Source organism: Pseudomonas sp. BT-42-2 (assembly GCF_025847435.2).
Lineage (GTDB): Bacteria > Pseudomonadota > Gammaproteobacteria > Pseudomonadales > Pseudomonadaceae > Aquipseudomonas > Aquipseudomonas urmiensis.
In genome coordinates this window covers 1-57,671 of record NZ_JAOYTM010000024.1, presented here as the reverse complement: position 1 = coordinate 57,671, position 57,671 = coordinate 1, and the positions used below count along the sequence as shown (strand labels likewise).

Here is a 57,671-nt window from a genome sequence, read left to right as displayed (position 1 = left end):
GTGATTTCCCAGCGCAATGGCCCCACCGGCCCCCATTGCACCGCCTGGCCGCGCCAGAGGCTGCCGCTGACCCCGCTGATCGCCAGCCCATGGGTGAGCCAACGGGCCGGCAGTTCGGCCAGCAGCGTGACGCTGAAAACCAGTAACAGCCATACCGCCCCACGCCACCTCACGGCTGCACCTGCACATCGAAACGTAGCCCTTGCTCCCCCTGCTCCAGCGCCCATTGCAGTGGCTGAGCGCCTTCCGCTTGCAGTGCCAGCAACCATTGCTGCAAGTATCTTTCATCGCTTACCTGACCGCGCAACTGCCAAACCCCTTCATTGGAGTCGATGTCCTGGAGGCTGATCTGCCGCGCCTGAGCTGACTGGCGCAGGCGCTCAAGCCCCATTGGCGGAGCATCGCGCAGGCTCGCCGCCGACTCGGCCAACGCCTGCCACTGGGCCAGTTCACGCCACTGCGCCAGACCTTCGCGCACCGCCAGCGACAGCACCAGCATTGCGATCAACGCCCATGCCAAAGGCATGCGGTAGTGCTGCAACAGCTCACGATTCATCACACCGCTCCCAGATCGAAGACCACGCGCCACTGCGCCGCTTGCCCGGCATCGTTCACCTCGACCTGGGCACCTGCCTGATTGGCCATGTCCTGCCAGGCAGGCGCAGTGCCCTCGCCATTTAAGTGCACATGCCAACGCTGCCCGTCGAAACGCACCGCTTGCAAACGCCAACCAGGATGCTGCTCCAACCACGCCTGCAATTGCCCTTGCAGCCCATCGAGCTTGCGCAGGCGCAACTGCCGTTCACTCGCAGCATCCCGCAAGCGTTTGAGCGCCACGCTCGCTTGACGCAACGAGGCCTGCTCGCCCGTTACTGCCAGTACCTGCTGGCGATAGAGCTGGGCCTGGCGCCATTGCTGGCTCAGCCACAAGCCCGCCCAGGCCGTGGCCAGAATCAGGCAAGCCGCCACCAAGCGCAGGTGCCCGCGCGGCAGGCTCAAGCGCGCACGGACGCGGCGCTGTTCGAACAGGCTGGGCAGGCTGTCCAGCGCTACCAATTGCGCCGGCCAACGCCCCTCGATGCAATCGATTCGCAGCGTTGCCCAGGGCACTGCTGGGGGATCGCCGAGCGCCCGCGGCCACGACAGCCAATGCTCGCGACCCTCACTGGCGACGCCTTTGTATAAATCCTCATGCTCATGCGGCCATCTCCAGCCAGCGCCGGGCGCCGCGACCGGTAACAGCTGCAGCTGTGCCCAGCAGCGCTCAATCGAAAGCCCCCAGTCGGCGCACTGTTTGCGCCAGCCATCGAGCTGTGCACGCTCCACCAGCGCCAGGCGCAACTGTCCAGGCAGGCGTTCGATACAGGCAAACAACAACTGATCGCTGGCTTGCAGCAGCCGGTCTTCCAGCAGCAACGGCCACTCGTCACGCTTGAGCCCCGGGGGGGCTGGCAGTTGGAAATGGCTGCACAGCTGGCCAGGAATGATCAGCGCCACCCGTGCATCGAGATCATTGGGCGGCTCGCCCTGCCCTTCTCGGCTCGGCACGCCGCGCTCGACCAATAGCCAGTCCCACGGCTGCTCGGCAGCCCCCGGTCGGAGCAACAGCCACGCCCGGCTCGGGCCACGACGACGCCACTTAAGTTTCATCCGGCCTCCGTTCATGACAGCCCATGTGGCAATGCGAAGGTGCAGACATAAAGTGCTCCATCACGCTGCAATTGCACGCGCACGCCACGACCGGGGTGCGCGGGTTGATCGGAGGGCCATGCCAGCCAGCGGCCGCCCTGGTGGTAAAGCACCTGCCAGGCACTGACCCGCTCCAACCGCTCGCGGACCACCCAATGCGGCTCACCTGCGGCGTACAGGTCCGCCGAGGTTTCCAGCAACAGGCGCTGCTCGCGCGGATCAAAGCGCAAGCGCTGGCGTTGCAGGCGCGAACCGCCCTCGGCTTGCGGCCACGCCGCGACAGCCACCCACAGCAGCTGGTTGTTCTGCGCCTGCCAATCGAGCCAGCGCGTGGCTAACGGCAAGCGCTGCTCGTAGAGCCGGCGCAACACCGGGCTGTCGAAACGCCGCTCCAGGGCCAGGCAAAACTCCAGAACGCCGGCGTTGGCGGCCGGTGATTCGAGCCGCTCGCGCACTTTCAGCCAGCCGTTGACCAAGGCCGCAAGCATGATGCCGAGCACTGCGGTCAAGGCCAGCGCGACCATCAGTTCGATCAAGGTCAGGCCTGCCTGTTGGCACTTCATGGGCGCTCCAGAAATACGCTGTACTGGCCCAGCGGCAAGCGCTGATCGCGGTCGGCGAACAGCAGCAGATCGCCTCGGCGCAGGTCGCGCACGCCGGTCCTGCGCAATTGCAGTTGCCAATGGCAGGCTTGACCACCTTGATTCAGCACACCGCTGTTGTGGTTGGCGACGGGCCAATACTGCTCGACGGCAAAGCGTGCTTGCAGCTCGCGCGCGCAAAGCAGGCCAAGACGGTGCTGTTGGACGCTGTCCTGTACCGCCAGCCGTTGGCGCAAAACCTGGCTGGCGATCACCGCCAGTACCGCGGCGATCGCCAGCGCCACAGTCACTTCCAACAAGGTAAAGCCATGCTGGCCACGTTTCATGGTGCCGACGCCCTGCGCAGTTGCCCGGTGCGATCCCACTGCCAGCGCTGACTGCCCTGCGGCCATTGCCACAGCACTGCACCGGGGCGTGCCCAGCCTTCGGGGGTGAAGATCAACTGCGGCGTGCGGCTGGCTGGCCAATCGGGGCGTAGGCCCGTGGGCCAGTCGCCCAGGCGCGCTGGCTCCAGCACCCAGCCCTCCTTCTCGCGCCGAACCAACTCCGGCCGCTGGCCATTCCAGCGCAGCCCACGCAGTTGCCCGGCATGCCGAGCCAGCGCGGCCTGCTCGCGAACTTGGCCGGCCAGTCGATCCAGCGCCTGCTCTGCGCTGCTGTTGCCACTGTCGAGCCAGGCCACACTCAGGCCCGTCATCAAGCCAGCGATGGCCAGCACCACCAGCAGCTCGATCAGGCTGAAGCCACGCTGGCTGCTCACCCTTCACAGCTCCCAGTTGCCCAGGTCGGCATCGAGCTCTTCGCCACCCGGCACGCCGTCGGCGCCTAGCGAGTAGACATCGACCCGACCATGTTCACCGGGCATGCGGTACTGGTATGGCGTACCCCACGGATCCTCTGGCAGACGGCGAATGTAGCCATCGCTGCGCCAGGCACGCGGCAGCGGCTCCTGGGTAGGTTTGTTCACCAGCGCGGCCAGACCTTGCTCGCTGCTGGGGAAGCGCAGGTTGTCGAGCCGATACATATCCAGCGCCTGCTCCAGGGTGGCGAGGTCGGCCAAGACTTTCTGGCGCATGGCCTTGTCCTGGTTGCCCAGCACACTGGGCGCGACCACGGCGATCAGCAGGCCGATGATGAAGATCACCACCATGATTTCCATCAGGGTGAAACCCCGTTGGCGGGTACGTCGATGTCGCATGTTGGTGCTCCTTGTCATAGTTGCAGGCCTTGGTTCAGTTGCATGATCGGCAGCAGCACGGCCAGCACGATGAACAGCACCACCGCGCCCATCACCAGGATCATCAGCGGCTCGAACAGCGCCATGGCGGTGTCCACCTGACGGGCGAAGCCGCGCTCCTGGTCATCGGCCACCCGTTCGAGCATGTCGGCCAACGTGCCGCTGGCCTCGCCACTGCCGACCATGTTCACCAGCAGCGGCGGAAATTGTTGGCTGGCATCCAGCGCCCGGTGCAGGCTGGTGCCGCCCTGGACTTGCTGGCGCACCTGCTCCATGGCCAGGCGAATGCGTCGGTTGCCCACCGTTTCAGTGGCCACCTGCAACGCTTCGAGCAAGGCCACGCCACTGCTGCTGAGGATCGCCAGGCTGCGCGCCAGACGGGCGCTTTCCAGCACCTGCAGCAGGCCGCCAATACGCGGCAGGCGCAGCAAGAGCTCGTCGCGGCGCAGGCACCAGTGCGGTTTGCGCAGCAACCAACTGCCGAGCAGTGCCGACAAGAGCGCCGCGCACAGTAGCCACGGCCCGGTACTGACCAGGCCCTGGCTGATGCCAATCAGCAATGAAGTGACCCAAGGCAAGCTCTGCCCGGAATGGGCGAACTGCTCAGTGAGCTTGGGCACCACGAACGTCATCAGGCCGACCACCACCGCCAGCGACACGCCCATCAACACGCTGGGGTAGATCAAGGCGGTGCGCGCCTTGTGTTGCTGGCGCTGCACTTGCTCAAGGTGATCGGCCAGACGCGTCAGCACCTGGGCCAGACGCCCCGAGCGCTCGCCCGCTTCGACCAATGCGCAATACAGGCCGGTGAATGGCGCGCCTTGCCGGGCGAGGCTGCGCGCCAGGCCCAAGCCCTCGGCCAGCGCGCCACGCACTGATACCAACACGGCCTGCAGGGCCGGTTGGCGCAGTTGCCGCTCAAGGGTGGCCAACGCATCGACCAGGGCAATACCGGCGCCGGTGAGGGTCGCCAATTGGCGCGTCAATTCGCACAACTGCGCGCGATTCAATCGCTGCCGACGCGGTTGCGCCGCGGCGCTGCCCTGGCGCTTGAGCTGCCGGGCGAACAGCCCCTGTTCACGCAACAACTGCCGCGCATGGCGCTCGCTGTCGGCCTGCAGCGTAGCGCTGTGGCCTTTGCCGGCCAGATCGACAGCCTGGTAACGATAGGTCGGCATAGGCTAGCCCTGCACCACGCGCAGCACTTCGGCAAGGCTGGTCTGGCCTCGGCGCAGGCAATCGCTGGCCATGCTCACCAGGCTCTGGCGGCGCTCGGCAAGATAGTCCTGCATGGCCAGTTCGCTGGCGCCGTCGTAGAGCAGCGCGACCAGGCCTGGGTCCAGTTCGATGAATTCATACAGGCCCAATCGCCCGTTGTAGCCACTGCCTTGGCAATCGTCGCAGCCGACCGCATGAAAGGTGCCGCCCAGCGCCCCCAACTCTGGCCATAACCTGCGTTCAGCCGCCTGCAACGGCTGCTCTACCGCGCAATGACACAGCCGCCGAACCAGGCGCTGGGCCAGCACGCCACGCAGGCACGAGGCGATCAAGAACGGCTCGATGCCCATGTCACGCAAGCGCGTCACCGCGCCCACAGCGCTGTTGGTGTGCAGGGTCGACAGCACCAGGTGACCGGTGAGGCTGGCCTGCACGGCGATCTGCGCGGTTTCCTGATCACGGATCTCGCCGAGCATGATCACGTCTGGGTCCTGGCGCAGAATAGCCCGCAGGCCGCTGGCGAAAGTCAGGCCGGCACGGGGGTTGATTGCGGTCTGGCCGATGCCGGCGATGGCGTATTCCACCGGGTCTTCAACGGTGAGGATATTGCGGCTGCCATCGTTGAGGCTGTTGAGACTGGCGTAGAGCGTGGTGGTCTTGCCCGAACCGGTGGGGCCAGTGCTCAAGACAATGCCGTTGGGCCTGGCCAAGCAGCTACGCAAGCCGTCCAACACCGAGCCAGGCATGCCTAGGTTATCCAGCGCCAAGAGGCTGGCCTGCTTGTCCAGCACCCGCATCACCACCCGCTCACCATGGATGCCGGGCAAGGTCGAAACCCGCACGTCCACTTCCCGGCCAGCGGCGCGCAAGGTGATCCGACCATCTTGCGGCTGACGCTTCTCGGCGATGTCCAGCCGCGCCATGACCTTGATCCGCGACACCAGCATCGCCGACAGCGCCCGCGGTGGGCGCAGCACTTCGCGCAGGTGGCCATCGACGCGCAGGCGCACCACCAGGCTCTGCTCGAAGGTCTCGATATGAATGTCGGAAGCGCGCAGGCGCAGAGCCTGGCCAAACAAGCCGTTGATCAGGCGAATCACGGGCGCTTCGTCGTCGCTTTCGAGCAAGTCCTCGATGCGCGGCATTTCGCTCATCAGGCTGTCCAGGTCGACCTGCTCGCCGATGCCTTCGATCAGCGCCGCGGTGCTGGCACTTCCCGCTTCGTAAAGTTGCCCCAGCCGGGCATCGAAGGCTGCTGTATCCAGGTACTCAAGAGCAGCCGGCTGACCATGGACACGCAGCAGTTCCTGCAACTGATCGCTGTCGGCGTCAGGCCGCAGCCACAGCTGCCAGCCCTGGGCAAGCGGCGCCATCGCCAGGCCAGTCTGGCGCGCCAGACGATAAGGCAGCATCACCAATCGCCCCCTTCCAGGCGCGCCCGGCTGGCTGGGAACACCTTGAGCAGCGGCGTGCCCTCGGCCAGCTCCGGCAGTTGCAGCGGCGTGGTCTGTTGCAGGGTGCGGTACTTGTCCTGGCTCAGGCCGGCCAGGCTCGGCCCATCACGCAGGATGCGCGGGCGAATGAACACCATCAGGTTCTGCTTGGTGTTCTTGCTCGCGTCGGAACGGAACAACCGACCCAACCCTGGGATGTCGCCCAAAAACGGCACGCGCTGATTGCTGGTGCTGAGTTCGTCGCTGATCAAGCCGCCGAGGATCACCAGGCCGTTGTCCTCGACCATGACCTTGGTCTTGATCTCGCGCTTGTTGGTGATGACATCGCTGGCGCTGGTGGTGTCGGCAATCGACGAGACTTCCTGGACGATATCCAGGCGCACGCTGTTGTCGATGTTCACCTGCGGCTTGATGCGCAGCTTGACCCCGACTTCCTTGCGCTCGATGGTCTGGTAGGGGTTGGCGTTGTTCTGGGTGACCGAGCCCGTGACGAAGGGTACTTCCTGACCGACCAGGATCGACGCCTCGGCGTTGTCCAGGGTCAGCAAGGTCGGCGTCGACAGCAGGTTGAATCCGCTCTTGCCCTTGAGTGCATTGATCAGCATGGCGAAGTTGAAGCCACCGCCGAAGTGGCCGATGCCTGCGGTGACGCCCGTGGTGGTCGACAGCAGATCGCCCAAGGCTTCGTTGTCGCCACTGGCGGCAGCCCCGGCGATGCTGGCGATGTTCACGCCGTTGCTGCCGAAGTTGACGATACCGGCACCGAACTTCTCGTCGGCGAATAACCATTGCACGCCCAGTTCTTGGGCCTGGCTGTCGGAAACCTCGGCGATGATCGCCTCGACCACCACTTGCGCGCGACGGATGTCGAGCTGCTCGACGATGTTGCGATAGGCCGCCAGTTCGCTGTCCGGGCCGACCATGACCACGGCATTGGTGCCTTCTTCGTACTCCAGGCGAATACCAGAATCGCTGGCCATCGCCACCGGGCGATCCTTGCCCTCGCCGTCGCCTTCGGCCGGCACGCTGCCTTCCTGGCTGAGGCCGCGCAGCACCTTGACCACTTCGCTGGCGTTGGCGTGACGCAGGTAGATCACTTGGGTATTGCTGTTGTGCAGAGTGTCGCTGGGGCGGTCGAGCTGGGCCAGCAAGGCTCGTACCCGCTCGCGGCTGTCGGCGCTGCCACGCACCAGCAACGCATTACTGCGCGGATCGGCCACCACCTGGGCACTGTCGCCGGCCTGCTCGCTGGCCAGCAAGCGGGTGACCAGCTGGGCGGTGTCGGCGGCGCTGGCATGCTGCAGCTTCATCACCTGCAGCGGTTCGTCGCTGACCTGATCGAGCTGGCGCAACAGGCTGTCGATGCGCTCAAGGTTGCTGCGCCAGTCGGTAACCACCAACAGGTTGGCCGCGGGATATGGAGTGATCACGCCCACACGCGGGTCGATCAGCGGCTTGAGGATACCCAGCATCTGTTCGCTGGCGGCATTGCGCACGTTGAACACGCGGGTAGCGACCCCGTCGCTGCCCTCGGCTTTCTTGCCACCGGCCTCGACCGGCACCGGTTCCAGGCGTGCGGCTTGGTCGGGGACGATCTTCACGCTGCCATTGGGCAAGTCGACAGCGGCATAGCCCTGGGCGCGCAACTGAGCGAGGAAGATATCGTAGATGGCATCGGCGTCATGCCGATCGACCGTACGCACAGTGACCTTGCCCTTGACCCGCGGATCGACGATGAAGGTGGTGCCGGTGATGCGCGAGACGCTGTCGATGAACTCGCCCAGGTCGGTGTCGACGAAGTTAACCTCATAGATCGGCGTACCACTGTCGTCGAATGTTTCCGGCTCTTCGGCCCAGGCCAATGACAGGCTCAGGCTGAGCACCCCGGCCACGCAGTATCTTGCAAACATCGCTCATCCTTGCCGCTTGAAGCCGGTCACGGCAGGCCGTGGCGGCCAGGGCAGGCGCTCGCGCCGCCCCTGGTTGTTGAAAATCAGGCCATCGGCGTCGATGTCCTGCAGGACGATGCCGGGTGCCAGGCGTTGGCCACGCACCAGGCTGCGGGTCTGTTGGCCATAGCGCAGCACCACCACGGTCGCCGATAGCGGCTTGGCCTTAAGACCGCCGAGGTACTGCAACGGCAGCCGCGTCAGGGGAATCAGGCCGTCGTCGGCAGGCGCCTGCCACTGGCCGACCAGCAACCCGGGCAAGGGCAGCTCAGCGAGCGCAGGCGCGCGGGCAGGCTGCGGCGAGCGGCTGAGCTGCAGCACGCATTGGCCAGCCAGCCAACCGACCAGGGTCAGCAGTGCTACGCCGAGTAACCGACTGGGTGTGCTCAAGAGAGCAACTGCCGTGGATGCCAACCCGGATGGCCCTGCACGTAGCGCACCTGCGGCAGTTGCAGCGCTGCCAGTTGCCAATTGCCCGACTGGCGCGCCAGCCAGGCTTCAACCCGCTGCCACAGTGGCTCACCGGCCTGCGGGCCGAATTGCAAACCAAAGGTGCGGCACAGCCCCTGCACCGGTTCGAGGCCGGCGATGCGTTTGCCTTGCGGGCTATAGCTGACCTGCCAGGCCTGGCTTTGCCAGCGCGGTAAGTCCTGGCTGTTGTCCAGCAGCAGCGGATCGCCGAACAGCTGCTCGGCAGCGTTCTCCAGTACTTGCTCGACCTGTCGGGCAGGCGCCTCGACCACTGGCGCGGGGTAGCCGCCCGTTAGGCTGATCAGGTGTTCGCGAGTGATCGAATCACCCGCGGCCAAAGGGTAGTCGTAACGCAGTCCCGGCAGCAGCACTGGCATGTTGCTGTCGTCAGCCAGGGCCTGGTGCAGCAGACGGTCCCAGCTACCGCCACGGGTATCGCGCCGCCACAGTGGTTGTGGAGCGTGGGCCAAAGGTTGGTCGAGCCAGGCAGCGTGGCCAGCACGTTGTTGGCGCAGCACACTGCGCAGTTGGCTGGCGCGGGCCTGAGCGGCCGGCGTCAGGTGATGTTCGAACGCGGCAAAGTAGCGCGCCTCGAAATGCCACTGGCCGGCCACATGCTGACAGCGCAGGCGGAACGCACCGCTGCCACGGCAGCCGGCGAACAGCACTGGAACCCGACGACCGCTCGCTTGGCTTACCTCGACCGGCGCTGGCCACAAGTCCTGGCCGCGCGCGCACAGCAGCACGTCGACTTCATTGAGGCGTTCGGCCAACCACAGCCCTGGCCCGGTGCCGACATCGGCCAGCGCCACCACCAGGTCAGCCTCGCGGCGCGCCTGCTGGAAGATTGGCTGCAGCGATTGGTACCACTGTTTGAGCGAAGCTTTCTGATCCTGGGCGTAGGGGTCGGTGACACCCACCACGGCAATTCTCGCACCGCCCCGTTCGAAGATCCGCAGGGGCTCGATGCCAAGCGACGTGGCTTGATCGCTGGCCAGTCCAGCCCCCAGGGTAATAGAGGAAGACTGGCGATAAAGTCCGGCGCAGCGTTGCGGCCAAAGCACCCTTTCATCGCTGCTGACGCGCACCTCACTGGCGAGCAGTTGGCTGCCTTGCACGCCGCTCTCGCCTTGAGTCAGGTAGGCCAGGCCGCTGCCATTCCAGCCCTGACCGTTTTCCAAGGTCAGGCAATTACTGGCTCCGGTTTCGCTACGCAGTTGCTCAAGCAACGCGGCCAGCACCGCATAACCACCCAATTGCGCATTGCCTGCCTGACTGGCATCGAGCAAGGGCGCAAGCTCGGGGTAGGCGGCGGTGGCACTGCTGCCAGTCATCCACGGCGCCCGCCCCAGATGGCTCACCGGCCCTAGTCGAGTAGCGGGCACCACGGGCATACCAGGCTGGCGGGCATCGAGGGTGTCGGCGACATAGAGTAGATCGACCGCCGCACTGCCACTACGCTGGCCGGGGAGCGCAGAGCAGGCGCCGAGCAGCGGCGCCAGTGCACCGACACCCATCCAGCTGAGTACTTCGCGTCTGCCCACACTACTAGCCATCAGGCCCGCATCCTTTCCGAGTTCACTTTGGGACCCGGATATTGCGGCGCTCACATGACAGTTTAATGGCAGATATCCGACAGCAATCGCGGATTGTTCTTTCAAGACGTGCTGCTAAGAACTGCTAGTTTTAAGCGGACCTTAATATTTCTGCCAAGGAATCATCACACTTGCGCACTAAAGTCGCGGTTTCTTTCAACTCAGCCACTATAAGGACACCCTGATGAGTCGAGACACCGGCGACAACCTAGACCGCAACCTAAGCGGCAACCTGCCAATGGCCAGCGTCATGGACGCCTACCTGAGCCGTCGCACCGTGATGCGCGGCAGCCTTGGCGCCGCGATCGCGATGATCGCCGGGACCGGCCTGACCGGCTGCTTCGACGGCGGTGGCGGTTCGGATGACGACGATTCGGCTCCAACCAATCCAGAAACGCCGAAACTCAAGCTGGGCTTCAACTCCATCGCAGGCTCGCGGACCGACGCCTGCGTGGTCGCCGCCGGCTACAGCGCCTACGTCCTGGCACCGTGGGGCACGCCACTGAACAGCAATGGCAACCCGTGGAAATCCGACGGTAGCAACACTGCGGCAGACCAGGCCAACGCCATGGGCATGCACCATGACGGCATGCACTTCTTCCCAATCAACGGCAGCTCCGATGACGGCTTGCTGGCGATCAACTTCGAGTACATCGACGCCCAAGCCTTGCATCCGGCCGGGCCCACCACCGATGGCAGCGGCAAGCGCCCGGTCGAAGAAGCGCGCAAGGAAATCAACGCCCACGGCGCCGGCGTGGTTCGCCTGAGCAAGGTCAACGGCCGCTGGCAGGTGGTCGACAATGACCCGCTCAATCGTCGCTTCACCACCGTTTCGCTGATGGACATCGCCGGCCCCCTGCGCGGCACCGACCACGTCAAGACCAAGTTCTCCCCAGCCGGCACCCAGTGCCGCGGCACCAACAACAACTGCGGCAATGGCTACACGCCGTGGGGCACCTACCTGACCTGCGAGGAAAACTGGCCGGGCATCTTCGTCAACAAAGGCACCCGTCCAGCCGACCAGTCGCGTATCGGCGTGGGTACTTCCAGCGGCCAGTACAAGTGGGAAACCTGCGCAGGTGACCCAAGCGAGGTGGACGACGAGTTCGCCCGCTTCGACGTAACCCCAACCGGCGCCAGCGCCACCGACGACTTCCGCAACGAAGCCAGCACCTACGGCTACATCGTCGAGATCGATCCGTACAACGCCAGCACCCTGGCGGTCAAACGCACCGCCCTCGGTCGCTTCCGCCACGAGGGCTGCTGCCCGGGCCTGCCGGTGGCGGGCAAGCCGCTGGTCTGGTACACCGGCGACGATTCCAACAACGAGTACCTGTACAAGTTCGTCTCCGATGCCGTGTGGGACCCAGCAGACGCCACTCCAGCCGACCGCCTGGCCACCGGCGCCAAGTACATGGACCAAGGCAAGCTGTATGTCGCCCGCTTCAATGCCGACGGTAGCGGTGACTGGCTGCTGCTCGACGTCGCCACCGCTACCACCGCTGGCAGCACCCTCGGTGCGTTGTACGGCGACCTGCCGGGAATCATCTTGCACACCCGTGGCGCCGCCGATGCCGTCGGTGCCACGCCGATGGACCGCCCCGAGTGGACTGCCGTCAACCCACTCAACGGCGACGTCTACCTGACCCTGACCAACAACAGCTCGCGCACCCCGGAAAAAGTCGATGCGGCCAACCCACGTGGGCCGAACCGCCATGGCCACATCATTCGTTGGCACGACAGCGATGATCACACCAGCTTCAACTGGGACATCTTCGTGTTCGGCGCCAACGCCGCCGGCACTGCCGACATCAACCGCTCTGGCCTGACCGAACTGAACCAGTTCGCCAGCCCCGACGGCATGAGCTTCGATAGCCGTGGGGTGTTGTGGTTCGAGACCGACAACGGTGAGTCGACCTTGACCAGCTACACCAACGACCAACTGCTGGCGGTGATTCCGACGGATCTGGTCGATGCTGCCGGCAAGCAGATTCCGGTCAACGCGCAGAACCAGGTGGACCTGCGGCGCTTCTTCGTCGGCCCAAATGGCTGCGAGGTCACCGGGATAGCCTTTGCCCCGGACAACAAGTCGATGTTCGTCAACATCCAGCACCCGGAAAACTGGCCGTTCAACGATGTGGCAACCGATGCCGCGCCGGCCGGAACTACCGTGCGTCCACGGGCTTCGACGGTGGTGATTCAGCGTAATGATGGCGGCGAGATCGGCACCGCCTGATGGATGTTCGGGGGCCGCTCTGCGGCCCTCGACTACTTGCTATCACCACGGCAAAGGCTCACGGCTGCGCACTCGCACCTGCTGCGCCGGTACCCGTGCGTGCCACTGCACCACGCCCAACGCCTCCACCTGAAACTGACTGCGCAACTTCAGCCCCTCCTCCTCGAACGACAGCTGCAACAGGTAATGCCCACTGTTGAGCAGCAACCCCTCGCTCAAGCGCTCGAACGTTTCGTCATCCACTGCCCCCAATGCCTGGCGCAACGCCGCCGCATCCACATACCCCGCCGCAGGACGCCCCGTGACGATGCGGCTAAGCAACGAGCGCGAATAACGCCCCTCATACAACGCCTCCAGCAGGGGCAAATGTTCCAGGCCAAGAGCGTTGGCATTGAGCCGCCAGCCGCTGGTCTGCGCCAGTGCACAGAGCATCGGGTAACGACCCTGGCGCTGCGCATCGGGGGCCAGCAATAAATTCAGCTCGCTGCTGTCGACCATCGGCTGATTAGCCGCCAGGCGCGCGGGTTGCTGACGTAGATACTGGGGACTCTCCGCACCCTGCAGGCGTGCGTCACTGTCCGCATCGATCCAGTCAGCCAGCGCGTGCACCAGGCGCTCGGCGGCCAGGTCATCGCCCAGCAGCAGACGCAACTGACGCTCAGCCCGCTCGCCATCCTCGCCCAGCAGCGCATTGACGTTGAAGCAGGTGTGCTGATCACGCACGCGCAGTTGCGCCTTGCCTGCCCCGAAGTCATAGTCCAGCGGCTGGCCGCGCAAGGCTTGCCAGAACAACGGGCTGGCCCGCCAGGCAGGATCGCGCAGCGCCTGTTCGGCATAGGCCAACCCGGCCTGCTCCATGGCCCGCGCTTGCACCCGCTGCTGTAACAGGCGCACTTCATCCACCTGCCGACGTCCGCCCTCCACCAGCCAGGTCAGGCCCGCAGCGATCATCGCCAGCGCGACCATCACCATCAACAACGCAGCACCTTGCTGGCGTTTGCCACCCATCCTCGCCCTCCTTTTTCCAACCGGCAAAGAGGCCAGTCAACACCGCGCTTGTTTCAGGCAGATGGCAATGCCTGACAGTAATCACCACGTCATCTAGGCCAGGCAGGATTGCTGCTCTTTTGATGACCTTACAGGAGTGGTCTGACATGGGTGGTATCGGAATCTGGCAATTGGTGATCGTGCTGTTGATTGTCTTCCTGCTATTTGGCACCAAGCGTCTGAAAGGCCTGGGCAGCGATGTTGGCGAGGCGATCCAGGGTTTTCGCAAGTCCATGGGCGGGGACAGTGAAGCCAGCCCAAGCAACCCACAGGTGCAACAACAAGCTCCCCTGAACGGCCAGACCGTGCAGCAAGCGCAAGCGGATCGTCAGGCCTGATGTTCGAGATCGGCTTTACCGAAATGATCCTGGTCGGGGTCGTCGCCCTGCTGGTGCTCGGCCCCGAGCGCCTGCCGGTGGCGGCGCGCGCTGTTGGCCGCGGGTTAGGCCAAGCACGGCGAGCGATGCATGCGCTGCGCACCCAGGTGGAGCGGGAAATCGACCTACCGCCGTTGGACGCCGCGCCGCTGCAGCGGCTGGAACAGGAGATTCGCCAGGGCATCCGCCTGGAGGGAGAACCGGCCAATGACGCCGCGGCGCCAGTGCCTGCCAAGGAGAACGTCTCATGAGCATTGCCATGCAGCAGCAAGGGCGCATGCCGTTGACCGAACACCTGAGGGATCTGCGCAAGCGACTGATGCGCTCGTTGTTAGTGATCGCGCTGCTGTTCGGCGCGTTGTTCCCGTTCGCCCAGACCCTCTACACGCTGATCTCCGAACCGTTGCGCCGTTATCTGCCGGAAGGCACCAGCATGATCGCCACCAGCGTCACCTCGCCGTTCTTGACCCCGTTCAAGTTGACCGCGATGTGCGCGCTGTTCCTGGCCATGCCGTTGTTGTTGCACCAGGCTTGGGGATTCATTGCCCCGGGGCTGTACCGCCGCGAACGGCGCATAGCCCTGCCGCTGCTGGTATCGAGCATCGTGCTGTTCTATGGCGGGATGGCCTTTGCGTTCTTCCTGGTGTTTCCGATGATGTTCGGCTTCTTCGCCAGCGTTACCCCCGATGGGGTGGCGATGATGACCGATATCGGCCTTTACCTGGACTTCATCATGGCGCTGTTCCTGGCTTTCGGCCTGGCGTTCGAGATCCCGGTGGCGACGTTCATCGTGGTCTGGGCCGGGCTGACCGATGTAGCCACGCTGCGCCGCAGTCGGCCCTATGTGATCGTCGGCTGCTTCGTGGTGGGGATGATTCTGACACCGCCTGATGTGTTTTCTCAGACGATGCTGGCGGTGCCGATGTGGGTGTTGTTCGAGCTGGGGCTTGTGGCGTGCACACTGGTGCATAGACCACGTAGTGATGGTTGAAGCACTGGGCAAGCCGGTATTCCTGGTTTGCGACGGGCATACCGGCTGTTGCTAACCCGCTTCAAACACTTCAAGCGTGTGATGAAAATAGACCAAGCGCCGTAAGCTAGATCTGACTTCGTTGCCGGGTCGCTATTTCCATATTTATCTACCGCACCCAGGCAACCAATCTGAACGTCCCAAACATCGATTGAGGACGTCGTATGAAAAAGCTTACTGATCATGCCCCCCAACAACTATCACCAACGCCTCGGTTTGGAGCAGGCCTTGGCGATTCTGCGGAGAGTCACGGCCACGAGTCCATCGCTCAGGTACTGAACCTTTCGGGTTTCAATGCCGTTGAAGTCAAACAAATCTATTTCGGCAACTGGCTGCGCGACCATTCACAGTTGATAGATCCCAAAATTGTTCGCCCGCAAGACGCTCGCAGAAACTTCCCAACGAAAATCTCCAGAGAGGTGCTTACTGAGTTTGTCGACCTGCTGGCACTGATAGAATTCAACCGCCTGCAAATGACCGACGAGGAGCGCGTAGCCTATACCGTTACGCCAGAGATACTTGGCGTCTATCGCCCTTCAGAACACATCGACAACCCCACCAACCTCGACGAATGCGCAATTGATCCGCAGACGATCGATGAGGACTTCGAACCCTTGGTACGGCCCGGTGACAGGCTGACCACCGTCCATTACGCACGCTCTATGACAATGCATATAGAGGAAGCCGAACGCTACATGCGCAGAAAGCTGCGCGCGGCGATGCGAGCAGGCAAGACACCGACAGGCATGCGCTACTTTGGTGAAGCCTTGCACGTGCTTGAAGATTTCTTTGCTCACTCCAACTTCGTAGAGCTCAGCCTGCGCAAGGTCGGTTACACCGATGTATTGGCCTGGACGACCGAGAAACCATGCAAACATCGCTGGCCGGTCGTGACCGGGCTGTTCAGCGGATCGGACATCCTCGCCAGCGTCGCCGAGCCCTTGGCCAAAATTCTGTTTCCAGCACCCGGTCATGTATTCAAACCCAATGTTCCCGGAGAGCGAAGTGATGGCGAACAAGCGTTGCTGATTCTTCTCAAAGAAGATCCTGAGTGGAGAGCGATACTTGTAAAGGCACTCGAGGTGCGGGATGAGCTAGCCAAAAGTTCTACGTTCCAGACACTTGAGTATCTGGACTGGTTAGTCAGCACCCCATTTCGAACGCTGCGAAATCTGACCAATAGCCTCATGCAAACGGTGGTGGAGTGGGCAGGTGATCAAATCGACGACCTGCAGACCTACCTGGGCGACGACCCCAATACTCATGCACATGTGAGTGCTACCCACTCACAGCTCGCCAAAGATCATGATACGCACCCCTTCCACTTAATAGCCCAATTGCTGGCCCGGTATGCAGTCGATAAGGTAGGGCAATCGATGTACAAGTACTGGCAGGGTGATCAGGAACAAGACCCAGTAGAAATCGCCAGTAGTTTTTTCTGGCATCCAAATGATCTCGATTGGCAGGATGAAATCGTGAATCTCTGGGCTAGCAGAAACCCGGAGAAGATTGCGGAAGGTACCGAACTAAGCCTATACATCAAGCGCTATGAGCAATACCGAGCAGCCGCTCGGAAGCGCTTGAAGGAACTGGAGACACGCGAACCTCTGGATCTGATCGGCGCGGGAGAGAATCTGAGCGGCTCGGGGTTTCAGTGACGCAATAGGTGGGCATTCGCTCACCCTTGCCTCACTGAGTTGATCAGTATGTCTGTCAGATATCCGCTAGACGCCAGACCTCATAGGCTGGCGTCTCATACGGATGACTCGCTTTGAGGGCAGCGACGACCTGAGCAATCAGCTCATCCGCCACTACCAGCTCGACCTTCCACTCCTCCACCACTTCGACCTGCCCGGTTTGCCCGAGGTACGGCTGGCTGCCGTCCAACGGGCGAAACTGGCCTTGGCCGAGGGTCTGCCAGGCGCAGTGGTCATAGTCGCCGATGCGTCCGCCACCTGCGGCGAACACAGCGGCCTTGACCACTTCGACATGGCTGGCCGGGACGAAGAAGGCGAGCTTGTACACCTTAGTTCACCCACACCCGCGCATTGCGGAACATGCGCATCCAAGCGGCGTCTTCCTGCCACTCGTCCGGGCGCCAGGAGTTCTGCACAGCACGGAACACACGCTCCGGGTGCGGCATCATGATGGTCACCCGGCCGTCGCGGCTGGTGAGACCGGTGATACCCCGTGGCGAGCCGTTGGGGTTGGCCGGGTAGCTCTCGGTAACCTTGCCGTGGTTGTCGACGAAGCGCAGCGCCACGCAACCGGACAAGTCAGCTTCAAGCAGTGCTTCCTGGCTGGCGAACTCGGCATGACCTTCACCGTGGGCGATGGCGATCGGCATATGCGAACCGGCCATACCCTGGAGGAAGATCGAGTTGGACTTCTGCACCTCGACCATGGCCACGCGCGCCTCGAACTGCTCCGAGCGGTTACGCACGAAGTGCGGCCAGTACTCGGTGCCAGGGATCAGCTCGTGCAGGTTGGACATCATCTGGCAACCGTTGCACACGCCCAGGGTGAAGCTGTCGGTACGCTCGAAGAACGCTTGGAAAGCATCGCGGGCGCGGCTGTTGAACAGCGCCGACTTGGCCCAGCCTTCACCAGCACCGAGCACGTCGCCGTAGGAGAAGCCACCGCAGGCCACCAGGCCTTTGAAGGTTTCCAGGTCGACCCGACCGGCGAGGATGTCGCTCATGTGCACGTCGATGGCATTGAAGCCCGCACGGTCGAACGCCGCCGCCATTTCCACCTGGCCGTTGACGCCCTGCTCACGCAAGATCGCCACTTGTGGGCGCACGCCCTTCTTGATGTAAGGCGCAGCGATGTCCTGGTTGACATCAAAGCCGAGCTTGACGCTCAGACCTGGATTGTCTTCTTCGAGCAGGACGTCGAATTCCTGGTCCGCGCAGTCAGCGTTGTCGCGCAGGCGCTGGATCTGGTAGCTGGTTTCTGCCCACTGGCGTTGCAGCAGGCGACGGTCGCCCTTGAACAGCTCTTCGCCGGCCAGCTTGATCAGCACTTCGCCGTTGTTGATCGGCTGGCCGATCACTGCGACGCAATCTTCACCCAGGCCAGCCGCGCTGAACTGGGCCAGTACATCTGGGGTGGCATCCTGACGTACCTGGATCACCGCACCCAATTCTTCGTTGAAGAGGATAGCCGCGACTTTCTCGCGCTTGCTGGTCAGGGTGTCCAGCTCCAGGTCCAGACCGCAGTGGCCAGCGAAGGCCATTTCCAGCACAGTGGTCAGCAGGCCGCCGTCGGAGCGGTCATGGTAAGCCAGCAGATGGCCGTCGGCGTTCAGGCCCTGGATCACGGCGAAGAACGCCTTGAGGTCTTCGGCGTCGTCCACGTCCGGTGCCTGGGCGCCGAGTTTGCCGTGGGTCTGGGCGAGAATCGAAGCGCCCATGCGGTTTTTGCCGCGGCCCAGGTCGATCAGAATCAGGTCGGTCTCGCCCTTGTCCATGCGCAGTTGCGGGGTCAGGGTCTTGCGGATGTCGACCACTGGCGCGAAGCCGCTGACGATCAGCGACATTGGCGAGGTAACGCTCTTCTCGGCGCCCTCTTCGCTCCATTTGGTCTTCATCGACATGGAGTCCTTGCCGACCGGAATGGTCAGGCCCAACTCCGGGCACAGCTCCATGCCGACAGCCTTGACGGTGTCGTACAGGCGGGCGTCTTCACCCGGGTGACCGGCGGCGGACATCCAGTTGGCCGACAGTTTGATGTCGGACAGCTTTTCGATGCGCGAGGCGGCCAGGTTGGTCAGGGTCTCGCCGATCGCCATACGGCCGGACGCCGGGGCGTCGAGCAGTGCCAGCGGAGTGCGCTCGCCCATGGCCATGGCTTCACCGGTGTAGACGTCGAAGCTGGTGGCGGTGACGGCGCAGTCGGCCACCGGCACCTGCCACGGGCCAACCATCTGGTCACGGGCAACCAAGCCGGTGATGGTGCGGTCGCCGATGGTGATCAGGAAGCTCTTGCTGGCCACTGCCGGGTGACGCAGGACGCGCTCGACCGAATCTTTCAGTTCCAGCACGCTTGGGTCGAAGTCATCGCCCAGCTCCGCTTCGCGGGTGACCGAGCGGTGCATGCGTGGCGGCTTGCCCAGCAGCACATCGAGCGGCATGTCCACCGGGGTGTTGCCGAAGTGGCTGTCGGTCACGGTCAGGTGCGGCTCTTCGGTCGCCTCGCCGACGACAGCGAACGGGCAACGCTCACGCTCACAGATCGCCTTGAAGCGCTCGAAGTCGCCAGCGCTGACGGCCAGCACATAACGCTCTTGGGATTCGTTGCTCCAGATTTCGTGCGGGGCCATGCCCGGCTCGTCGTTGGGCACGTTGCGCAGCTCGAAGCGGCCACCACGACCACCGTCGTTGACCAGCTCGGGGAAGGCGTTGGAAATACCGCCGGCGCCGACGTCATGAATGAAGGCGATCGGGTTGTGCTCGCCCAGCTGCCAGCAGCGGTCGATGACCTCTTGGCAGCGGCGTTCCATTTCCGGGTTCTCGCGCTGTACCGAGGCAAAATCCAGGTCAGCCGAGCTGGCGCCGGTAGCAACCGACGACGCCGCGCCGCCGCCCAGGCCGATCAGCATGGCCGGGCCGCCGAGCACGATCAGCTTGGCGCCGACGGTGATCTCGCCTTTCTGCACGTGGTCTTCACGGATGTTGCCCAGGCCGCCGGCAAGCATGATTGGCTTGTGGTAGCCGCGGACTTCTTCGCCGTGCGGGGTGTTGATCGACTGCTCGAAGGTCCGGAAGTAACCGGTCAGCGCCGGACGGCCGAACTCGTTGTTGAAGGCAGCGCCGCCCAACGGGCCTTCGACCATGATATCGAGGGCGTTGACGATGCGCTCAGGCTTGCCATAAGCCTTCTCCCAAGGCTGTTCGAAGCCTGGGATGCGCAGGTTGGACACGGTGAAACCGGTCAGGCCAGCCTTGGGCTTGGCACCGCGACCGGTCGCGCCTTCGTCACGAATTTCGCCACCGGAACCGGTGGAAGCGCCGGAGAACGGCGAGATGGCGGTCGGGTGGTTGTGCGTCTCGACCTTCATCAGGATGTGCACCGGCTCCTGCACCGCGCCGTACTGGCGGGTCTCAGGGTTCGGGTAGAAGCGACCGGCCACGGAACCGACGATCACCGAGGCGTTGTCCTTGTATGCGGACAACACGCCTTCGCTGTGCATCTGGTAGGTGTTCTTGATCATGCCGAACAGGCTCTTGTCCTGCGCCTGGCCGTCGATGTCCCAGCTGGCGTTGAAGATCTTGTGCCGGCAGTGCTCGGAGTTGGCCTGGGCGAACATCATCAGTTCGATGTCGTTCGGGTTGCGCTTGAGACCCTGGAAGGCAGCGACCAGGTAGTCGATCTCGTCTTCGGCCAGGGCCAGGCCCAGGTCGAGGTTGGCTTGCGCCAGGGCGTCGCGCCCGCCAGCGAGGATGTCTACCGAGGTCATCGGCTTGGGCTGGGCGTGGCTGAACAGATCGCCCGCCTCTTCCAGACGGCCCAGCACGCGCTGGGTCATGCGGTCGTGCAGCTCGGCGGCGACCACTGCGGCATCGGCGTCAGACAGGTTGCCTGCCACGTAGTAGGCGATTCCGCGCTCCAGGCGCTGGATGTGCTGCAGGCCGCAGTTGTGGGCGATGTCGCTGGCCTTGGAAGACCATGGCGAAATCGTGCCCAGACGCGGTACCACCAGGAACAGGCGGCCACTTGGCTCCTGCACCGGGACGCTCGGACCGTACTTGAGCAGACGGGCCAGCACCTGCTGCTGGTCAGCGGTCAACTCACCGTCGACTTCGGCGAAGTGGGCGAATTCGGCATACAAGCCGGTAACAGCGGGGACTTTCTGGCTCAGTTGCTCGAGTAGCTTACCGTGGCGAAAGGCAGAAAGGGCAGGAGCGCCGCGCAGGATCAACATCGTCGGGACAGCCTCAGGAAGGGGTGTGCTTAGAGGCCGTGCATTCTAGCGTAATTTCACGCGTTTCGGCACCCGCTCTAAGCCAATGCTGCCGGGCGGCCGAACCGGACTTCGGGGTCAGAAAAACCACCTCTTGATCGAACGTGCACGCGGCCCCTGTGGGAGCGGGTTTGGCTGAGAATGGGTCAATGCATTGGCCGCCGCCTACGCCGGTGAACCCGCCCCCATGGGCTCCGCGAGCCGAGATCAGGCTGAAACCGCTAGCAGACCAGCCAGCTATTGTCGAGATATGGCGCGGGCTGCCCTTTGCGTATACTGCAACCTATGTTCGCCCACACTGCTTTGCGCCAGCGTTGCGCCAAATGGCTCTTCGCAACCGGACTCTTCCTGATGCTCGGTGCCTGCGTTGAAAAACCCAGCACCCTCGAACGCGTCAAGGAGGACGGCGTGCTGCGCGTGATAACCCGCAACAGCCCGGCCACCTACTTCCAGGACCGCAACGGCGAAACCGGCTTCGAATACGAACTGGTCAAGCGCTTTGCCGATGACCTGGGGGTCAAGCTTGAGATCGAGACCGCCGACAATCTCGACCAGTTGTTCGATCAACTGGGCAAACCCTCAGGCCCGGTGCTGGCCGCCGCTGGCCTGGTCAGCAGTGAAAAACGCAACACCCAGGCGAAGTTCTCCCACCCCTACCTGGAAGTCACCCCACAGGTCATCTACCGCAATGGCCGCTCGCGCCCGACTCAAGCCAAGGGCCTGGTCGGCAAAAAGATCATGGTGCTCAAGGGCAGCAGCCATGCCGAACAGCTGGCGGCGCTGAAAAAGCAGTTTCCCACGCTGGAATATGAAGAGTCCGACGCGGTCGAGGTGGTCGACCTGCTGCGTATGGTCGATGAGGGTCAGATCGACCTGACCCTGGTGGACTCCAACGAGCTGGCGATGAACCAGGTCTATTTCCCCAACGTGCGCGTGGCCTTCGACCTGGGCGACAGCCGCGATCAGCGTTGGGCAGTGGCTGCCGGTGAAGACAACAGCCTGCTCAACGAGGTCAACGAGTTTCTCGACAAGGCCGAGAAGAACGGCACCCTGCAACGCCTGAAAGACCGCTATTACGGCCATGTCGACGTTCTCGGCTATGTCGGCGCCTATACCTTCGCCCAGCATTTGCAGCAACGCCTGCCCAAGTATGAGAAACACTTCAAGGCCTCGGCCAAGGTCGAAGAGGTCGACTGGCGCCTGCTCGCGGCGATTGGCTACCAGGAGTCGATGTGGCAGCCGGAAGTCACCTCCAAGACTGGCGTACGCGGCCTGATGATGCTGACCCAGCGCACCGCCCAGGCGATGGGCGTGTCCAACCGCCTGGACCCCAAGCAGAGCATTACCGGTGGCGCCAAGTACTTCATGCTGGTCAAGGAACAGCTCGACGACAGCATCAAGGAGCCGGACCGCACCTGGTTCGCCCTGGCCGCCTACAACGTCGGCAGCGGCCACCTGGAAGATGCGCGCACCCTGGCCAAGCGCGAAAAGCTCAACCCGAACAAGTGGCTGGACGTGAAGAAGATGCTTCCGCGCCTGTCGCAGAAACAGTGGTACAGCAAGACCAAATATGGCTATGCCCGCGGTGGCGAGCCGGTGCACTTCGTGGCCAACATTCGCCGTTACTACGACATCCTGACCTGGGTGACCCAGCCGCAGCTTGAAGGCCAGGTAGCCGAGGGCAGCTTGCATGTGCCTGGGGTCAACAAGGACAAGCCGGCGGAACAGTCACCGCCGATGTGAGGCGCAGCGGTTGTGTGGCCGCTACCCCGCGATAGGGCCGGCACAACCTCGATCACCGTAGCCTCTTACACCTTCGCCCGGCGCGCCTTGAAGAACTCGCTCAAGATCTGCCCGCACTCCTCGGCCAGCACCCCACCCTCGAACATCACCCGATGATTGAGAAAGCCCTGGGTAAAGAACTGCCCCTGGCTCTGCACGATTCCCGCCTTGGGTTCCAGCGCGCCATACACCACCCGCATCACCCGCGAATGGACGATTAGGCCCGCACACATGCTGCACGGCTCCAGGGTCACGTACAGCGTGCTGCCAGGCAGTCGATAGTTGCTGGCCGCCGTGGCTGCCGCGCGAATCGCGACCATCTCGGCATGGGCACTGGGGTCGCTATCGATAATCGGCCGATTGAAGCCGCTGCCGATGACCTGGCCGTGTTGCACCAGCACTGCGCCCACCGGCACCTCACCCCACGCCGCGCCCTCGGCAGCCAGTTGCAGGGCCAGACGCATGAATTCCTGATCACGGCTGCGATCGATGATCTGCGGGCGCATCAGACCACCGCAATCGCGGCCATCAGGCCGGTTTCCATGTGGTCGATGACATGGCAGTGGAACATCCAGGTGCCCGGGTTATCGGCCACCAATGCGATCTGCGCACGTTCGTTCTTGCCCAGCAGGTAAGTGTCGGTGAACCACGGCTCGGTGATCTTGTGGCGATTGGAGCCGATCACCTTGAAAGTCATGCCATGCAGGTGAATCGGGTGCTGGTACTGGGTCATGTTCTTCAGTTCGAAGATGTAGCTCTTGCCCTTCTGCAACGTGGCAATCGGCCGCTCGGCGCAGGTCTTGTCGGTAATGTCCCAGGCCTGGCCGTTGATCTGCCACAGGCTCGGCGGCTTGCCGTTCTCGGTGCCGACCGACACCTTGCCAGCCCACTCGAAATTGAAGTTGAGCTTCTCGGCATTTTCCAGGTCCGGCTCGGCAATAGGGTTGGCCGGCAAGGCGGGCGGCCATTCACCCGGCGCCTCGGCACTCGCCACTGAACGCAGGGTGCCCAGGCGAACGAAACCATCACGCAAGGAGATTTCTTCACCCGCCTCAGGAATACGGATGGCCAGGCAGATGCGCATGCCCGGACCCAGCCAATAGTCTTTCTTCAGCGGCCGCGGGGTGATCGGGTTGCCGTCCAGCGCATAGATCATCGCCTCGCAGTTGCCGCGCAGGTTGATCCGGTAGGTCCAGGTGTTATCCAGGTTCAGCAGGCGTACCCGAACCACTTGGCCGGCAGGCAGCTCAGTGACTGACCCGGCCTGGCCATTGATGGTGATCAACCGCCCCGCCGTGCCGTTGCGCGCTGCCTCACGCGGTACGCTAAAGGGCATCCAGCCGCCCTGCTCGTCCACGTGCCAGGTCTTCAGGCTCAAGGTCCGCTCGTGAACAAATCCGGTGGGCTCGCGCTCCTCGACGATCAACGGCCCGACCAGGCCGCGACCAAGCTCTTCGGAGCTGGCGACGTGCGGGTGGTACCAATAGCTGCCAGCATCCGGCACGCGGAACTTGTAGTCGAAGAACTCGCCCGGCTTGACCGGCAGTTGCGACACATAGGGCACACCGTCCATTTCCAGCGGCAGGCGGATGCCATGCCAGTGAATGGTGGTTTCCACCGGCAGGTGGTTGATGAACCGTACCCGAAGCCAGGTGCCCTGGCGTACACGCAATTCGGTACCCGGCACCGACGGACCGAACGCCCAGGCCTCGCTCTTGAAGCCAGGTACCAGCTCGACCTCGAGCGGCGCGGCGATCAGCTCGTAGTCATGTCCGGCATTCTCGTCCTCGACCTTGCCCAGCCAATAGCGCGCTGCGCCTCCAGCGCCCAGGCCAACCACGACCAGGCCGGTCAGGCCCTTGAGCATTTGTCGACGGGTAAAGGACATCGGTGCAGGTACCTCTTATGCGCAATCAGTCTGCCAGCAGTGGCCGGCGATGAAGGGCGAATACGATACACCTGCAAGTGAGAAAGATTAAGTGAAGTGTTGTCGCGGCAGGTCAATCGCCGTCACGGATCAAGCACAGGGACGAAACTCAGAACAACACAAACAACAAGGGCGCCTCGCGGCGCCCCTGTGGCTCAACTCACTCCCACTCGATGGTGGCAGGCGGCTTGCTCGATACGTCGTAGGTCACGCGCGAGATGCCTTCGATCTCGTTGATGATGCGGCCGCTGACGGTCTCCAGCAGCTCGTACGGCAGGTGCGCCCAACGAGCGGTCATGAAGTCCACGGTCTCGACCGCACGCAGGGCAACCACCCAGGCGTAGCGACGGCCATCACCCACCACACCCACCGACTTGACCGGCTGGAACACCACGAAGGCCTGGCTGGTCTTGTGGTACCAGTCAGCCTTGCGCAGCTCTTCGATGAAGATGTGGTCAGCGCGACGCAGCAGGTCGGCGTATTCCTTCTTCACTTCACCGAGGATACGCACGCCCAGGCCTGGGCCAGGGAACGGGTGACGGTAGACCATGTCGTACGGCAGGCCCAGCTCGAGGCCGATCTTGCGTACTTCGTCCTTGAACAGTTCGCGCAGCGGCTCGACCAGCTTGAGGTTCATCTCCTCCGGCAGGCCACCGACGTTATGGTGCGACTTGATCACGTGAGCCTTGCCGCTCTTGGCGCCTGCCGACTCGATCACGTCCGGGTAGATGGTGCCCTGGGCGAGGAACTGGATGTTCTCCAGCTTGCTGGCTTCGGCATCGAACACGTCGATGAAGGTGCGGCCAATGATCTTGCGCTTCTTCTCTGGATCCGCCTCGCCAGCCAGGTTACCCAGGAACTGCGCTTCAGCGTTGGCGCGGATTACCTTGACGCCCATGTTCTCGGCGAACATGGCCATCACCTGCTCGCCTTCGTGCAGGCGCAGCAGGCCGTTGTCGACGAATACGCAGGTCAGCTGGTCGCCGATGGCGCGGTGCAGCAGCGCGGCAACCACCGAGGAGTCGACGCCGCCGGACAGGCCGAGCAAGACGTTGGCCGAACCCACCTGCTCACGCACCTGGGCAATGGCGTCTTCAACGATGTTAGAGGCCGTCCACAGCGCTTCACAGCCGCAGATGTCGAGGATGAAGCGCGACAGGATGCGCCCGCCCTGCTTGGTGTGGGTCACTTCGGGGTGGAACTGCACGCCGTAGTAGCCACGCGCATCGTCGAACATGCCGGCGATCGGGCAGCTTGGCGTGCTGGCCAGCACGTGGAAGTTCTCTGGCATCTTGGTGACTTTGTCACCGTGGCTCATCCACACGTCCAGGCCGAATACGCCGTCATCGTCGATGTGGTCTTCGATGCCGTCGAGCAGGCGGCTCTTGCCGACTACGTCAACCCGGGCATAGCCGAATTCGCGCAGCTCGGAACCTTCGACCTTGCCGCCCATTTGCTCGGCCATGGTCTGCATGCCGTAGCAAATGCCCAGCACCGGTACGTTGAGATCGAAGACCGCTTGCGGGGCACGTGGGCTGTTGGCTTCGTGGACAGACTCTGGGCCGCCAGCGAGGATGATGCCGCGCGGGTTGAATTCGCGGATCGCTTCATCGTCCATGTCGAACGGGTGCAGTTCGCAGTAGACACCGATCTCGCGCACGCGGCGGGCGATCAGCTGGGTGTACTGGGAACCGAAATCGAGGATCAGGATGCGGTGAGCGTGAATGTCGAGGGCCATGACTCAATCTCGTCAGTGGAAATCGGAAACGACACGGGGCTGTCGTAACAGCCCCGCTTGCTAGTGATGCTGGAAGCCTCAACCTACGCGGTAGTTTGGCGCTTCCTTGGTGATCTGCACGTCATGCACGTGGGACTCGGCCATGCCGGCTCCAGTGATGCGTACGAACTCAGGCTTGGTGCGCATCTCTTCGATGGTCGCGCTGCCGGTGTAGCCCATGGACGAACGCAGGCCGCCCATCAGCTGGTGGATGATCGCAGCCAGCGCGCCCTTGTACGGCACACGGCCTTCGATACCTTCCGGCACCAGCTTCTCGGCACCGGCCGAGGAGTCCTGGAAGTAACGGTCCGAGGAGCCCTGCGCCTGCGCCATGGCACCCAGCGAACCCATGCCACGGTAAGCCTTGTACGAGCGGCCCTGGAACAGCTCGACTTCGCCCGGCGCTTCTTCGGTACCGGCGAACATCGAACCCATCATCACGCACGAGGCGCCAGCGACGATGGCCTTGGACAGGTCACCGGAGAAGCGGATACCGCCGTCGGCGATCAGTGGCACACCCGTGCCTTCAAGCGCAGCAGCGACGTTGGCGATGGCGCTGATTTGCGGCACGCCGACGCCAGCAACGATACGGGTGGTGCAGATCGAGCCTGGGCCGATACCGACCTTGACCGCGTCAGCGCCGGCTTCTGCCAGGGCCTTGGCCGCAGCGCCGGTGGCGATGTTGCCACCGATGACCTGGACTTGCGGGTAGGTCTCCTTGACCCAGCGAACGCGATCGATCACACCTTTGGAGTGACCGTGAGCGGTATCCACCACCACCACGTCGACGCCAGCAGCCACCAGGGCGGCTACGCGCTCGCCGGTATCCTTGCCGGTACCGACGGCAGCGCCGACGCGCAGGCGACCTTGGTCGTCCTTGCTCGCCAGCGGGTAGGCCTTGGCCTTCTCGATGTCCTTGACGGTCATCATGCCCTTGAGGCTGAACTTGTCGTCGACGATCAGCACTTTCTCGAGGCGATGCTTGTGCAGCAGCTCGCGCACTTCGTTCTTGTCGGCGCCTTCGCGGACAGTGACCAGACGCTCTTTAGGCGTCATCACATCACGCACCTTGGCGTCCAGACGGGTCTCGAAGCGCACGTCACGGGAAGTGACGATACCGACCAGGTCGCCGTTCTCCAGCACCGGAACACCGGAGATGTTGTTCAGGCGAGTCAGGTCGAACAGGTCACGCACAGTGGCGTCGGCGTCGATGGTGATCGGGTCCTTGACCACGCCAGCCTCGAACTTCTTGACCTTGCGTACTTCGCCGGCCTGTTGCTCGATGGTCATGTTCTTGTGGATGATGCCGATGCCGCCTTCCTGGGCCATGGCGATGGCCAGGCGCGCTTCGGTGACGGTGTCCATGGCAGCGGAGACCAGCGGAATATTCAGTTCGATGCCACGGGTCAAACGGGTCTTGAGACTGACTTCATTAGGCAGTACCTCAGAATAACCAGGTACAAGGAGGATATCGTCGAAGGTCAGGGCTTCTTGGCTGATACGCAGCATCGCGGGGGCTCCCGGGCGGGAAAAATGGAAGCGCGCCATTATACTCATGCACGGCGCGCCACTCAATGCAAAATAAGGGCCTTCGGTCAGGGTTATGGCAGTTTTACCTGCACAACCGCCACCTTCTGGTCGAGCCAGTCGGCGAAGGCGTCGAGGAAGGCCGGGGTAAAACCGGCCTGGCCCCAGTTGTTGAAGATGAATCCCAGGTTGGAAAAGGCACATGGCTGGAGGAACAGGAAGCCATTGATGTCATCTTCGAAACCGCACAGCGGGCAGGTGAAGTTGTCGCTCACCGCCGGCATCCACTCCTCCAGGCTCTCGAACAACGGCTCGCCGACTTCACGTCGGCACTCCGGGCAACCGGCCTCCTCGAGAAAGCCTTCGAGGGGGGTATAGATGCAGCGCTTGAGCATCACTTCCAGGCCATTGACCGGCTGATCGAAGGGCAGCTTTTCTGGGTGCAGGGCGATCTTTCGGGCACCTGCGGCCAGGGCATAGCCCATGCGGTTGCCGGTGCGACCGCAGGTGCTCAGTTGCTCTTCGACGATTTTCTCGCGTACCAGCCAGCGCAGGATCGCTCGGGCGCGGGCTTCATGCACCGGCACAGTGGACAGTTTGGGAACGATGATGCTCTGGGTGTTCATGAACAAGGCGGGCCTGGGGACTTCGGTAATGCTGCAATTCTACCGCCTGCTCAGCCGCTCAGGTAGCGACCAATCAACGCCAGGCCGCTGGCCAGCACCAGCCAGGTGACCAGACGCACGAAAGCATCACGCGATAATTTCAGGGTTAGCCGCCGCCCGAGCCACAGCCCGATGAACATCACCGGCAACAAACAGGCGGCGAGCAACAACAAGCGGCTATCGGCGTACACCCCGGCGATCAGGAACAACGACAGGCGTACCACCGTGCTGCAACTGATCAACGCACTCTGCGTCGCCCGCGCCTGCTCCTTGGATTCAAGCCGTGCATTGAGGTAGATCGCATACAGAAAACCGCCACTGCCAAACAGCGCCCCGAACAGCCCGCCGACAGTGCCCATGGGCGCCGCCCAAAGGCCGCGCAGACGCGCTGGGCGCACCTTCACCGCCAGGCTGTAGACGGCATAGAGACTGATGAACAGGCCCATCAATAACAGCAGAAAGTCCGACTTGAGCTGCAACAAGAAGATCACGCCCAAGGTGCAACCCAGCGCCATGAACGGCAACAGCCGCAGCAGTTCATCCCGAGCCACTGCCTTGCGTGCCGGCAGCCAGTTGCCGAACGCAGCGACGAAATCCAGCAGCACCAACAACGGGATGATCTTCGCCAGCGGCATGAAGTGAATCAACACCGGCCCGGCGACCAACGCCGTACCGAAGCCGGCGATGCCAAAGACGATGTAGGCGACGCCGACACCCAGCAGGATCGGCAACCAGTCGAGGGTAGAGAAAGGCAGTTGGGCAAGCATGTGCAGATTTCCAGAAAGGACAGGCAAAGGTTAGCCAGCCACGAGCCATGCCGACTAATATGGCTTTCTCCATTCACTCATCTCGAAAAAGCATGACTTCCATTCGCCAGTTGCGCTACTTCGTGGAAATCGCCGAGTGCGGCAGCTTTAGCGCTGCCGCCGAACGACTCTTCATCGCCCAGTCGGCATTGAGCCGACAGATCAAGGAGCTGGAGCAGCAGCTCGCTACGCCGTTGTTCGAGCGCACGGCGCGCCTGCCCCGGCTGACGGCGGCCGGGCAGGTGTTTCTCGACCGTGCGCGGCAACTGTTGGCCGACCTGAACAAGGCCGAACGCCTGGCCCAGGAAATTGGCCAAGGGCTGCGCGGCAGCCTGCGGCTCAATCATTCCAGTACGGTGCCGTTGACGGGTCGATTACTGCAGCGCCTGGGTGGATACCTGGAAGACAACCCAAACGTTTCGCTGGAGATTGCCCAGCAGTCCTCTGAAGCGCAGCTGGAGGATATTGCCCAGGGGCGCCTGGAAATCGGCCTGCTGCGGTTACCGGTGCTGCGCCAGCACGAGGGGGTTGAGATTCACCCCTTGTTCAGCGAGCCGCTGCTGCTTGCGGTCGCGGCCAATCACCCATTGGCTGAGGCAAGCTGCGTGCAACTTGGGCAATTGCGCGATCAGCGGTTCATTTCCATCCCGCATCGCCAGCGGGGCGGATTGAGCTATCTGTCGGCCTCACTGTGCATGCAGGCGGGATTCTTTCCGCAGGCGGCGCAGGTGGTTTCGCGCAAGACCACCCAGCTGCAGTTGATCCAGGCAGGGTTTGGCGTGGCGTTATTGCCTGAGTGCATGCGCGATCTTGCGCCGCCCTCGGTAGCCTTTGTGCCATTGCAGGAGGCGTGTAGCAGCACGGTAGCGCTGGCATGTCGGCGGCAGCCTGGTGATCTGGCGGGGAAGTTTTTACAAGCGATGCGTGGATGAATTTTTCACGACTCGGTTTTGGGGCTGCCTTGCAGCCCCAGGCTTCTGGGCTCAAGCCCATTCACCCGTCAGTACGGTGCATCTGGACGACTTGTCCTTTATCATGCCCGGCATGATCAAAGACCCTTTCGAACGACTCGGCCTGGACCGCGAGGTCCTCACCGTCAGCCAACTGAACGGCCGCGCCCGCGTGCTGCTCGAAGATGTGTTCCGCAACGTCTGGGTAGAAGGCGAGATTTCCAACCTGGCCCGCCCGGCATCCGGCCACATCTATTTCACCCTCAAGGACAGCGGCGCCCAGGTGCGCTGCGCCTTGTTCCGGCAAAACGCCGCCCGCGTGCGCCAGGCACTGCGCGATGGCCTGGCGGTGCGGGTGCGTGGCAAGGTGTCGCTGTTCGAAGGGCGTGGCGACTACCAACTGATTCTCGACACCGTCGAACCGGCCGGTGATGGCGCGCTGCGCCTGGCGTTCGAGGCGTTGAAAGAAAAGCTCGGCGGCGAAGGCTTGTTCAGCGCCGATGGCAAAAAGCCCCTGCCCGCCCATCCGCAGCGCATCGGCATCATTACCTCGCCGACCGGCGCGGTGATCCGCGACATCATCAGCGTATTCCGCCGCCGCGCACCGCAGGTCGAGCTGAACCTGATCCCCACCGCAGTACAGGGCCGCGAGGCGATCAACCAGATCGTCCGCGCCCTGCGCCTGGCCGACAGCCGGGGTTTCGATGCGCTGATCCTGGCCCGTGGTGGCGGCTCGCTGGAAGACCTCTGGTGCTTCAACGAAGAAGCCGTAGCGCGCGCCATAGCCGCCTGCGTCACGCCCATCGTCAGCGCCGTAGGGCATGAGACCGACGTGTCGATCAGCGATTTCGTCGCTGACGTGCGCGCCCCTACGCCCTCGGCCGCCGCCGAGCTGTTGGCCCCAGACAACAGCGGCCTGCAATTGCGTCTGGATGGCCTGCAACGCCGCCTGCTGCTACGTATGCAGAACCGCCTGGGCCACGACCGCCTACGCGTCGAAGGCCTGGCCCGGCGCCTGCGCCACCCAGGCGAACGCCTACGCCAACAGGCCCAGCGCCTGGACGACCTGGACATGCGCCTGCGCCGCGCCTTCATGCTCACCATGAAGCAGCGCCACGAGCGCCTGGGGCGGCTCGACATGCGCCTGTCGGCCCAGCATCCGGGACGTGCCCTGAAGCTGCTCAGCCAGCGCTTGGACAGCCTCGCCGAGCGCCTGCCACGGGCCATGCGTGAAGTGCTCAAGGATCGCCGCCAGCGCTTCCAGGCCCAGTTGCAGACCCTGCAAGTGGTCAGCCCCCTGGCGACCCTGGCGCGCGGCTACAGCATCCTGCTCGATGACCGCGGCCACGCCATCCGCAGCGCCGCCCAGACCCGCAACGGCCAACGCCTGACTGCCCGCCTGAACGAGGGCGAACTGCAGGTGCGAGTCGAAGACAACCACCAGACTCCGGTCACCCTCTCGCTACTGGACTGACACATGCCGCGCCTGTTCGCTCCCCTGCTTGCCCTCTCCCTGGCGCTCCTTACTAGCGTTGCCCAGGCCAGCTACATCACCCGCACGCTGAACAAGCCAGTACCGGGCGGCGTCGCCGTGGTCAACCTGGGGCCTGGCGCCAGTGCGCCGCAGGCTCGTTTCGACGGCAAGCCGGTACTGGTGGTCAAGGAGCAAGATGCCTGGCTGGCGATCGTCGGCATCCCGCTGACGCAAAAGCCCGGCACGGCCACCCTGAGCCAAGGCACACGCAGCCTGCCCTTCACGGTCGGCAGCAAGAAATACCCCGAGCAGCACATCACCCTCAAGAACAAACGCCAGGTCAACCCGAACCCGGCCGACCTCAAGCGCATCGACCGCGAGCTGGCCGAGCAGATCAAGGCCTACCGCAGCTTCAGCCCTAACCTGCCGAGCAACCTGATCCTCGACAAGCCGGTTAGCGGGCCGCTGTCGAGCAAGTTCGGTGTGCGTCGGTTCTTCAACGGCGAAGAACGCAATCCGCATGCAGGCCTGGACTTTGCCGTCCCTGCAGGCACCCCGATCAAGACCCCGGCCAATGGCAAGGTGATTCTGGTGGGTGACTACTTCTTCAATGGCCGGACCGTATTCGTCGACCATGGCCAGGGCTTCATCAGCATGTTCTGCCACATGTCGAAGATCGACGTGCAGCCCGGGCAGCAGCTGCGCCGCGGTGAAGTGGTTGGCCGAGTGGGCTCCACTGGCCGGGCCACCGGGCCGCACATGCACTGGAACGTCAGCCTGAATGATGCGCGGGTGGATCCGGCGATCTTCATTGGCGCATTCCAGCCCTAGACCCCGTTGCCCTTTGCGCGGATAAAAACGCTGCTCGACCGAGCCTGGGCAGGACGAGCAGCAGGCCGAGCAGCGGCTTGCGCCATCCAATTACACCGCGCAACCAGCACCGACCGTAACCAGAAATATCGCGACAAAATCTCGCCAATCCGCTTTTTTTAAGCATTCCTCTCAATTTTTCTCGAAGGCTTGCCATCCTTCACCTCTGTGGTTAGGGTTGAAGGCATGAAAACCTCTACCACCCTCATTCTGCTCCGCCAACACCGCAGCCTCTGCCTGGTCAGTGCCCGACTACCAGGGTGAATCGCGTCGCCTCGCCTTTTCATCTCGTTATCGTTCGGCAGGCCCGATCTCGGCCGCACACTAAAGGAATACTTCCATGACCATGCTCAAAGACCCTTCGAAGAAATACCGCGCCTTCCCGACCATCGATCTGCCCGACCGCACCTGGCCGTCCAAGGCCATCACCGAGGCGCCAATCTGGTGCAGCTCGGACCTGCGTGATGGCAACCAGTCGCTGATCGAGCCGATGGACGCGGAGAAGAAGCTGCGGTTCTGGAAGACCCTGGTGCAAGTGGGCGTGAAGGAGATCGAGGCATCGTTCCCTTCGGCCTCGCAGACCGATTTCGACTTCGTGCGCACCCTGATCGAAGGCGGCCACATCCCTGACGACACCACCATCCAGGTGCTGACCCAGGCCCGTGAAGACTTGATCGCGCGGACCTTCGAGTCCCTGCGCGGCGCCAAGAAGGCCATCGTTCACCTGTACAACGCCACCAGCCCGTCGTTCCGCCGCATCGTCTTCAACCAAGACAAGCAAGGCGTGAAGGACATCGCGGTGAACGCGGCCAAGCTGTTCGTCAAATACGCCGCGCAGCAGCCGGAAACCCACTGGACCTTCCAGTACTCGCCAGAGACCTTCAGCGCCACTGAGCTGGAGTTCGCCAAGGAAGTCTGCGACGCGGTCATCGAGGTGTGGAACCCGACCCCTGAGCACAAGATCATCCTCAACCTGCCAGCCACCGTGGAAGTAGCCACGCCGAACGTCTACGCCGACCAGATCGAATGGTTCTGCCGCAACATCAATCGCCGTGACAGCGTGATTATCAGCCTGCACTGCCACAACGACCGTGGCACCGGCATCGCGGCGACCGAGCTGGGCCTGATGGCCGGTGCCGACCGCGCCGAAGGCTGCCTGTTCGGCAATGGCGAACGGACCGGCAACGTCGACCTGGTGACCTTGGCCCTGAACCTGTACACCCAGGGCATCGACTCCAAACTGGACTTCTCCGATATCGACGGCGTGCGCAAGGTGGTTGAAGAATGCAACCAGCTGCCGGTGCATCCACGTCATCCGTATGTCGGCGACCTGGTCCACACCGCGTTCTCCGGATCGCACCAGGATGCCATCCGCAAAGGCTTCGCCAAGCAGCAGGAAGGCGAACTGTGGGAAGTGCCGTACCTGCCGATCGACCCGGCCGACATCGGCCGCAGCTACGAGGCGGTGATCCGCGTCAACAGCCAGTCGGGCAAAGGCGGCATCACCTACCTGCTCGAGCAGGAGTACGGCATCAGCCTGCCGCGCCGCATGCAGATCGAATTCAGCCAGGTGGTTCAGGGCGAGACCGACCGCCTCGGCCTGGAAATGACTGCCCAGCAAATCCACGGCTTGCTGCACAAAGAGTACCTGCAAGCCAACTCGCCTTACGCGCTGGTCAGCCATCGCCTGCAGGAAGAGAACGGTCATAGTGCTGTGGAAGTGGAAGTCGCCGGTGAAGGCGAAACCACCTTGCACTGGCGCGGCAAGGGCAACGGCGCCCTGGAGGCATTGGTCGCCGGCCTGCCGATTGCAGTGGAGATCATGGACTACAACGAGCACGCCATCGGTGCCGGGACCAACGCCAAGGCGGCGGCCTACATCGAACTGCGCGTGGCCGGTGGCCGTCCGGTGCATGGTGTGGGGATCGATGAGAACATCACCACTGCCAGCTTCAAGGCACTGTTCAGCGCGCTGAACCGTTCGCTGAGCCAACAGGAAGCAAAAGCCGCCTAATCAGCCTGCTCTAGCGAAAAAGCCCGTATCCCTGGATACGGGCTTTTTTATTACATGCGCTTTAATAAATAAACCCATGCACTGACATGGATCAACACTCTGTTTATTGAACCTCTTTAGTGCATTTTAATTAGCCAAAACATGTCGCGATAAATCTTTCGAAATATGCAGCAAACAACATACAATAATGGCCGTGTGCCACCAAACAACAACAGCATTGCACACATGTGAACCTGAAACTGCCCTACCCACATGAGGCCTGAAGCAATGCTGAATAATGCGCCGCTTCGTCTGAAGCTGTTGTTGATCGTACTATTCCCTCTCCTGGGCTTCCTGATGCTTTGCGGCCTGAATATCGCCGAGAACTACAAGACCCTGCGCGACATGCAAGCTACCGTCGCAGCCAGCAGCACCGTCGAGCGCCTGAGCCAGTTGATAACTACCTTGCAGCGCGAGCGTGGCGCCAGCGGCGTATTCATCGGAAGCCAAGGCAAGAGCATGGGCGATCGCCTTGGCCCCTTGCGCGGCGATAGCGACAGCGCCATCGCCGCCCTGCGTGAATTGCCAGCAACCGGCAACGATCACAATACCTTCCTCGAAGCGATTGCCCGCTTGAAAGAAACCCGCGGGCAAATCGATAGTTTGGCCATCGACAGTAATGAGTCCGGCGCCCGCTATACCGGCATGATCCAACAGTTGATCGGTTATACCCAACTTCTGGAAAGTCGCGTCAGCGATACCGCTGTGGTCCATGCCTTGGGCGCACTCAATCAATTCATCGAACTCAAAGAACGCGCCGGGCGCGAACGGGCATTGCTGGGGATTGTGTTTAGCCAGGACCGCTTCAATGAAACCCTGTTCTCACGATTCAGCCGCAACCTGGGTGAACTCAGCGCCTATACCGATGGCTACCGGCGTAAAGCGACTGCCACAGGCCTGAGCCAATTCGAAGAGCGCCAGCGCACCACAGCAGCGCTGGAAGTGGCTCGGATCCAGAAGCTGGCCTTTGAAACACCCTTGGGCCAGCCACTGGGGGTCAAGCCAGAAACCTGGTTCGAGACTTCGACCCAACGTATCGACCAACTGAGCGAAGTCGAACGTGCCCTGGCGGCCAACGTCGGTCAACTGGCCGAACAAGCACGCCACACTGCCGCCCGCGCCTTGTGGCTGACCCTCGGCGGTATCCTCATCGCCCTGGTGGCCGTGGCCCTGTTGTCGTGGCTGATCATCCGCAGCATCGGCAGCGCCGTGCGCGATATCAATGCCACCCTGGAGAGCCTCGCCCAGCGCGACCTGAGCGCCCGGGCCAAGTACCGCAGCAAGGACGAGTTCGGCCAGATCGCCAGTAACCTCAACCGCATGGCCAACCAGATCACCGAAATCGTTCAGGAAATCGGTAATGCCACCGCTCAGGTTGCCACCGCCGCAGAACAGTCGTCCGCCGTCACCCTGCAAACCAGCCGCAGCGTCGAGCAGCAGCGCCAGAGCACTGAGTCGGTGGCCACTGCGATCAACGAAATGAGCGCCACGGTGCGCGACGTCGCCCACAGCACCAATGACGCCGCGAACCTGTCGCAGCAGATCCACACCAGTACCGAACAAGGCCGCGCAGAGATCGAAACGACCATCGCACTGATCCGCGAATTGTCGAACCAGGCGCAGCAGACAGCGACGATCATCGATGAGCTCAAGGATGAAAGCGACGCCATCACCTCGGTGCTGGATGTGATTCGCGGGATTGCCGAACAGACCAACCTGCTCGCGCTCAACGCCGCCATCGAAGCGGCGCGTGCTGGCGATCATGGGCGTGGCTTTGCCGTAGTCGCTACTGAAGTGCGCACCTTGGCGCAACGCACCCAGGAATCGACCGGCAACATTCAGCAGATGATCAGCAACCTGCAGGCAGGCTCGGACCGCGCAAATGCCTCGATGCTGGAAACCCTGGGCAAAGCCCAATCAGGCGCCGAGCGAATTGGTCGAGCGGGCGAGCTGCTTGGGGAAATTGCCGAAGGCGTGGCCAGCATCAATGACCGTAACATCCAGATCGCTTCGGCGGCCGAGGAGCAGAGCGCGGTATCCGAAGACATCAGCCGCAACGTCAACGAGATCAACGACCTGGTCATCCAGGTCAGCGCAGGGGCGCAGCAGACGGCGGTGACCAGCCAGGAACTGGCGCGCCTGGCGGAGTTTCAGCAGCAGTTGGTGGGGCGGTTCAAAGTGGCGTGAGCCTGACTGCTTGAGGCGAGCAGTACCGGCCTCAATCGCGGGGCAAGCCCGCTCCCACGAACAGTTGGGTGAAAGGGTATCTTGCGTGGGAGCGGGCTTGCCCCGCGATGAGGCGGCACAGCCAACACAAAACCTGCAGACAAAAAAAGGGGCGCCGACCAAGCGCCCCATAAGCCGTGTAGCACACAACGAATTCGTTTCAGTCGAGCAACGCAATCGCCTCAGCGCTGCACTCGGTGATCCGCGCCCAATCGCCGTTCTTGATCCAGCTGCTGTCGAGCATCCAGGTACCACCCACGCACATCACATTGGCCAGGGCCATGTAATTGCGCACGTTGGCGGTATTCACGCCACCGGTGGGGCAGAAGCGAATATCGCCAAACGGCCCGCCAAAGGCCTTGATCGCCGCGACACCGCCGCTGATCTCCGCCGGGAACAGCTTGAAGCGCCGGTAACCGAGGGCGTAGCCCATCATGATCTCCGACGGCGTACTGATCCCAGGCAACAGTGGGATATCGCTCTCGACACCGGCCTGGAGAATGTCCGGGGTGATGCCGGGCGTGACGACGAACTGGGCACCGGCCGCCTCGACCGCAGCGAACATGCTGCGATCCAGCACAGTGCCTGCACCAATGCACAGCTCAGGACGCTGCTCGCGCAGAACTTGAATGGCCTTCAGGCCATGCGCCGAGCGCAGGGTCACTTCCAGCGTGCGAATGCCGCCAGCGGCCAGGGCATCGGCCAGCGGCAGGATGTCTTGCTCACGGGCGATGGTGATCACCGGCAAGATGCGCGCCTGCTCACAGATTTCGTCGATCCGTGCGGTTTTCTCGGCCATCGAGAGCAAAGGCTGTGGGCGTTCAAGGGTGGTCATGACAGTGGATCCTTGGCTCATGGGCACCAGTAGATGTCCAGGGGGTCGTGAAGAAAGGCGCGAATCGGCATTTCGGTAGTGTCATCGGCGGCCAGCGCGGCGCGCAGGGTAGCGAGCTTGCCTTCGCCTTGCACCGCCAGCGCGATGAAGCCAGCGCTGGCCAACAGCGCGCGGGTCATCGACAGGCGCTGGTGCGGCACGCTCGGGGCGAGCATGGGCAGAATCCGCCGCTCGCCGATCTTGCCCAGGCCTTGGCGCAACAGCGGGCTGGCCGGGAACAGCGAGGCGGTATGGCCATCGTCACCCATGCCCAGCACCAGCACATCGATCGGCGGCAGCTCGGCCAGGGCCTGATCGGCAAGCTCGGCAGCCTCGTCCAGGCTCGGCGCCTGCTGGTACAAGCCAATGAAGCGGGCCTTGGCCGCCTCGCCCTTGAACAGGTGGCGGGCCAGCAAGCCGGCGTTGCTGTCAGGGTGCTCAACCGGCACCCAGCGCTCGTCAGCCAGGCTCACAGTCACCTTGGACCAATCGAGCTTCTCGCTCGCCAATCGCTCAAGAAATGGCACCGGGCTGCGCCCGCCAGAGAGCACGACACACGCCTGCCCTTTGCCAGCGATAGCCTGGCGCAAGCGCTCGGCAACATCACCGGCCAGCGTCGTGGCCAGAGCCTTGGAATCGGCCAGGGCATGGGTTTTCACCCCCCCTGGCAGTTTCAATTCAGATATCGCCATACCACGCCCTCCCATCCCGTGTGATCAGTGCAATCGAGCTCATTGGCCCCCAGGAACCTGCCGCATAGGGCTTGGGAGCGTCACCGGCATTCTTCCAGCCGGCGATCAGCTGATCGCACCATTTCCATGCATATTCGATCTCGTCCTTGCGCACGAACAGGTTCTGGTTGCCGCGCATCACTTCCAGCAGCAGCCGCTCGTAGGCATCCGGAATTCGCGCACTGCGCCAGGTATCGGAGAAATTCAGTTGCAGCGGGCCACTGCGCAGTTGCATGCCCTTGTCCAGGCCCTGCTCCTTGGTCATCACCCGCAACGAGATACCCTCGTCCGGTTGCAGGCGGATGATCAGCTTGTTACCGATCTGCAAACGCTGTTCCGGGGCGAAGATGTAGTGCGGGGTTTCCTTGAAGTGGATGACGATCTGCGACAGCTTGCCCGGCATGCGCTTGCCGGTGCGCAGATAGAACGGCACCCCCGACCAGCGCCAATTGCGGATGTCGGCGCGCAGGGCAACAAAGGTCTCGGTGTCGCTCTGGGCGTTGGCGTTGTCTTCTTCCAGGTAGCCGGGCACCGGCTTGCCATCGCTGTAGCCGGCAATGTACTGGCCACGCACCACGGCGGTGCTCAGGCCTTCACCCGTGATCGGCGCCAGGGCCTTGAGCACCTTGACCTTCTCGTCGCGGATGCTGTCGGCGGACAGGTCACTGGGCGGGTCCATGGCGATCAGGCAGAGCAGCTGCAGCAGGTGGTTCTGGATCATGTCGCGCAGCTGGCCGGCCTTGTCGAAATAGCCCCAACGGCCTTCGATGCCGACCTTCTCGGCCACGGTGATCTCCACGTGACTGATGGAATTCTGGTTCCACTGGGTTTCGAACAGGCTGTTGGCAAAGCGCAGGGCAATCAGGTTTTGCACGGTCTCCTTGCCCAGGTAATGGTCGATGCGATAAACCCGGCTTTCCGGGAAGAACCGCGCCACCGCGTCGTTGACCCGGCGCGACGACTCAAGATCGTGACCGATGGGCTTTTCCAGCACCACACGGGTGCGCTCGACCAGCCCGGCTTTGTCGAGGTTCTCGCAGATCGCACCATAGACCGCTGCAGGCGTGGCGAAATATGCGATCAGCGGCAGGCTGCCCGCCGCTTGCTCGGCCAGGGCCTGATAACCCTCGGGCTGGAGGAAGTCCAGGTGCAGGTAGCTCAGCCGGGCAACGAAGCGCTCCAGCGCCGCCGCCTCGATGTCGGCATCCGGTACGTAGCGGCGCAGATGGGCTTCGATGTTAGCCACGTGCTGCTCGCCATCGCCCGGCTCGCGGGCCAGCGCCAGCAGGCGCGAGTCGGCATGCAGCAAGCCGGCGCGGTCGAGCTGATAGAGCGCGGGGAACAGCTTGCGCAGTGCCAGGTCGCCAAGGGCGCCAAACAGGGCAAAGGTGCAAGGTTCAACACTGATCGCAGCCATGATGTTGGTTCTTTCCTAAAGTTGGCCTAGGAATATCGTTTTCAACGGCAGTTTTCAAGAGGTAATGTAGTAAAAACCACAACATTACCGACAAGTGTTACAGACAAGTGGTAGATCAACCCCTACCGACAGTACGATAGACAACACTGCAAAAAGCCTGCTGCCCCGCCAGCCGGCTGTCTTCTCGACCCAAGGACACACCATGGACCGCGTGCGCAACCTCCTGGAACAGATCCAGGGACGCCTCGACGAGCTGAACAAGGCCGAACGCAAAGTCGCCGAAGTCATCCTGCTCAACCCTCAACAGGCGACTCGTTTCAGCATCGCCGCTTTGGCCCAGGCGGCCAAGGTCAGCGAGCCGACCGTCAACCGTTTCTGTCGCTCGTTCGGTGTCAGCGGCTACCCCGAGCTCAAGCTGCAACTGGCGCAAAGCCTGGCCAGTGGCGCCGCCTATGTCAGCCGCGCGGTGGAGGCGGACGATGATCCGGCCGCCTACACCCAGAAGATCTTCGGCAGCGCCATTGCCTCGCTCGACAGTGCCTGCCAACAGCTCGACCCGCAACAGATCAGCCGCGCCGTGGACATGATGATCCAGGCCCGCCAGATTCACTTCTTCGGCCTGGGCGCCTCGGCCCCGGTGGCCCTCGACGCCCAGCACAAGTTCTTTCGCTTCAACCTGGCGGTGTCGGCCCATGCCGATGTGCTGATGCAGCGCATGTTGGCCTCGGTCGCCCATACTGGCGACCTGTTCGTGATCATTTCCTACACCGGGCGTACCCGCGAGCTGGTCGAAGTGGCGCGCCTGGCCCGCGAAAACGGCGCCTCGGTGCTCGGCCTGACGGCTGCCGGCTCGCCACTGGCCAACGCCTGTAGCCTGAGCCTGCACATCCCACTGCCGGAGGACACCGACATCTACATGCCGATGACCTCACGGATCATCCAGCTGACCGTGCTCGATGTGCTCGCCACCGGCATGACCCTGCGCCGCGGCGTCGACTTCCAGCCGCACCTGCGCAAGATCAAGGAAAGCCTCAACGCCAGCCGCTATCCGATCGAGGACGACGAGCTCAATTGAGCCGGTGCGCCTGCAAGCGCAGGTGCGCGCGCTGCCCCGGCGCCAAACTCAAGCCCTCGCCACTGCCGCTGGCCGCTTCGACGCAGACAAACCCCCGGCTCTCGCGCCCGCTGACGCCCATCAGCGGGCGATTGCCGGGGTGCCAGACCACCGTGTCGTCGCTGTCGCCGGTATCGATGCACAGCTCGCGCTGCCAGGCCGGGTCATGCAGCTGTACCCGCGGCGTGCCCGGATAGACCTTCTGACACCCACCCTTGACCTTCAACGCGCCGTTCTCACGGCAGGCCTGGCGATTCAAGCGGTCGTAGCCGTCGATATCTTCCAGCCCAGATAGCGCTATCTCGGCAACGTTGCTGATACGCCAATAGGCCAGCAGCGCATGGCTCAGCTGGCAAGGTTCGCTGTCCTGATGCTCGGTGCTCAGGCTCAGCTCCATGCGATTGCCAAGCCGGGCGTGCAGGTCGACCTGCCAATCGCACAGGTCCAGCCGCCACTTGAGGGTCACGCCCTCCTCGTCCTCGCAGCTATCTACCAGCTTCCAGTCGAGCAGGCGTGCCCAGCCATGGGCCGGCCACAGGTCTTCGCTGGGATGGCGGCCATACCAGGGCCAGCACACCGGCACCCCGCCACGAATCGCCCCGACCTGCGGCCACTGCTCGGCACACCACAACCAGGGTCGCTCGCCGGCCGGTTGAAAGTGCAGCAATTGAGCGCCCTGGCGGCTGAAAACGGCCTGGCAACGGGGGTGATCGATGATCAGCACATCGCGCTGCTGGTAACGCTCCCACTCGAACGTCGGCCTGGGCCGTTGCGTGGAAAAGAAGCGATGTAGCGGATGTTCAGGCATGGTTCCAAAGCTCTTGTTGTTTGAGATAGCGCTGTCTCGACCTAACCCGCGCTACCACTGATGACCAGTGGTAGCGGGATAGCCAAGAATGGATGGCGTAAATTTACAACAATTTTCCTTAGAATGACGACTGAATCTTCAGGCCTGCGACCAGCGCGTTATCCACTTCATCGACCCCGCCGGGGCTTTTGATGTATTGCAGGTTGGGCCGCACCGTCAGCCAATTGGTGACATGGAAGCCGTAGTACAGCTCGGCGTTGTACTCGGTGCGCTGCAGCGGGACGAAGCCTGGGTTGTCGTAGTCATTGATGCCGCTGCCGGCATTGAGCTGCTCGGCGCGCTTCTTGACGTCGTCGTTGACATGAATCCGGGCAATACCGAAACCGATGTCATCCTTGGGCCGGGCATCGAAGGCGCCTTTATAGACCAGGCCGACTTGCTGGTAGTTGTCGACCACGTTGGTGGCCTTGTCATGCACGGTGAAGTTGGCAAACAAACTCAGCCCGCGATTGACGTCGCCACCGTGGGCAGTGACCTGCTGCTGCGCCACCACCCACCAGCCGTGCTTACTGGAGTGCGACTTGAAGCCCTCGCCAGTGATGCCCTGCGGGTTGCCGTTGACATCCTCATAGACGTCGTCAGCCTTGGCCGTGCTGTAGTAGTAGCCCAGCCGGTATTCGCCAGGCAGGCCATTGACCTTGGGCGACCAGACCATTTCCACCGGCAGGATCGCGCCCTTGGTGCCGCTGCCGCTGAGCTTGAAGCCATTACCGGTCTCAAGGTTGGAGGGGTTCTGTTCGAACGCGCCGACCTGAACGAAGAACTCCGGGGTAATGTTGTATTTGACCCGCAGCGCCCACTGACTGACCGGCCAGTTGTACCAGATGCCACCCACCCAGTTACCAACCTGCGAGCCGCAGAACGCCAGGTTCTGGAAGTCGCAAGGGAAGCTGTTGAAATCTTCGCCTTCACCGAAGCGGCCGAATTTCACATCCAGCGCGCCATCGAAGTATTTCTGCTTGATCCACATCTGGGTCAGCCGCCAGGTCTGGCCACGCCCCCACACTTCCTGCACCGAGCTGAACTGCCCGGCACGGGGGTCGCTGATGCGGTCATTGGACAGATTGCGCCCGCTGCGCTCGGTGATCGCCAGCTTGAACTCGGTATCGCCCCAGCCGAGGATCTTCTCCAGGTCCAGGTGCATGCCTAAGGCGAACTGGTCGCTGTAGCGCGCGGTCTTGTCGTCGTTGTAGCCGCCATTGAGGTTGCCAGCCACTTCGCCGACATAGTCGAGGGTGAAGTCGTAGCCCTTTTCCAGCAGCTCGGTACGGGTGCCGCCCCAATCGCCGGTCATCCATTTCGATTCGCTGGAAAAGGCCTCGGCGGCCTGCGCGCCGCTGCTGCCGACCACAGCCAGCAAGGCCAGCGAACCCAAGGTCCTGATGCGTTTGCGATGTTCCATCCCTTTGCGTCCTCTTTTCTTGTTTTTTAAGTAGACGATCTATCGGCCCTTGAAGCGAGCCACATTGTCCTTGTGCGGCGCAGCGGCACTGGACAAGTCCAGGCGCTCACCGCTTTGCGCGTCGAACAGCAACACCCGCGCCGGATCGAACTGCAGGTTGAGGCTGTCGCCAATCTGGCAGGCGACATCCGGAGCCAGGCGACAGCAGACCTTGGTCTGGTTGAGGGTGACGAACACCAGCAGGTCAGGCCCGGTAGGCTCGGTCACCTGCACCTCGGCGCGCACTGCCGGCAGGCCGTTGCCCTCGCCGCTACCCAGGCTGATCTGCTCGGGGCGCACGCCGAGAATCACCTCACGCCCCTCGAAGGCGTCGGTGGCCGCGCCCAGTGGCAGCTCACAGCGCGCCTGGCCGCTGTCGAGCAAAGCCAGCAGGCGGCCGTCTTGGCGGGTCAGGCGCACCGGGATGAAGTTCATCGGCGGCGAGCCGATGAAGCTTGCGACAAACTGGTTGGCCGGATCGTTATAGATCTGCTGCGGCGTCCCGAACTGCTGGATGATGCCGTCCTTCATCACTGCCACCTTGTCGCCCAAGGTCATGGCCTCGATCTGGTCATGGGTGACGTACACCGTGGTGGTCTTCAGGCGCTGGTGCATCAGCTTGATCTCGGTGCGCATCTCGACCCGCAGCTTGGCGTCGAGGTTCGACAGCGGCTCGTCGAACAGGTAGATCTTCGGCCGCCGCGCCAGCGCCCGGCCCATCGCCACCCGTTGCTGCTGGCCACCGGACAACTGGCCCGGCTTGCGCGTCAGCAGATGCTCGATCTGCAGCAGCTTGGCCACCCGCGCCACCTCCTCGTCGATCGCCGGCTGGGGCAGCTTGCGAATCTTCAGGCCGAAGGCGATGTTGTCGCGCACGTTCATGGTCGGGTACAGCGCGTAGGACTGGAACACCATGGCAATGTCGCGATCCTTGGGGCTCATGCCGCTGACGTCCTGCTCGTCGATCAGGATCGCCCCGCCACTGATGCTTTCAAGGCCGGCGATGCAGTTCATCAAGGTCGACTTGCCGCAGCCGGAAGGGCCGACCAGGATCAGGAACTCGCCATCCTTGATCGACAGCTGGATGTCCTTGAGCGTGTCCGGGACGCCGGTGCCGTAGGTCTTGTTTACATTGCGAAGTTCGAGCGTTGCCATGACTTACCCCTTGACCGCGCCGGCGGTCAGCCCGCGCACGAAATACTTGCCCGCCACTACGTAGACCAGCAGGGTTGGCAGCCCGGCGATCATCGCCGCGGCCATGTCGACGTTGTATTCCTTGGCCCCGGTGCTGGTGTTGACCAGGTTGTTCAGGGCCACGGTGATCGGCTGCGAATCGCCGCTGGAGAACACCACCCCGAACAGGAAATCGTTCCAGATCTGGGTGAACTGCCAGATCAGGCAGACCATGATGATCGGCGTCGACATCGGCAGGATGATCCGCCCAAAGATGGTGAAGAACCCGGCGCCATCGAGCCGCGCCGCCTTGACCAGGGCATCGGGAATGCTCACGTAGTAATTGCGGAAGAACAGCGTGGTGAAGGCCAGGCCGTAGACCACATGCACCAGCACCAGGCCGCTAGTGGTGCTGGCCAGGCCCAGCTTGCCCAAGGTGAACGAGGCCGGCAGCAGCACGGTCTGGAACGGCAGGAAGCAGCCGAACAACAGCAGGCCGAAGAACAGCTGCGAGCCGCGAAAACGCCACATCGACAGCACATAGCCGTTGAGCGCACCGAGGGTGGTGGAGATCAGCACCGCAGGCACGGTGATCATGATCGAGTTCCAGAAGTACCCGCTGACCGTGGCCCAGGCCTTGACCCAGCCAATGCCGGTGACCACCGTCGGCCAGCTCAGCAGGTTGCCCGAGCCGATGTCTTCCGGGGTTTTGAAACTGGTCAGCAGCATCACCACCAGCGGCACCAGGTACAGCAGTACAGCGCTCAGCAACACCGCGTGAATGGCGATGCGGCTCAGGCTCAGCGCCGGTTTGTCGAGACGATTAGTCATGGCGCTTGGTCCTCAATTCCGAGTACAGGTAAGGCACCAGGATCGCCAGGATCGCGCCGAGCATGAGGATCGCGCTGGCCGAGCCCATGCCCATCTGGCCGCGGCTGAAGGTGAAGGAATACATGAACATGGCCGGCAGGTCGGAGGAGTAGCCTGGGCCACCTGCGGTCATTGCCGCGACCAGGTCGAAGCTCTTGATGGCGATGTGCGCGAGGATCATCAGCGAACTGAAGAACACCGGCCGTAAGCTCGGCAGCACCACTTGCCAGTAGATCCGCGGCAGGCTTGCGCCATCGATCTGCGCGGCGCGGATGATCGACTGATCGACCCCACGCAAACCGGCCAGGAACATCGCCATGATGAACCCCGAAGCCTGCCAGACCGCCGCGATCACCAGGCAGTACACCACCCGGTCGGGGTCGATCAGCCAGTCCAGGCGAAAGCCCTCCCAGCCCCAGTCACGCAGCAGCTTGTCCAGGCCCATGCCGGGGTTAAGCAGCCATTTCCAGGCGGTCCCGGTGACGATCATCGACAGCGCCATCGGGTACAGGTAAATGGTGCGGATGAAACCTTCGCGGCGAATGCGCTGGTCGAGCAACACCGCCAGCAACACGCCGATCGCCAGGCTGATGCCGATGAACAAGCCGCCGAACACCAGCAGGTTCTTGCTCGCCACCCACCAGCGGTCGTTATCGAACAGCCGGGCATATTGGGCAAGACCGGCCCACTTGTAGGTGGGTAGGAAGGTCGAGGTAGTGAACGAGAGAACGAACGTCCACAGGATGTAGCCGTAGAAGCCCACCAGGATGATGAACATGCTCGGCGCCAGCACCAGTTTTGGTAGCCAACGCTGCAAGGCGTCCAGGGGTGAGGCCCGCAGTTGGGCGGTCAAGGTAGTCATGATTGCGATACCTGTCAGTCAGTGATGCCCCTGCAAGAGCGCTTATTGCCTAGGCAGCGCGATCCCTGTAGGAGCGGGCTTGCCCGCGAAGAGGCCGGCCCGCCGCCTCAGTGGATGGCAAGGGCAAGTTGCAGCAGCGATGGCTTCAGAGGCGTGTTATTGCGCCGCCTTGATGGCTGCACCGAGCTTCTTCGCAGCATCCGCAGGATCGGCCTTGGGGTCATTGATGTAGTTGGTCACCACATCGAAGAACGCCCCTTGCACCGCCAGGTTGGTCGCCATGTTGTGCGCCATGCTCGGTTGCAGGCCACCATTCTGGGCATCGGCAAGGAAGTCCTTGGCCGAGGTTTGCGCGCAGGCATCAAAGCCATGCTTGGCCATGTCGGCGAGCAGGTCCTTGCGCACCGGGATCGAGCCTTTGTTGGTGCTGAACAGCTTCTGGAAGTTCTCGCCCATGACCACCTTGGCGATGTCCTGCTGGCCGGCGGAAGTACCGGCATCCTTCTGCTTGAACACCACCAGCGAGTCGATGTTGTAGGTGAAGGCTTTGTCGGTGCCAGGGAACGGCACGCACTGGTAATCCTGGCCGGCGACCTTCTTGGCCAAGGTCCATTCGCTCTTGGCCCAGTCGCCCATGACCTGCATGCCGGCCTTGCCATTGATGACCTTGGCCGCCTCTAGGTTCCAGTCCTGGCCTTTGCCGTCGGCATCCATGTAGGTCGCGACTCGCTTGAGCTCGGTCAGCGACTTGACCATGTCCGGACCGGTCAGGGTGGCGTTATCGAGGTCGACGAAGGCTTTCTTGTAGCCGTCCGCCCCCATCACCGACAGCACTACCGCTTCGAATACGGTGCTGTCCTGCCACGGCTGGCCACCATGGGCGAGCGCAATGAAGCCTGCGGCCTTGAGCTTGTCGCCAGCGGCATAGAATTCTTCGAGGGTGGTCGGCGTTTTGTCGATACCGGCTTTCTTGAACACTTCAGGGTTGATCCACAACCAGTTGACCCGGTGAATGTTCACCGGCACCGCCACGTAGTCACCGTCGAACTTGACGGTGTCAGCGACCTTCTTCTCCAGCAGAGCGTCCCAGTTTTCAGCCTTGGCTACATCCTTGAGCACGTCGCTGTCGAGCAGCCCGGTTGAGGCCCAGTCCTGGATATCCGGCCCCTTGATCTGGGCGACGCCTGGCGGATTGCCGGCGACTGCACGGCTTTTGAGCACCGTCATGGCCGTTGCACCGCCACCGCCTGCAACTGCGCCATCTTTCCAGGTGAACCCATCTTTCTCGACCTGGGCTTTGAGTACGTCGACCGCGGCTTTCTCGCCGCCCGAAGTCCACCAATGCACCACTTCCACGCTGCCTTTGGAGTCGGCGGCCAGGGCGCTGAGGGGGAATAACGAGGCAAGAGAGATCGCGGCGGCGAGGCGGAGAGTCGAAGTCATCGGAGTACCTTTCTTGTTGTTATGCAGTGCAAGACTGTCGCTTGCGTTGCAGAGCAGTGTAATAACGCCTTGGCTGGCGCCAGGTAACGAAGCGCTGTGCGAATGTCATCACTTGGTTACATTGGCCCGGGCAAGTCCAGTAGCCAGGCTGGGCGCCAGCGGCAAAGCAGGCAGCAGCACGGCCTGGTAGGCATGGTAGAGGTCGGGTTTGCCGCCCCAGATGCTGGCGCTGGGCCGATTGCCTGGGTCCAACTCGTGGTGCCAACTGCCAGCGGCGCGGTCGATCAAGTGGCTATCGATGAACGCCCAGAAGCAGTGGTACCAGCGCTGGTAATGGGCCTCGCCGGTGCGCCGCCATAACGCTGCGGCGGCGGCGCTGGCTTCGGCGTGGGTCCAGTGCAGACGCTGGCGCACTACGGGGCGCTTCTCCCAATCCAGGGTATAGACGATGCCTGGGGCGCCGTCGGCGTGCCAACCGTGTTCACAGGCGCTGTCGAACAGGCCACTGGCGGCGGCCAGCAGCCACTCAGGCGTGGTCAGGCCGGCCAACTGGCGCGCGGCCTCCAGGTGCAGGAGCAAGCGTGACCATTCGAAGCCGTGCCCGGGGGTGATGCCATAGGGGCGAAAGCCATCGGCAGGGTTCGCCGCGTTGTACTGCGCCAGTGCTTGCCAGCGCGGGTCGAAATGCTCGATGACCTGATAACCGTTGGCCTTCGCCTGGCCTTGGATGATGCGTTCGACGATCCTCAGCGCGCGGTCCAGCCAGACGCTGTCGCCGGTGACATCGGCCAAGGCAAGGAACGCCTCGGTGGCGTGCATGTTGCTGTTAGCGCCGCGGTAGGCTTCCTCCTGCTGCCAGTCGCGGCTGAAACTTTCACGCAGGGCGCCCTCCGTTTCGCTCCAGAAATGTCTTTCGATGACCTCGCTTGCCGCTTGTAACAGCTGCGGCGCAGCAGTGCTGCCGGCGACTACTGCGGAGCTGGCCGCCAGGGCGACGAAGGTATGCAGGTAGGCAGCCTTGCCGGTATCGCCATAGCGAGCGGGCTTGGCGTACCAACCGCCGAAGCGGGCGTCGCAGAGTGGGCCGCTGAGGGCCGCCACACCATGCTCGACCAGGGCCAAACAGCCTGGAATGCCTTGCACATGGGCCATGGCGAAGCAGTGGGTCATACGCGCAGTGATGATGGTTTCGGCGATAGCCTCGTTGGGCAAACGCCCTAGTGCATCGAGGCCGGCGAAGCCTTCGGCATGTCGCGAAGCCTTGGCGAATGAGACCAGCCGTCGACCTTCAGCCAGCAACCAGGTGAGATGTGCGGGCGAATCGAGCGAACGGGTGAGCGGAAATTGATCGGTGCGCATCGACCTGCTTCGTCCTTGTCGAGGACAGGCAACATGCCTGTCGTGCAGCGAGATTCTAGCCAGCGCCCGGTGGCCGCCGTGTCACGAAGGCTTGGGCGAATGTCACCTCGTGGTGACATTTTCTGGGCGTTGTAGTGTCAGGTCACTCAGGCGTACGTGGCAGACACAAGGTCACCCGCAGCCCACCCTCACGCAAATTCAACAGGCTCACCTCGCCACCATGACTGTGGGCAATGTTGCGTGCGATCCCTAACCCCAAGCCATAACCCTGTTGCTTGCCCGCCAGGCGAAAGTGCGGCTCGAACACCTGCTCCATCTGCTGCTGCGGCACGCCTGGGCCCTGATCATCCACCTGCAAGACAAACCCTTCGACGCCATCGATGATGCGCAAATGCGCGCGCTCGCCGTACTTGATGGCGTTATCGATCAGGTTGCCAATGCACCGGCGCAGCGCCAGGGCCTTGCCTGGATAAGGCGCCTGGGCACTGCCCTCCAGGGTAATGCGGCCATCACCCAGATACGGCTCAGCCAGGATCTCCAGCATTTGATTGAGGTCGATCGGCTCGATGTTCTCGTGAATATCGGTGTCCTTCACGCACTGCAAGGCACCTTTGACCAGCAGCTCCAGCTCATCCAGATCACGGCTGAACTTGGCTTGCTGGCGCTCGTCCTCGAGCAACTCGACCCTCAGCCGCAGGCGGGTGATCGGTGTACGAAGGTCATGGGAAATGGCACTGAACAACTGGCTGCGCTCCGTCAGGTAGCGACTGATGCGTTCACGCATGCTGTTGAACGCGCGCCCCACTTCGACCACTTCGCTGCCGCCACCTTCGACCACCGGCGCTACATCGGCGCCCAGCGACAACTCTCGCGCCGCCCGCGCCAGGCGCTTCAAGGGCCGGCTTTGCCAATGCACCAGCAGGCCGATGAACAGTAACAGCAGGGCGGTGGTCAGGGCGATGAAACCCATCTGCTGACGGGGCAGCCGTTCGGCCTCAAGGCTGGTATAGGGCTCGGGCAGCAGCGAGGCGATATACAGCCACTCGCCCTGGCCCAGGCGAATCTGCGTCACCAACACCGGCGGATTGAGCGGCTCGAGGGTCAGCGAATAATGCGCCCACGAGCGCGGCAGTTCATCGAGCTTGAGCCCGCTGTTGAAGATGCGCAGCTCATCGGGGCTGACGAACTCGACGGACACTTCGATCTGCTGGCCGAGCCGCTCATGTAGCACCTGCTGGAACACCTCGATCACGGCCTGCTTGCGTGGGGTGATCGGCAGCACGGCCATGTCCAGCGGCTTTTCGTTGAGCGAAACGAAAAACCGCGTGCCGCCCATACTGCGCAACTGGTCGAGCACCATTGGCCGGTAGGCCACTGGCAGCGAGCGAAAATAACTGACGCTGGCACTCATCGAATGGGCCAGGCTACTGGCACTGGCCCGCAGCCCCTGCAGCTGGCTGGCGCGCAGTTGCGCGACCCAGATCAGGCTCGACAAACCCTGGGCGAGCAGCACTACCAACAACGTCAGCAGCAGCATCCGCCCCAGTAACGAGCGCGGCAGCAGGCGCCAACGCCGCTCAGTTAGCGGGGCAGACATGTGCCGCCAACAAGTAGCCGCTGCCCCGTACGGTGCGAATCAAGCGCGGCGGCTTGTCGGTGTCGCGCAGGCGTGAGCGCAAGCGGCTGACCGCCATGTCGACGATGCGGTCCAGCGGCATCGGCTCGCGCCCACGGGTGGCATTGCCGATGGTGTCGCGGTCGAGGATCTGCTGCGGATTGTCGAGAAACAGCTTGAGCAAGGCAAAGTCGGCGCCGGAGAGGATCACCTCTTCGCCGTCGCGGTGGAACAAGCGGTGGCTGACGGTATCCAGACGCCAGTCGTCAAAGGCCAGCACCGCACTGCTCGGTGCAGCCTGGCCAAATTCGGCGCGGCGCAGCAGGGCCTTGATGCGGGCCTGCAACTCGCGAGGGCTGAACGGTTTGCCAAGGTAATCGTCAGCGCCCAGTTCCAGGCCGATGACCCGGTCGGCCTCGTCGGAGCTGGCGGTGAGCATGATGATCGGCACCCGCGACAGGCGCGGATGCTGGCGGACCCAACGGCACAGGCTGAAGCCGTCTTCGTCGGGAAGCATGACATCGAGGATCACCAGGTCGCAGGGTGCGCTGTCGAGGGCCTGGCGAAAGCCTTGGCCATCGGCTTCGGCACGGACCTGAAAGCCCGAGCGGCTGAGGTAGGTTTGTAACAGTTCGCGGATTTCCTGGTCGTCATCGACCATCAGGATCGATCGGGCGGCAGTGCTCACAAAAATCCCTTCCCCTGGTCAGCGCGGGTCTGAATGCCCGCTGTTGTTGTGTGACCGCTAGATGGGTCCGCTTTGCGGTCCTTCGCGGGCCAGCCCGCTCCCACAGGGCTCAGCGTGATCCTTGTGGGCGCGGGCTGGCCCGCGAAGGGCCGCAAAGCGGATCCAAGATATCAATGTTCCAACGTTTGCTGCAGAGCGACACCGGCCCCTAGCAAGCCGGAAAACTCAGCCGTCACCAACCATACCGGCACACCGCTGAAATACCCACTCATGCACCCCTTGTCGGCAAAACTCGCGGCAAAGCCACTGCCCAGAAACAACTCGGCAAAGCGCGGAATCACACCGCCAACGATATAAACCCCTCCTCGCGCGCCCAGGGTCAGGACATTGTTCCCCGCTACCCGCCCAAGGAACCGGCAAAACTGCTCGACCACCGCCAACGCCCGTGGCTCACCGGCCAAAGCCGCATCGGTGATCTGCGCCGGGGTCGTGTGCCGCTGGACCTCGCCATCCAAGGCACAGATCGCCTGATACAAGCGCACCAACCCACCACCACTGAGCACGGTTTCGGCGCTGACATGGCCGATCTGCCGATGAATCTGCTGGTGAATGGCCGCCTCACGCGCGTTGCCCACCGGCAGGTCGACATGGCCGCCCTCCCCTGGCAACGCCAGCCAGCGCTGCTCACCCAAGCGCAGCAAACTGCCCACGCCAAGGCCGGTGCCAGGCCCGATCACCAGCGCCGGACGGCTCGGGTCGGCAGCACCGCCGCACACCTGGCGAAACTCGCCATCGCGCAGGCGGGTCATGCCCAGGGCCATCGCGGAAAAATCATTGATCAGTTGCAGGTGCTCGACTTGCAGGGTCTGGCAGAACGCCTTGCGGCTCAGCCGCCAGTGGTTGTTGGTGAAGCGAAACTCATCGCCATCCACCGGCCCAGCCACCGCCAGGCACACCGCCGCCAGGCCGCCACGGGCTATGCCTTGCTCACGCAGATAGGCTTCGATTGCCTGCTCGGGGCTGGTGTAGTCGGCGGTGGCCAGCACCTGCACGGCGTGCAGCTGGTTGTCGCGCCACAGGGCAAAACGTGCGTTGGTACCGCCAATGTCGCCAACCAGCAGGTCTTTCACTTGAGCTTCTCCAAGCCAGAGGTAAAGGCGCTGGCGCCCTGCTCGGCCGGGCTGAACGCCACACGCATGAAGCCGAACAGCTCGCGACCACAGCCCAGGTCATTGCCCAGCGGTGCGGCTGGCAGCTCGCGGCTGGCCAGTTCGTCGGCCGAGACCATCAGCTGCAAGGTGCCTTCGACACCATCGACCCGCACGATATCACCATCACGCACGCGCGCCAGCGGGCCACCATCATAGGCTTCCGGGCAGACGTGAATGGCTGCCGGGATCTTGCCCGATGCGCCGGACATGCGTCCATCGGTCACCAGTGCCACCTTGTAACCGCGATCCTGCAACACCCCGAGGAACGGCGTGAGCTTGTGCAACTCAGGCATGCCATTGCAGCGCGGCCCCTGGAAGCGCACCACGGCGACGAAGTCGCGCTCCAGCTCGCCAGCCTTGAAGGCATCGGCCAGCGACTGCTGGTCATGGAACACCCGCGCCGGCGCTTCGACGACCTGATGCTCAGGCGCCACGGCAGAGACTTTCATCACCCCGCGGCCAAGGTTGCCCTCCATGACCCGCAGGCCGCCTTCAGCGGAGAATGGCCGAGATACCGGGCGCAGGATGTCTTCATCCAGGCTCTGCAATGGGCCTTCGCGCCAGACCAAACGGCCATCCTCAAGGAACGGCTCCTGGGTGTAGCGGCGCAGGCCGTGGCCTGCCACGGTGTTGACGTCTTCATGCAGCAGCCCGGCATCGAGCAGCTCGCGAATCAGGAACGACATACCGCCTGCTGCCTGGAAATGGTTGATGTCGGCCTTGCCGTTCGGATAGACGTGCGACAGGGTCGGCACCACCTCGGAGAGGTCGGCCATGTCCTGCCAGGTCAGCTGGATGCCTGCTGCCTGAGCGATCGCCGGGAGGTGCAGGGTGTGGTTGGTCGAGCCGCCAGTGGCGTGCAGGGCGACGATCGAGTTGACCAGCGCCTTCTCGTCGACGATCTCACCCAACGGCATGAAGCTGCCGCTGGCCTTGGTCATCCGCGTCACTTGCTGCGCCGCCTCGGCCGTCAGGGCGTCGCGCAGTGGCGTGTAGGGGTTGACGAACGAGGCGCCGGGCAGGTGCAGGCCCATCACTTCCATCACCAGTTGGTTGGTGTTGGCGGTGCCATAGAAGGTGCAGGTGCCAGGGCTGTGGTAAGACTTCATCTCCGACTCGAGCAGTTCCTCGCGGCTGGCCTTGCCCTCGGCATAGCGCTGGCGCACGTCGGCCTTCTGCTTGTTGGAAATGCCCGAAGGCATTGGCCCGCCGGGGACGAAAATGGTCGGCAGATGGCCGAAGCGCAGCGCGCCCATCATCAGGCCCGGGACGATCTTGTCGCAGATGCCGAGCATCAACGCGGCATCGAACATGTTGTGCGACAAGGCAATCGCGGTGGACATGGCGATCACTTCGCGGCTGGCGATGGCCAGCTCCATGCCCGGCTCGCCCTGGGTCACGCCATCGCACATGGCCGGCACACCGCCAGCGAACTGGCCGACCGAGCCGATCTCGCGCAGTGCCTGTTTGATCTGTTCGGGGAAATGCAGGTACGGCTGGTGCGCCGAGAGCATGTCGTTATAGGCCGAGACGATCGCCACGTTGGCCGCGTTCATCATGCGCAGGCTGTGCTTGTCCTCGGCACCGCAACCGGCCACGCCATGGGCGAAGTTGGCGCACTGCAGGCTGGCACGCATGGGGCCATCGCTGGCCGCGCCACGAATCAGTTGCAGGTAGCGCTCACGGGTGGGACGGCTGCGTTCGGTCAGCCGTTGGGTGACCTCAAGGATGCGCGGGTGCATGTACTGGACTCCAGGCTGACTGTAAGGGTGGTCTGAAGCGGCATTTCCCCTCCAAACGATTGCGACCTAGGCTCAAGGTAAAGGTGCCTGGTGCAACGCGGAAGAAGCTCGCCCGACCACTCGTTGTATGTTTAAACAAAATACTGCCATCAAAAGGGCTTGTTTTCTATCCCGCAACGCATAATCTTGTAATTCCAATAACAAAACCGTTTCAGTGAAGACGCTTTATTTGGCTACAGACCTTGTGCCACAGCCTTCACCCGACTGCCAGAGGTATTGCCATGACCCTTCGCATCGCCATCAACGGATTCGGCCGCATCGGACGCAACGTCCTGCGCGCACTCTATACCCAAGGCTACCGCCAGGACCTGCAGGTCGTCGCAATCAACGACTTGGGTGACAGCGCAATGAACGCCCACCTGCTCAAGTACGACAGCGTGCACGGCATCTTCGACGCCCAGGTCGAGGCCGATCACGAGAGCCTGACCGTCAATGGCGACCGCATCGCCGTCAGCGCCATCCGCAATCCGGCCGAACTGCCGTGGAAGGCCGAGGCAATCGACGTGGTGTTCGAATGCACCGGCCTGTTCACCGAGCGTGCCAAGGCCGCTGCTCACCTGAGTGCCGGCGCGGGCAAAGTGATTATCTCGGCGCCGGGCAAGGGCGTCGATGCCACCGTGGTGTACGGCGTCAACCATGACGTGCTGCGCGCCTCGCACCAGATCATCTCCAGCGCCTCGTGCACCACCAACTGCTTGGCGCCCATTGCCCAGGTGCTGCACCGTGAGTTCGGTATCGAGCAAGGCCTGATGACCACCATCCATGCCTACACCAATGACCAGGTGCTGACTGACGTCTACCACAGCGACCCGTTCCGCGCGCGCTCGGCGACCCAGTCGATGATCCCCAGCAAGACCGGCGCCGCCGAGGCGGTCGGCCTGGTCCTGCCGGAGCTGGCCGGCAAGCTCACCGGCATGGCCGTGCGGGTGCCGGTGATCAATGTGTCGCTGGTCGACCTGACCGTGAACCTCAAGCGCGAGGCCAGCGCCGAAGAGGTCAACCAGCTGTTTCTCGAGGCCAGTCGCCACTCTCGTGTGCTCGGCTACAACGCCCTGCCGCTGGTGTCGTGCGACTTCAACCACAACCCGCTGTCGTCGATTTTCGACGCCAACCACACCCGCGCCTATGGCCGCATGCTTAAGGTGTTGGCCTGGTACGACAACGAATGGGGCTTCTCCAACCGCATGCTGGATAACTGCCTGGCGCTGTGTAGCGCACGCTAGGCCCAAGCCAGGCGATGTGAGAACCAGAGTACGTGGGAGCGGGCTTGCCCCGCGATAGCGCCGTCAGATCCAGCGCTATCGCGAGCGAGCCTCTTCTCACCCAGCCGCCCGATCCCACCTCTGCAAACATCACCTTACCAATTCTTTACCTGAGCAAGGCTTGACCAATAGCATGGATGATAAGCATTATCATTCATCCGCATCGGTCAGGTTTCCCCGTGAGTCAGTCTCGCTTCAACACCGTTTTTCTCTCCCAGCGTCTCAGCCTGCTGCGTACGCTACAGGGCATGGTGGGCAACCCCAGCACGGCGGAAGACCTGCTGCAGGAGACTTACCTGCGGGTCACCCGGGCCTTGGGCGAGCGGCCGATCGAGCATCTGGAGCCGTTCGTCTTCCAGACTGCGCGCAACCTCGCCCTCGATCACTTGCGCGCCCGCCGGGTGCAGGCGCGGACCCTGGTCGACGACGTGCCCGAGCAAGTGCTGCACAACGTTGCCGCACCAGCCAGCAGCAGCGAGGACGCCGCCCACGCCGAGCAACTGCTCAAGCACCTGAGTGTAAGCCTCAGCCAGCTGACCTCGCGCCAGCAGCAGATTTTTATCCTCAGCCGCCTGCATGGCGCCAGCTACATGGAAATCGCCGAGCAGTTGAACGTCTCGGCCAGCACAGTTCAGAAGGAACTGAAACTGATCATGGCCATCTGCATGGGTGTAGCCGATCGACTCAAGTGAGCCGACCGCTCGCCGCCTGGGTTTGGCAAAGCGCTTGCCTTGCCCCGGCGCAGCCATGATCATTTGCAAAAAACGCTCATCGCAAGGATCACCCGTGACCGACCGCCCCGCCCCCCGCCCATCACCCGCCGGGCCCGATACCCGCGCCCGTGCCATGGACGAGGCGCTGGACTGGCTGGTACGCCTGCAATGCGCCAACCAAGCAGACACCCATGAGTTCGAGGCCTGGCTCAGTGCCGCGCCGGAGAATGCCGAGGCCTACGTCGAAGCAGAGGCCTTGTGGAATGGCGCGCCCCTGCGCCAGGCCGCCGTGCAGATTCATCAAAGCCGCCGCAACGCCTTGAGCGCACGTGTTCGCCGCCACTGGAAACCGCTGGCGACAGCGGCAGTGCTGCTGGTCGGGCTGTTCACTTTTGGCAACCTGCCGGTGCGTTTGCAGGCCGATCACTTGACCGTGGTTGGCGAGCGCCAACGCTTGCAGCTGGATGATGGGGCCAAGGTCTTGCTCAACACCAATTCGGCGTTTGCCAGCGGTCTGCGCGATGGCCGGCCAGTCGCCCGGCTGCTGCAGGGTGAGGCGTACTTTCAGGTGAGCGGGGGCAGCCAATTACCTCTTGAAGTGCAAGCCGGACCGCTGCGGGCGCAGGTGCGCGACACTGATTTTGCGGTGCGTTACCTGGATGGCGAGGCGCAGGTTCGCGTGCAGCGGGGGGATGTCGACCTGCAGGCGGCGAGTGACCAGCGTATCCGGCTCACGGCCGGTGACAGCATCAGCGTTGGTCCGCAGGGCTTCGGTGAGCGGTTGCGGCCTGACATGCACAAGGATCTGGCCTGGGTCGATGGGCGGCTGGTGTTCGAGAACTGCCCGTTGAGCCAGGTGCTTGCCGAGGTGCGGCGGTACTACCCTGGGTGGATCATCAATCGCAATGATCAACTGGATCATGTGGCGGTGACCGGGAATTATCGGCTGGATCAGCCGCTGGAGACGTTGCGGGCGTTGGCTCATATGACTTCGGCGCAGTTGCATGAGTATCCGGCGGTGGTGATTTTGAACTGAGGTTGGGTTTGGGCTTGGGCTTGGGCTTGGGCTTGGGCTTTTAGAGGTTTGAGCATATCCATTGGCGAGGGTGGCGCTGAATCACCTTTCCGCCCTTACGGCGGGTCACTTTTTGGCAAACGCCCCAAAAAGTAACCAAAAAAGGCTGCGCTCCACCATCCGGCCCTCCGCTACGCTCCGGGTCCCCTCGCTTCGGTGCCTTCCGGGCCCGCGCGGCCTACGATTTGCTGCGCAAATCTACATCTCGCGCCTTCGGCTGCGCCGA

At 63.0% G+C, this 57,671-nt stretch carries 50 protein-coding genes and 1 pseudogene (1 of these 51 running past the window's edge); 16 read left to right on the top strand and 35 right to left on the bottom strand.

The annotated features are described in order from the left end of the window. The 12 genes in view from OIU19_RS23660 to OIU19_RS23605 are tightly spaced (at most 21 nt apart) and all read right to left on the bottom strand, a layout consistent with a single transcriptional unit that may run on beyond the window. Window positions 1–173 carry the 5' portion of a type II secretion system protein N gene (locus OIU19_RS23660; RefSeq protein WP_264237042.1) on the bottom strand. 481 nt of this gene lie to the left of the window's left edge, so only the first 173 of its 654 coding nucleotides appear in the window; it begins with the start codon at window positions 171–173; its stop codon lies beyond the left edge, outside the window. After that, the gene (gene gspM / locus OIU19_RS23655; RefSeq protein ID WP_264237041.1) at window positions 170–556 is read right to left on the bottom strand and encodes a type II secretion system protein GspM; all 387 of its coding nucleotides are present in this window, start codon (window positions 554–556) and stop codon (window positions 170–172) included. The genes OIU19_RS23660 and gspM overlap by 4 nt, the downstream gene beginning before the upstream one ends. Continuing rightward, window positions 556–1,650 (bottom strand): GspL/Epsl periplasmic domain-containing protein, encoded by a 1,095-nt coding sequence (locus OIU19_RS23650; RefSeq protein ID WP_264237040.1) that lies wholly within the window; start codon window positions 1,648–1,650, stop codon window positions 556–558. The genes gspM and OIU19_RS23650 overlap by 1 nt, the downstream gene beginning before the upstream one ends. 11 nt (window positions 1,651–1,661) lie before the next feature. Beyond that, window positions 1,662–2,252: a type II secretion system protein J gene (locus tag OIU19_RS23645; protein WP_264237039.1), complete on the bottom strand. Its 591-nt coding sequence runs from the start codon at window positions 2,250–2,252 to the stop codon at window positions 1,662–1,664. After that, window positions 2,249–2,617, bottom strand: coding sequence for a type II secretion system protein GspI (locus OIU19_RS23640; protein WP_264237038.1), 369 nt, complete (start codon window positions 2,615–2,617; stop codon window positions 2,249–2,251). The genes OIU19_RS23645 and OIU19_RS23640 overlap by 4 nt, the downstream gene beginning before the upstream one ends. Next, the gene (gspH, locus tag OIU19_RS23635) at window positions 2,614–3,051 is read right to left on the bottom strand and encodes a type II secretion system minor pseudopilin GspH (protein ID WP_264237037.1); all 438 of its coding nucleotides are present in this window, start codon (window positions 3,049–3,051) and stop codon (window positions 2,614–2,616) included. Before gspH ends, OIU19_RS23640 begins: the two co-directional genes overlap by 4 nt. 3 nt (window positions 3,052–3,054) lie before the next feature. Continuing rightward, complete coding sequence (gene gspG, locus OIU19_RS23630; protein WP_186556390.1) at window positions 3,055–3,489, bottom strand: type II secretion system major pseudopilin GspG; 435 nt, start codon at window positions 3,487–3,489, stop codon at window positions 3,055–3,057. Window positions 3,490–3,503: 14 nt separating this feature from the next. Further along, the gene (gene gspF / locus OIU19_RS23625) at window positions 3,504–4,706 is read right to left on the bottom strand and encodes a type II secretion system inner membrane protein GspF (protein ID WP_264237036.1); all 1,203 of its coding nucleotides are present in this window, start codon (window positions 4,704–4,706) and stop codon (window positions 3,504–3,506) included. A 3-nt stretch (window positions 4,707–4,709) separates the two neighbouring features. Further along, the gene (locus tag OIU19_RS23620) at window positions 4,710–6,158 is read right to left on the bottom strand and encodes a GspE/PulE family protein (protein ID WP_264237035.1); all 1,449 of its coding nucleotides are present in this window, start codon (window positions 6,156–6,158) and stop codon (window positions 4,710–4,712) included. After that, window positions 6,158–8,092 carry a type II secretion system secretin GspD gene (gspD, locus tag OIU19_RS23615; RefSeq protein ID WP_372353344.1) on the bottom strand — a complete coding sequence of 645 codons (1,935 nt, stop codon included), beginning with the start codon at window positions 8,090–8,092 and terminating at the stop codon, window positions 6,158–6,160. The genes OIU19_RS23620 and gspD overlap by 1 nt, the downstream gene beginning before the upstream one ends. Window positions 8,093–8,113: 21 nt before the next feature. After that, entirely contained in the window at window positions 8,114–8,539 is a 426-nt protein-coding gene (locus tag OIU19_RS23610; protein ID WP_264237033.1) for a pilus assembly protein PilZ, read from the bottom strand. Further along, a complete protein-coding gene (locus tag OIU19_RS23605) occupies window positions 8,536–10,176 on the bottom strand; it encodes a lipoprotein UxpA (protein ID WP_264237032.1) in 1,641 nt (546 codons plus the stop codon). Before OIU19_RS23605 ends, OIU19_RS23610 begins: the two co-directional genes overlap by 4 nt. 223 nt (window positions 10,177–10,399) lie before the next feature. On the opposite strand from OIU19_RS23605, the gene OIU19_RS23600 reads away from it, so the two are divergent. Beyond that, entirely contained in the window at window positions 10,400–12,451 is a 2,052-nt protein-coding gene (locus tag OIU19_RS23600) for a PhoX family phosphatase (protein ID WP_264237031.1), read from the top strand. Between the two features lie 42 nt (window positions 12,452–12,493). On the opposite strand, the gene gspK is transcribed toward OIU19_RS23600, so the two are convergent. Then, the gene (gene gspK / locus OIU19_RS23595; RefSeq protein ID WP_264237030.1) at window positions 12,494–13,459 is read right to left on the bottom strand and encodes a type II secretion system minor pseudopilin GspK; all 966 of its coding nucleotides are present in this window, start codon (window positions 13,457–13,459) and stop codon (window positions 12,494–12,496) included. Window positions 13,460–13,605: 146 nt separating this feature from the next. On the opposite strand from gspK, the gene tatA reads away from it, so the two are divergent. From tatA to OIU19_RS23575, 4 genes are all read left to right on the top strand, one after another. After that, window positions 13,606–13,836 (top strand): twin-arginine translocase TatA/TatE family subunit, encoded by a 231-nt coding sequence (gene tatA, locus OIU19_RS23590; RefSeq protein WP_264237029.1) that lies wholly within the window; start codon window positions 13,606–13,608, stop codon window positions 13,834–13,836. After that, on the top strand, window positions 13,836–14,126 hold the full coding sequence (gene tatB, locus OIU19_RS23585) for a Sec-independent protein translocase protein TatB (RefSeq protein ID WP_264237028.1): 291 nt from the start codon (window positions 13,836–13,838) through the stop codon (window positions 14,124–14,126). The genes tatA and tatB overlap by 1 nt, the downstream gene beginning before the upstream one ends. Further along, complete coding sequence (gene tatC, locus OIU19_RS23580) at window positions 14,123–14,866, top strand: twin-arginine translocase subunit TatC (RefSeq protein WP_264237027.1); 744 nt, start codon at window positions 14,123–14,125, stop codon at window positions 14,864–14,866. The genes tatB and tatC overlap by 4 nt, the downstream gene beginning before the upstream one ends. A gap of 203 nt (window positions 14,867–15,069) precedes the next feature. Next, a complete protein-coding gene (locus OIU19_RS23575) occupies window positions 15,070–16,563 on the top strand; it encodes a Het-C domain-containing protein (RefSeq protein WP_264237026.1) in 1,494 nt (497 codons plus the stop codon). A gap of 55 nt (window positions 16,564–16,618) precedes the next feature. Here the strand turns inward: OIU19_RS23575 and OIU19_RS23570 are convergent, their stop codons facing one another. Both OIU19_RS23570 and purL read right to left on the bottom strand, forming a co-directional pair. Next, on the bottom strand, window positions 16,619–16,930 hold the full coding sequence (locus OIU19_RS23570; RefSeq protein ID WP_264237025.1) for an NGG1p interacting factor NIF3: 312 nt from the start codon (window positions 16,928–16,930) through the stop codon (window positions 16,619–16,621). A gap of 1 nt (window position 16,931) precedes the next feature. Further along, window positions 16,932–20,831, bottom strand: coding sequence for a phosphoribosylformylglycinamidine synthase (gene purL, locus OIU19_RS23565; RefSeq protein ID WP_264237024.1), 3,900 nt, complete (start codon window positions 20,829–20,831; stop codon window positions 16,932–16,934). A gap of 324 nt (window positions 20,832–21,155) precedes the next feature. Here purL and mltF point away from each other — a divergent pair, with 324 nt between their 5' ends. After that, window positions 21,156–22,613 carry a membrane-bound lytic murein transglycosylase MltF gene (gene mltF, locus OIU19_RS23560; protein WP_264237023.1) on the top strand — a complete coding sequence of 486 codons (1,458 nt, stop codon included), beginning with the start codon at window positions 21,156–21,158 and terminating at the stop codon, window positions 22,611–22,613. Window positions 22,614–22,678: 65 nt separating this feature from the next. Here mltF and tadA read toward each other — a convergent pair whose 3' ends face one another. From tadA to OIU19_RS23530, 6 genes are all read right to left on the bottom strand, one after another. After that, complete coding sequence (gene tadA / locus OIU19_RS23555; protein WP_264237022.1) at window positions 22,679–23,158, bottom strand: tRNA adenosine(34) deaminase TadA; 480 nt, start codon at window positions 23,156–23,158, stop codon at window positions 22,679–22,681. Beyond that, a complete protein-coding gene (locus tag OIU19_RS23550) occupies window positions 23,158–24,540 on the bottom strand; it encodes a multicopper oxidase family protein (protein WP_264237021.1) in 1,383 nt (460 codons plus the stop codon). The genes tadA and OIU19_RS23550 overlap by 1 nt, the downstream gene beginning before the upstream one ends. Window positions 24,541–24,739: 199 nt before the next feature. Then, window positions 24,740–26,317 carry a glutamine-hydrolyzing GMP synthase gene (guaA, locus tag OIU19_RS23545; protein ID WP_264237020.1) on the bottom strand — a complete coding sequence of 526 codons (1,578 nt, stop codon included), beginning with the start codon at window positions 26,315–26,317 and terminating at the stop codon, window positions 24,740–24,742. Window positions 26,318–26,395: 78 nt separating this feature from the next. Further along, window positions 26,396–27,865: an IMP dehydrogenase gene (guaB, locus tag OIU19_RS23540; RefSeq protein WP_186556408.1), complete on the bottom strand. Its 1,470-nt coding sequence runs from the start codon at window positions 27,863–27,865 to the stop codon at window positions 26,396–26,398. Window positions 27,866–27,957: 92 nt separating this feature from the next. After that, on the bottom strand, window positions 27,958–28,509 hold the full coding sequence (locus OIU19_RS23535) for a sugar ABC transporter ATPase (RefSeq protein WP_264237019.1): 552 nt from the start codon (window positions 28,507–28,509) through the stop codon (window positions 27,958–27,960). Window positions 28,510–28,559: 50 nt separating this feature from the next. Next, window positions 28,560–29,315 (bottom strand): sulfite exporter TauE/SafE family protein, encoded by a 756-nt coding sequence (locus OIU19_RS23530; protein WP_264237018.1) that lies wholly within the window; start codon window positions 29,313–29,315, stop codon window positions 28,560–28,562. Between the two features lie 92 nt (window positions 29,316–29,407). On the opposite strand from OIU19_RS23530, the gene OIU19_RS23525 reads away from it, so the two are divergent. The 6 genes and pseudogenes from OIU19_RS23525 (at window position 29,408) to OIU19_RS23500 (ending at window position 36,888) form a co-directional block, all read left to right on the top strand. Beyond that, complete coding sequence (locus OIU19_RS23525; RefSeq protein WP_264237017.1) at window positions 29,408–30,286, top strand: LysR family transcriptional regulator; 879 nt, start codon at window positions 29,408–29,410, stop codon at window positions 30,284–30,286. A 112-nt stretch (window positions 30,287–30,398) separates the two neighbouring features. Beyond that, window positions 30,399–31,778 (top strand): exodeoxyribonuclease VII large subunit, encoded by a 1,380-nt coding sequence (gene xseA / locus OIU19_RS23520; RefSeq protein WP_264237016.1) that lies wholly within the window; start codon window positions 30,399–30,401, stop codon window positions 31,776–31,778. A gap of 3 nt (window positions 31,779–31,781) precedes the next feature. Next, entirely contained in the window at window positions 31,782–32,609 is an 828-nt protein-coding gene (locus tag OIU19_RS23515; RefSeq protein WP_264237015.1) for a M23 family metallopeptidase, read from the top strand. 379 nt (window positions 32,610–32,988) lie between these two features. Beyond that, window positions 32,989–34,662 (top strand): 2-isopropylmalate synthase, encoded by a 1,674-nt coding sequence (gene leuA, locus OIU19_RS23510; RefSeq protein WP_264237014.1) that lies wholly within the window; start codon window positions 32,989–32,991, stop codon window positions 34,660–34,662. Window positions 34,663–34,914: 252 nt separating this feature from the next. Continuing rightward, window positions 34,915–36,027: pseudogene (locus OIU19_RS23505) on the top strand (nitrate- and nitrite sensing domain-containing protein); the annotation flags it as partial. After that, a complete protein-coding gene (locus OIU19_RS23500) occupies window positions 36,022–36,888 on the top strand; it encodes a methyl-accepting chemotaxis protein (RefSeq protein WP_372353343.1) in 867 nt (288 codons plus the stop codon). The pseudogene OIU19_RS23505 and the gene OIU19_RS23500, both read left to right, overlap by 6 nt. Before the next feature lie 199 nt (window positions 36,889–37,087). On the opposite strand, the gene OIU19_RS23495 is transcribed toward OIU19_RS23500, so the two are convergent. The 3 genes from OIU19_RS23495 to zwf are packed head-to-tail and all read right to left on the bottom strand — an operon-like array spanning window position 37,088 to window position 39,949. Then, window positions 37,088–37,762 (bottom strand): bifunctional 4-hydroxy-2-oxoglutarate aldolase/2-dehydro-3-deoxy-phosphogluconate aldolase, encoded by a 675-nt coding sequence (locus tag OIU19_RS23495; protein WP_186556416.1) that lies wholly within the window; start codon window positions 37,760–37,762, stop codon window positions 37,088–37,090. Window positions 37,763–37,779: 17 nt separating this feature from the next. Continuing rightward, window positions 37,780–38,493: a 6-phosphogluconolactonase gene (gene pgl / locus OIU19_RS23490; RefSeq protein WP_264237012.1), complete on the bottom strand. Its 714-nt coding sequence runs from the start codon at window positions 38,491–38,493 to the stop codon at window positions 37,780–37,782. Further along, window positions 38,480–39,949 (bottom strand): glucose-6-phosphate dehydrogenase, encoded by a 1,470-nt coding sequence (gene zwf / locus OIU19_RS23485; protein ID WP_264237011.1) that lies wholly within the window; start codon window positions 39,947–39,949, stop codon window positions 38,480–38,482. The genes pgl and zwf overlap by 14 nt, the downstream gene beginning before the upstream one ends. Before the next feature lie 211 nt (window positions 39,950–40,160). Here zwf and hexR point away from each other — a divergent pair, with 211 nt between their 5' ends. Beyond that, window positions 40,161–41,024, top strand: a complete 864-nt coding sequence (gene hexR / locus OIU19_RS23480) for a DNA-binding transcriptional regulator HexR (protein WP_186556454.1) — start codon at window positions 40,161–40,163, stop codon at window positions 41,022–41,024. On the opposite strand, the gene OIU19_RS23475 is transcribed toward hexR, so the two are convergent. The 11 genes from OIU19_RS23475 to edd form a co-directional block, all read right to left on the bottom strand. Beyond that, window positions 41,017–41,871 carry a D-hexose-6-phosphate mutarotase gene (locus OIU19_RS23475; protein WP_264237010.1) on the bottom strand — a complete coding sequence of 285 codons (855 nt, stop codon included), beginning with the start codon at window positions 41,869–41,871 and terminating at the stop codon, window positions 41,017–41,019. The genes hexR and OIU19_RS23475 overlap by 8 nt on opposite strands. A 118-nt stretch (window positions 41,872–41,989) precedes the next feature. Beyond that, on the bottom strand, window positions 41,990–43,333 hold the full coding sequence (locus OIU19_RS23470; RefSeq protein WP_264237009.1) for a carbohydrate porin: 1,344 nt from the start codon (window positions 43,331–43,333) through the stop codon (window positions 41,990–41,992). A gap of 39 nt (window positions 43,334–43,372) precedes the next feature. Beyond that, window positions 43,373–44,527 (bottom strand): ABC transporter ATP-binding protein, encoded by a 1,155-nt coding sequence (locus OIU19_RS23465; protein WP_264237008.1) that lies wholly within the window; start codon window positions 44,525–44,527, stop codon window positions 43,373–43,375. 3 nt (window positions 44,528–44,530) lie between these two features. Beyond that, the gene (locus OIU19_RS23460) at window positions 44,531–45,376 is read right to left on the bottom strand and encodes a carbohydrate ABC transporter permease (protein ID WP_264237007.1); all 846 of its coding nucleotides are present in this window, start codon (window positions 45,374–45,376) and stop codon (window positions 44,531–44,533) included. Further along, complete coding sequence (locus OIU19_RS23455) at window positions 45,369–46,277, bottom strand: carbohydrate ABC transporter permease (protein ID WP_186556423.1); 909 nt, start codon at window positions 46,275–46,277, stop codon at window positions 45,369–45,371. The genes OIU19_RS23460 and OIU19_RS23455 overlap by 8 nt, the downstream gene beginning before the upstream one ends. A 156-nt stretch (window positions 46,278–46,433) precedes the next feature. Continuing rightward, window positions 46,434–47,720, bottom strand: a complete 1,287-nt coding sequence (locus tag OIU19_RS23450; protein WP_264237006.1) for an ABC transporter substrate-binding protein — start codon at window positions 47,718–47,720, stop codon at window positions 46,434–46,436. 108 nt (window positions 47,721–47,828) lie between these two features. Then, complete coding sequence (locus tag OIU19_RS23445; protein WP_264237005.1) at window positions 47,829–49,079, bottom strand: AGE family epimerase/isomerase; 1,251 nt, start codon at window positions 49,077–49,079, stop codon at window positions 47,829–47,831. A gap of 142 nt (window positions 49,080–49,221) precedes the next feature. Continuing rightward, entirely contained in the window at window positions 49,222–50,676 is a 1,455-nt protein-coding gene (locus tag OIU19_RS23440) for an ATP-binding protein (RefSeq protein WP_319004555.1), read from the bottom strand. Then, on the bottom strand, window positions 50,657–51,382 hold the full coding sequence (locus OIU19_RS23435; protein WP_186556427.1) for a response regulator: 726 nt from the start codon (window positions 51,380–51,382) through the stop codon (window positions 50,657–50,659). Before OIU19_RS23435 ends, OIU19_RS23440 begins: the two co-directional genes overlap by 20 nt. A gap of 170 nt (window positions 51,383–51,552) precedes the next feature. After that, entirely contained in the window at window positions 51,553–52,512 is a 960-nt protein-coding gene (locus OIU19_RS23430; protein WP_264237004.1) for a glucokinase, read from the bottom strand. Further along, the gene (gene edd / locus OIU19_RS23425; RefSeq protein ID WP_264237003.1) at window positions 52,509–54,335 is read right to left on the bottom strand and encodes a phosphogluconate dehydratase; all 1,827 of its coding nucleotides are present in this window, start codon (window positions 54,333–54,335) and stop codon (window positions 52,509–52,511) included. The genes OIU19_RS23430 and edd overlap by 4 nt, the downstream gene beginning before the upstream one ends. Window positions 54,336–54,616: 281 nt before the next feature. Between edd and gap the strand changes: the two genes are divergently transcribed. The 3 genes from gap to OIU19_RS23410 all read left to right on the top strand — a co-directional run bounded on the left by gap (window position 54,617) and on the right by OIU19_RS23410 (window position 57,406). Next, window positions 54,617–55,618, top strand: a complete 1,002-nt coding sequence (gap, locus tag OIU19_RS23420; protein WP_264237002.1) for a type I glyceraldehyde-3-phosphate dehydrogenase — start codon at window positions 54,617–54,619, stop codon at window positions 55,616–55,618. A 218-nt stretch (window positions 55,619–55,836) separates the two neighbouring features. Continuing rightward, complete coding sequence (locus OIU19_RS23415; protein WP_186556431.1) at window positions 55,837–56,349, top strand: RNA polymerase sigma factor; 513 nt, start codon at window positions 55,837–55,839, stop codon at window positions 56,347–56,349. Window positions 56,350–56,443: 94 nt separating this feature from the next. Then, window positions 56,444–57,406 carry a FecR domain-containing protein gene (locus tag OIU19_RS23410; protein ID WP_264237001.1) on the top strand — a complete coding sequence of 321 codons (963 nt, stop codon included), beginning with the start codon at window positions 56,444–56,446 and terminating at the stop codon, window positions 57,404–57,406. The last annotated feature ends 265 nt before the right edge of the window (window positions 57,407–57,671 follow it).

Bases quoted from the DNA above. Each gene is read 5' to 3' on its own strand.
- guaA (WP_264237020.1), bottom strand. From the start codon at position 26,317: ATGGCCCTCGACATTCACGCTCACCGCATCCTGATCCTCGATTTCGGT.
- OIU19_RS23535 (WP_264237019.1), bottom strand. From the start codon at position 28,509: ATGAACACCCAGAGCATCATCGTTCCCAAACTGTCCACTGTGCCGGTG.
- OIU19_RS23620 (WP_264237035.1), bottom strand. From the start codon at position 6,158: ATGCTGCCTTATCGTCTGGCGCGCCAGACTGGCCTGGCGATGGCGCCG.
- xseA (WP_264237016.1), top strand. From the start codon at position 30,399: ATGATCAAAGACCCTTTCGAACGACTCGGCCTGGACCGCGAGGTCCTC.
- OIU19_RS23525 (WP_264237017.1), top strand. From the start codon at position 29,408: ATGACTTCCATTCGCCAGTTGCGCTACTTCGTGGAAATCGCCGAGTGC.
- OIU19_RS23550 (WP_264237021.1), bottom strand. From the start codon at position 24,540: ATGTCCTTTACCCGTCGACAAATGCTCAAGGGCCTGACCGGCCTGGTC.
- gspG (WP_186556390.1), bottom strand. From the start codon at position 3,489: ATGCGACATCGACGTACCCGCCAACGGGGTTTCACCCTGATGGAAATC.
- tatC (WP_264237027.1), top strand. From the start codon at position 14,123: ATGAGCATTGCCATGCAGCAGCAAGGGCGCATGCCGTTGACCGAACAC.
- OIU19_RS23440 (WP_319004555.1), bottom strand. From the start codon at position 50,676: ATGTCTGCCCCGCTAACTGAGCGGCGTTGGCGCCTGCTGCCGCGCTCG.
- OIU19_RS23600 (WP_264237031.1), top strand. From the start codon at position 10,400: ATGAGTCGAGACACCGGCGACAACCTAGACCGCAACCTAAGCGGCAAC.
- edd (WP_264237003.1), bottom strand. From the start codon at position 54,335: ATGCACCCGCGCATCCTTGAGGTCACCCAACGGCTGACCGAACGCAGC.
- zwf (WP_264237011.1), bottom strand. From the start codon at position 39,949: ATGGCTGCGATCAGTGTTGAACCTTGCACCTTTGCCCTGTTTGGCGCC.
- OIU19_RS23470 (WP_264237009.1), bottom strand. From the start codon at position 43,333: ATGGAACATCGCAAACGCATCAGGACCTTGGGTTCGCTGGCCTTGCTG.
- OIU19_RS23475 (WP_264237010.1), bottom strand. From the start codon at position 41,871: ATGCCTGAACATCCGCTACATCGCTTCTTTTCCACGCAACGGCCCAGG.
- purL (WP_264237024.1), bottom strand. From the start codon at position 20,831: ATGTTGATCCTGCGCGGCGCTCCTGCCCTTTCTGCCTTTCGCCACGGT.
- gap (WP_264237002.1), top strand. From the start codon at position 54,617: ATGACCCTTCGCATCGCCATCAACGGATTCGGCCGCATCGGACGCAAC.
- OIU19_RS23465 (WP_264237008.1), bottom strand. From the start codon at position 44,527: ATGGCAACGCTCGAACTTCGCAATGTAAACAAGACCTACGGCACCGGC.
- OIU19_RS23650 (WP_264237040.1), bottom strand. From the start codon at position 1,650: ATGAAACTTAAGTGGCGTCGTCGTGGCCCGAGCCGGGCGTGGCTGTTG.
- gspK (WP_264237030.1), bottom strand. From the start codon at position 13,459: ATGGGTGGCAAACGCCAGCAAGGTGCTGCGTTGTTGATGGTGATGGTC.
- OIU19_RS23605 (WP_264237032.1), bottom strand. From the start codon at position 10,176: ATGGCTAGTAGTGTGGGCAGACGCGAAGTACTCAGCTGGATGGGTGTC.
- OIU19_RS23455 (WP_186556423.1), bottom strand. From the start codon at position 46,277: ATGACTACCTTGACCGCCCAACTGCGGGCCTCACCCCTGGACGCCTTG.
- tadA (WP_264237022.1), bottom strand. From the start codon at position 23,158: ATGCGCCCGCAGATCATCGATCGCAGCCGTGATCAGGAATTCATGCGT.
- OIU19_RS23450 (WP_264237006.1), bottom strand. From the start codon at position 47,720: ATGACTTCGACTCTCCGCCTCGCCGCCGCGATCTCTCTTGCCTCGTTA.
- leuA (WP_264237014.1), top strand. From the start codon at position 32,989: ATGACCATGCTCAAAGACCCTTCGAAGAAATACCGCGCCTTCCCGACC.
- OIU19_RS23460 (WP_264237007.1), bottom strand. From the start codon at position 45,376: ATGACTAATCGTCTCGACAAACCGGCGCTGAGCCTGAGCCGCATCGCC.
- OIU19_RS23500 (WP_372353343.1), top strand. From the start codon at position 36,022: ATGGCCAACCAGATCACCGAAATCGTTCAGGAAATCGGTAATGCCACC.
- OIU19_RS23495 (WP_186556416.1), bottom strand. From the start codon at position 37,762: ATGACCACCCTTGAACGCCCACAGCCTTTGCTCTCGATGGCCGAGAAA.
- tatB (WP_264237028.1), top strand. From the start codon at position 13,836: ATGTTCGAGATCGGCTTTACCGAAATGATCCTGGTCGGGGTCGTCGCC.
- gspM (WP_264237041.1), bottom strand. From the start codon at position 556: ATGAATCGTGAGCTGTTGCAGCACTACCGCATGCCTTTGGCATGGGCG.
- guaB (WP_186556408.1), bottom strand. From the start codon at position 27,865: ATGCTGCGTATCAGCCAAGAAGCCCTGACCTTCGACGATATCCTCCTT.
- OIU19_RS23640 (WP_264237038.1), bottom strand. From the start codon at position 2,617: ATGAAACGTGGCCAGCATGGCTTTACCTTGTTGGAAGTGACTGTGGCG.
- mltF (WP_264237023.1), top strand. From the start codon at position 21,156: ATGTTCGCCCACACTGCTTTGCGCCAGCGTTGCGCCAAATGGCTCTTC.
- tatA (WP_264237029.1), top strand. From the start codon at position 13,606: ATGGGTGGTATCGGAATCTGGCAATTGGTGATCGTGCTGTTGATTGTC.
- OIU19_RS23515 (WP_264237015.1), top strand. From the start codon at position 31,782: ATGCCGCGCCTGTTCGCTCCCCTGCTTGCCCTCTCCCTGGCGCTCCTT.
- gspF (WP_264237036.1), bottom strand. From the start codon at position 4,706: ATGCCGACCTATCGTTACCAGGCTGTCGATCTGGCCGGCAAAGGCCAC.
- pgl (WP_264237012.1), bottom strand. From the start codon at position 38,493: ATGGCGATATCTGAATTGAAACTGCCAGGGGGGGTGAAAACCCATGCC.
- OIU19_RS23530 (WP_264237018.1), bottom strand. From the start codon at position 29,315: ATGCTTGCCCAACTGCCTTTCTCTACCCTCGACTGGTTGCCGATCCTG.
- OIU19_RS23575 (WP_264237026.1), top strand. From the start codon at position 15,070: ATGAAAAAGCTTACTGATCATGCCCCCCAACAACTATCACCAACGCCT.
- OIU19_RS23645 (WP_264237039.1), bottom strand. From the start codon at position 2,252: ATGAAGTGCCAACAGGCAGGCCTGACCTTGATCGAACTGATGGTCGCG.
- OIU19_RS23445 (WP_264237005.1), bottom strand. From the start codon at position 49,079: ATGCGCACCGATCAATTTCCGCTCACCCGTTCGCTCGATTCGCCCGCA.